This is a genomic window from Pontibaca salina (assembly GCF_016307205.1).
In the GTDB taxonomy this organism is placed as follows: domain Bacteria; phylum Pseudomonadota; class Alphaproteobacteria; order Rhodobacterales; family Rhodobacteraceae; genus Pontibaca; species Pontibaca salina.
In genome coordinates this window covers 113,110-160,482 of the sequence record NZ_JAEIJD010000007.1, presented here as the reverse complement: position 1 = coordinate 160,482, position 47,373 = coordinate 113,110, and the positions used below count along the sequence as shown (strand labels likewise).

36 protein-coding genes (1 of these 36 only partly in view) are annotated in these 47,373 nt (G+C 58.3%); 17 read left to right on the top strand and 19 right to left on the bottom strand.

The window, feature by feature from the left end; genetic code table 11:
* From JAO82_RS10275 to JAO82_RS10265, 3 genes are all read left to right on the top strand, one after another.
* Positions 1–1,439, top strand: a 1,439-nt coding sequence (locus tag JAO82_RS10275) for an Ig-like domain-containing protein (RefSeq protein WP_232897338.1), incomplete at its 5' end; no start/stop codon positions are given.
* A 145-nt stretch (positions 1,440–1,584) separates the two neighbouring features.
* Positions 1,585–3,792 (top strand): GumC family protein, encoded by a 2,208-nt coding sequence (locus tag JAO82_RS10270; protein WP_198686287.1) that lies wholly within the window; start codon positions 1,585–1,587, stop codon positions 3,790–3,792.
* Between the two features lie 45 nt (positions 3,793–3,837).
* On the top strand, positions 3,838–4,959 hold the full coding sequence (locus tag JAO82_RS10265) for a glycosyltransferase family 4 protein (protein ID WP_198686286.1): 1,122 nt from the start codon (positions 3,838–3,840) through the stop codon (positions 4,957–4,959).
* Here the strand turns inward: JAO82_RS10265 and JAO82_RS10260 are convergent.
* The 15 genes from JAO82_RS10260 to JAO82_RS10190 form a co-directional block, all read right to left on the bottom strand.
* The gene (locus JAO82_RS10260) at positions 4,951–5,964 is read right to left on the bottom strand and encodes a glycosyltransferase family 4 protein (protein ID WP_198686285.1); all 1,014 of its coding nucleotides are present in this window, start codon (positions 5,962–5,964) and stop codon (positions 4,951–4,953) included. The genes JAO82_RS10265 and JAO82_RS10260 overlap by 9 nt on opposite strands.
* 12 nt (positions 5,965–5,976) lie before the next feature.
* Entirely contained in the window at positions 5,977–7,080 is a 1,104-nt protein-coding gene (locus JAO82_RS10255) for a class I SAM-dependent methyltransferase (RefSeq protein ID WP_232897337.1), read from the bottom strand.
* A gap of 64 nt (positions 7,081–7,144) precedes the next feature.
* Entirely contained in the window at positions 7,145–8,332 is a 1,188-nt protein-coding gene (locus JAO82_RS10250) for a methyltransferase domain-containing protein (protein ID WP_232897336.1), read from the bottom strand.
* Positions 8,325–10,655, bottom strand: a complete 2,331-nt coding sequence (locus tag JAO82_RS10245) for an NAD-dependent epimerase/dehydratase family protein (RefSeq protein WP_198686283.1) — start codon at positions 10,653–10,655, stop codon at positions 8,325–8,327. The genes JAO82_RS10250 and JAO82_RS10245 overlap by 8 nt, the downstream gene beginning before the upstream one ends.
* 1 nt (position 10,656) lies before the next feature.
* Positions 10,657–11,433, bottom strand: a complete 777-nt coding sequence (gene rfbF, locus JAO82_RS10240; RefSeq protein WP_198686282.1) for a glucose-1-phosphate cytidylyltransferase — start codon at positions 11,431–11,433, stop codon at positions 10,657–10,659.
* Between the two features lie 76 nt (positions 11,434–11,509).
* Positions 11,510–12,664, bottom strand: a complete 1,155-nt coding sequence (locus JAO82_RS10235; protein WP_198686281.1) for a glycosyltransferase family 4 protein — start codon at positions 12,662–12,664, stop codon at positions 11,510–11,512.
* A complete protein-coding gene (locus JAO82_RS10230) occupies positions 12,661–13,770 on the bottom strand; it encodes a glycosyltransferase family 4 protein (RefSeq protein ID WP_198686280.1) in 1,110 nt (369 codons plus the stop codon). The genes JAO82_RS10235 and JAO82_RS10230 overlap by 4 nt, the downstream gene beginning before the upstream one ends.
* Before the next feature lie 67 nt (positions 13,771–13,837).
* Positions 13,838–14,833: a glycosyltransferase family A protein gene (locus tag JAO82_RS10225; protein WP_198686279.1), complete on the bottom strand. Its 996-nt coding sequence runs from the start codon at positions 14,831–14,833 to the stop codon at positions 13,838–13,840.
* A complete protein-coding gene (locus tag JAO82_RS10220; protein ID WP_198686278.1) occupies positions 14,814–15,668 on the bottom strand; it encodes a glycosyltransferase family 2 protein in 855 nt (284 codons plus the stop codon). Before JAO82_RS10220 ends, JAO82_RS10225 begins: the two co-directional genes overlap by 20 nt.
* A complete protein-coding gene (locus JAO82_RS10215; protein ID WP_198686277.1) occupies positions 15,665–16,636 on the bottom strand; it encodes a UDP-glucuronic acid decarboxylase family protein in 972 nt (323 codons plus the stop codon). Before JAO82_RS10215 ends, JAO82_RS10220 begins: the two co-directional genes overlap by 4 nt.
* A gap of 46 nt (positions 16,637–16,682) precedes the next feature.
* Complete coding sequence (locus tag JAO82_RS10210) at positions 16,683–17,615, bottom strand: sulfotransferase family protein (RefSeq protein ID WP_198686276.1); 933 nt, start codon at positions 17,613–17,615, stop codon at positions 16,683–16,685.
* Positions 17,587–18,837 (bottom strand): O-antigen ligase family protein, encoded by a 1,251-nt coding sequence (locus tag JAO82_RS10205; protein WP_198686275.1) that lies wholly within the window; start codon positions 18,835–18,837, stop codon positions 17,587–17,589. Before JAO82_RS10205 ends, JAO82_RS10210 begins: the two co-directional genes overlap by 29 nt.
* 124 nt (positions 18,838–18,961) lie before the next feature.
* On the bottom strand, positions 18,962–21,301 hold the full coding sequence (locus JAO82_RS10200) for a glycosyltransferase family 4 protein (protein WP_198686274.1): 2,340 nt from the start codon (positions 21,299–21,301) through the stop codon (positions 18,962–18,964).
* 82 nt (positions 21,302–21,383) lie between these two features.
* Entirely contained in the window at positions 21,384–23,192 is a 1,809-nt protein-coding gene (locus JAO82_RS10195) for an ABC transporter ATP-binding protein (RefSeq protein ID WP_198686273.1), read from the bottom strand.
* A 47-nt stretch (positions 23,193–23,239) separates the two neighbouring features.
* Entirely contained in the window at positions 23,240–23,917 is a 678-nt protein-coding gene (locus JAO82_RS10190; RefSeq protein WP_198686272.1) for a sugar transferase, read from the bottom strand.
* A 613-nt stretch (positions 23,918–24,530) separates the two neighbouring features.
* Here JAO82_RS10190 and JAO82_RS10185 point away from each other — a divergent pair.
* Complete coding sequence (locus JAO82_RS10185) at positions 24,531–26,276, top strand: type I secretion system permease/ATPase (RefSeq protein ID WP_198686271.1); 1,746 nt, start codon at positions 24,531–24,533, stop codon at positions 26,274–26,276.
* Complete coding sequence (locus JAO82_RS10180) at positions 26,273–27,595, top strand: HlyD family type I secretion periplasmic adaptor subunit (RefSeq protein WP_198686270.1); 1,323 nt, start codon at positions 26,273–26,275, stop codon at positions 27,593–27,595. The genes JAO82_RS10185 and JAO82_RS10180 overlap by 4 nt, the downstream gene beginning before the upstream one ends.
* Positions 27,596–27,731: 136 nt before the next feature.
* On the opposite strand, the gene JAO82_RS10175 is transcribed toward JAO82_RS10180, so the two are convergent.
* On the bottom strand, positions 27,732–30,380 hold the full coding sequence (locus JAO82_RS10175; protein WP_198686269.1) for a right-handed parallel beta-helix repeat-containing protein: 2,649 nt from the start codon (positions 30,378–30,380) through the stop codon (positions 27,732–27,734).
* Positions 30,381–30,760: 380 nt separating this feature from the next.
* On the opposite strand from JAO82_RS10175, the gene JAO82_RS10170 reads away from it, so the two are divergent.
* On the top strand, positions 30,761–31,789 hold the full coding sequence (locus JAO82_RS10170; protein ID WP_269812821.1) for a glycosyltransferase family 2 protein: 1,029 nt from the start codon (positions 30,761–30,763) through the stop codon (positions 31,787–31,789).
* A 78-nt stretch (positions 31,790–31,867) separates the two neighbouring features.
* Here the strand turns inward: JAO82_RS10170 and glmS are convergent, their stop codons facing one another.
* Positions 31,868–33,691 (bottom strand): glutamine--fructose-6-phosphate transaminase (isomerizing), encoded by a 1,824-nt coding sequence (gene glmS, locus JAO82_RS10165; RefSeq protein ID WP_198686267.1) that lies wholly within the window; start codon positions 33,689–33,691, stop codon positions 31,868–31,870.
* Positions 33,691–35,037, bottom strand: coding sequence for a bifunctional UDP-N-acetylglucosamine diphosphorylase/glucosamine-1-phosphate N-acetyltransferase GlmU (gene glmU / locus JAO82_RS10160; protein WP_198686266.1), 1,347 nt, complete (start codon positions 35,035–35,037; stop codon positions 33,691–33,693). The genes glmS and glmU overlap by 1 nt, the downstream gene beginning before the upstream one ends.
* 126 nt (positions 35,038–35,163) lie before the next feature.
* On the opposite strand from glmU, the gene JAO82_RS10155 reads away from it, so the two are divergent.
* Positions 35,164–35,826 carry an HAD-IA family hydrolase gene (locus JAO82_RS10155; RefSeq protein ID WP_198686265.1) on the top strand — a complete coding sequence of 221 codons (663 nt, stop codon included), beginning with the start codon at positions 35,164–35,166 and terminating at the stop codon, positions 35,824–35,826.
* A gap of 45 nt (positions 35,827–35,871) precedes the next feature.
* Positions 35,872–37,062 (top strand): DegT/DnrJ/EryC1/StrS family aminotransferase, encoded by a 1,191-nt coding sequence (locus JAO82_RS10150; protein WP_198686264.1) that lies wholly within the window; start codon positions 35,872–35,874, stop codon positions 37,060–37,062.
* Positions 37,063–37,065: 3 nt separating this feature from the next.
* Here JAO82_RS10150 and JAO82_RS10145 read toward each other — a convergent pair whose 3' ends face one another.
* Positions 37,066–37,527, bottom strand: a complete 462-nt coding sequence (locus tag JAO82_RS10145; RefSeq protein ID WP_198686263.1) for a CreA family protein — start codon at positions 37,525–37,527, stop codon at positions 37,066–37,068.
* 137 nt (positions 37,528–37,664) lie between these two features.
* On the opposite strand from JAO82_RS10145, the gene JAO82_RS10140 reads away from it, so the two are divergent.
* The 9 genes from JAO82_RS10140 to JAO82_RS10100 all read left to right on the top strand — a co-directional run.
* Positions 37,665–38,828: an isovaleryl-CoA dehydrogenase gene (locus tag JAO82_RS10140; protein WP_198686262.1), complete on the top strand. Its 1,164-nt coding sequence runs from the start codon at positions 37,665–37,667 to the stop codon at positions 38,826–38,828.
* Between the two features lie 59 nt (positions 38,829–38,887).
* Positions 38,888–40,492: a carboxyl transferase domain-containing protein gene (locus JAO82_RS10135; protein ID WP_198686261.1), complete on the top strand. Its 1,605-nt coding sequence runs from the start codon at positions 38,888–38,890 to the stop codon at positions 40,490–40,492.
* Between the two features lie 89 nt (positions 40,493–40,581).
* Complete coding sequence (locus JAO82_RS10130) at positions 40,582–42,519, top strand: acetyl/propionyl/methylcrotonyl-CoA carboxylase subunit alpha (RefSeq protein ID WP_198686260.1); 1,938 nt, start codon at positions 40,582–40,584, stop codon at positions 42,517–42,519.
* A gap of 65 nt (positions 42,520–42,584) precedes the next feature.
* A complete protein-coding gene (locus tag JAO82_RS10125; RefSeq protein ID WP_198686259.1) occupies positions 42,585–43,448 on the top strand; it encodes a hydroxymethylglutaryl-CoA lyase in 864 nt (287 codons plus the stop codon).
* Entirely contained in the window at positions 43,441–44,223 is a 783-nt protein-coding gene (locus JAO82_RS10120) for a crotonase/enoyl-CoA hydratase family protein (protein WP_198686258.1), read from the top strand. The genes JAO82_RS10125 and JAO82_RS10120 overlap by 8 nt, the downstream gene beginning before the upstream one ends.
* Before the next feature lie 289 nt (positions 44,224–44,512).
* Positions 44,513–44,878 (top strand): NADH-quinone oxidoreductase subunit A, encoded by a 366-nt coding sequence (locus JAO82_RS10115; protein WP_198686257.1) that lies wholly within the window; start codon positions 44,513–44,515, stop codon positions 44,876–44,878.
* Positions 44,878–45,402: a NuoB/complex I 20 kDa subunit family protein gene (locus JAO82_RS10110; RefSeq protein ID WP_198686298.1), complete on the top strand. Its 525-nt coding sequence runs from the start codon at positions 44,878–44,880 to the stop codon at positions 45,400–45,402. Before JAO82_RS10115 ends, JAO82_RS10110 begins: the two co-directional genes overlap by 1 nt.
* Positions 45,399–46,031, top strand: a complete 633-nt coding sequence (locus JAO82_RS10105) for an NADH-quinone oxidoreductase subunit C (protein ID WP_198686256.1) — start codon at positions 45,399–45,401, stop codon at positions 46,029–46,031. Before JAO82_RS10110 ends, JAO82_RS10105 begins: the two co-directional genes overlap by 4 nt.
* Positions 46,032–46,200: 169 nt before the next feature.
* Positions 46,201–47,373 carry the 5' portion of an NADH-quinone oxidoreductase subunit D gene (locus JAO82_RS10100; RefSeq protein ID WP_198686297.1) on the top strand. Its footprint extends 51 nt past the window's final position, so 1,173 of the gene's 1,224 nt are visible here — the first part of the coding sequence; the start codon lies at positions 46,201–46,203; the stop codon falls past the right edge of the window.

Sequence of the window (47,373 nt, the reverse complement as noted above, 5' to 3'; positions counted from 1 at the left end):
CGCTCAGCTATACGCCGAATGCGGGTTATCAGGGGCCCGACAGCTTCAGCTACACGATCAGCGATGGCGAACTGACCAGCAGCGCCACGGTCAGCTTGCTTATCGGTGAGCATATTGACGTCTGGTATGGTGACACCCAAAAGTTCGGTGCGCCGGGCGAGGCTCAGACTTGGGTCAATATCTTGGGCGACGTTTTCACCGAAAATCTCGCATCCCTGCATTACAGCCTGAATGGTGGCAGTGAGCGAACGCTGACGGTGGGCCCGGATAATGGGCGGCTGGCCAAAGCGGGCGACTTCAATGTTGATATCGCATTTGCGGAACTTGATGGGTCCAGCCTTGATGACATTGTCACAATCATCGCGCGCTATGGCGATGGCACGACCATAACCACGGATGTCACGATCGACTATGAGGAAGGGGCGGTCTGGAACCAGAACTATTCCATAGACTGGTCAACCGTGACCAACATTCAAGACGTCGTACAGGTTGTTGATGGCAAATGGGCCCTGACCGGCGACGGCCTGCGCCCGGAAGAGACGGGATATGACCGATTTGTCATCATGGGGGATGATAGCTGGGACTTTTACGAGGCCCGCGTATCGGTGACCACCAATGATCTTTCGGCAGATTTTGGCCTGTTCGGCTTTGGCTTGTGGTGGACCGGCCATACGGACGATCCGAATCCGGGCCTTCAGCCCAAGACCGGGTTCAATCCGTCGGACCTGCTGTTTTACAATGGCGAATGGGCCGGGTCGCCACATTTCGAGATTTACCGGAACATCGGAGATACGAATTATACGCTGGAGAGTGGCGTCACCTATAACTTCGTCATTCGGGCTGAGCAGCTCAACCAGTTTGATCGCCTTTATAAGATGAAGGTCTGGGAAGACGGGGCCGCGGAACCGGTGGATTGGCTGATGGCGCAGCCCATAGAACAGGACGCGCCGGTGACTGGCGCCTTCGGCTTCGTCGCCCACCATTACGACATCACCTTCCATGATGTTGCGATCACCGAGATCGAAGGCGGCGACATCACCAAGGGCACCGGCGGGGCGGATATGCTCGCCGCAGTAAATACCAGTGCTGCACTTCCGGGGGTGGGCGAGATCGATGTGTTCGTCGGCGGTGAGGGGCCGGATATCTTTATGCTCGGGGCTGGCGGGACAGATTACTATGACGATGGCGTCGGTGCCTCTGCCGGACTGGCGGATTATGGCTATGTCTGGGATTTCGTTTCCGGTCAGGATCAGATCCAGCTTGGGAACGAAGCAGCGGATTACGTTCTGACAGAAGATGCTGTCGGATTGCCAGCGGGAACCGCGATTTGGCGGGTCGGGGCCGTGGATGAGGAAGACGAACTCATCGGCGTGCTGAATGGTGCTTATGGCCTTTCACTTGTCAGTGACGATTTTATCTTTAATGATTTGCTAGTATAATTTTGAAACATAACGATTTTCTTGGCGCCAACGCGCCCTCTCAGGACCGACAGAGCTTGACCTGTTCAAGAAAGTTCAGCACCCTTTCTAAAGGTAAATGTCGGTCTAGTTTCAATTTCCAATCACAGGAAAGAAGGATGGGCCAATGTACACGGGGCCGCTGGTAGTGAATGAACCGGAACGACGTCCCGAATTTGATCGCGATCCCGAATATTTCCAGTCTGAGAGCGACTTTATCGATCTCAGAAAGATAGTTTCTGTCATCTGGCGTGGGAAACTGTTTGTTCTGTTCGCAGGATTGATTGGATTTATCATCGGCTCGTTTCTGGTCAGCAGAGAAGAGCCGATATATATTGCAACGGCCAACGTGCTGTTCGAACCCGAGCGACTGCAGATCGTGGACAGTGCCAACGCGACGGTTGGTCGACAGGACCTGTCTAATGAGATTGGTAACCAGATAGCGATTTTGACCTCTACGACGCTTCTTTCTCGTGTGGCAAAAAATCTCGACGCGGCGGATCGTGGACAAAGCACGAATTCGCAGGCCCCTGAAGTAGAGCGGCCTACTGCCGAAGAAGAAAGCGCCGCAAGGCGGTACCGGGAAGCGGTCAGTATACTTCGCAAAAACCTGATGGTGTCACAGGTGATTGGATCCAGGGTCATTGAAATCACCTATGCCTCGACCGACGCAGACCATGCCGCGTCTGTCACAAACGCTATAGTCGACGAATTTCTTCGGTTTCAAACCGCATCGAAAAATCAGGATGTCGCGGCGGCCATCGACCTGATGGATCAGCGCATCGCCGACTTTCGCGAGAGGATTGCACGATCCGAAGACGCCCTTGCACAAGCGCGTCTTGATCTGGTCGAACGGCAGACGCAAAGTTCGGAAATGACCAGAACACAGCTGACCGTCCTGAGTGAGGAATTGGCCAGGGTGCGCATCGACCTGGCCGGTGCGCGGTCGCGCTATGAACGGTCGGCCAGGGCACTGGCGGCCGATAATGTCTGGCGCGTTCCAGAGTTTCGCGAGTCACCACTCATTCAAACCCTGCGCGAGCGTGAATTGGAAGTTCGTGAAATGATTGCCTCTGAAAGCCAGACCGTGTCCCCGAACCGAACCAAGAACATCTCAACCCTTGAGGAAATCCGCGACATTATTCGCGAAGAAGCCGGATATATTGTCGAGGCATTAAAGTTTAATATCGATTCACTGGAGCAGCGTGAGCAGCAACTGGTGGAGGCGATGCGTGAACTAGAGGTTGTTGCCATCAACCAGGCCACCGATGAGCTTTATATTTCAGGGCTTGAGCGCGAAGTGCAGGGAAATCAGGCAATTTACCAGTCTTACACCACCCGTCAAAAGGAAATCAGCGAGGAAGCAAAGCTGGGTTCGACCGATCTGCGGGTGCTTTCTCGTGCGGAACCACCGGCATCGCCTGATCGCTTGGCCAGCAATCGGCTTTTGGCCGCGACCAGCGCCAGCGGTCTGCTTTTGGGAATGATCATTTTGTTGCTGCGTGAACGTCTGAGCAATGCGCTGCGCAGTTCACAAGAGCTTTACGAGGCAACCAGCCTTCCAATCCTGGCTTCGGTGCCCGTGGTCGGCAGACGCCGGGAGACTGGTAAGCTGGTCAAGAATTTCGTCAACAGACCAGACAGCATTCTTGCCGAAAGCATCCGCAACCTTCGGACAAGCATTCTTTATGGAGATCCAGAAAATCAGCCAAAGGTGATTATGTTCACATCGTCGGTCGTCGGGGAAGGAAAAAGTGCGATTTCCTTTTTGGTCGGACTGGCAAGCCAGAAAACCGAGCGCAAGACCATTCTGGTGAACTGTGATATGCGCAATCGAAAACACGCGAATCTTTATAGCACCTACAAAAAACTGGACCAATCATCCGGTGGTGCAGGGCTGGGCGCATTGCTTCGCGGCGAGTGCACACTGGAAGAGGCACTGTTTGTCGAAAGCGGGTCGGGCCTGCATCTTTTGACACTCAGTCAAGCGGAAAACCTATCGGAAAGCCCGGCGGACCTGCTGTCATCAGATCGGTTTGCAGAGATCATCAATTTGCTGCGCGAAAAATACGATCTGGTGATTTTGGATACCCCAGCGGCCCTTGCGGTGACCGATGCGCGATTGGTTGCGCGGCTTGCGGACACGGTCGTTTATTTGGTCCGCTGGAATAAAACGTCGCGCAATGCCGTGAAAGAAGGATTGCGCCGGTTACGCTCAGTGGATGCTCATATATCGGGTTGCGCGTTCAGTCTGGTTTATCAATCCAAGGCGCGGAAATATGCGGACAATGAATTGATCTATCAGCATGGTTATGCCGGCGTCTATCGACAGTGAGAATCGCGAATACCCGGTTTACTTTGCAGGCCGGAAAGCTGCTGCATGACCACCAAGGTTTGTCACATTCTGGACAATCTGCGACCGGGCGTCGGAGTAACACAGATCATTTTCGATCTGATGAGCGACGAGCGGATCGACTGCCGAGGACTGTATATCGGGGCGTCAGATATTGATCCGCGATTTGACGACAAGGTTTTCAAGATCAGCCCTGTAGATGGGTTCTTCGATACCTTGAAGCAGTTGCGCAACTTGCGCTCTCAGGGCTTCAACGTGCTTCATGTCCATAGCAGAAAGGCGGATATGATCGCCATGGCGGCCCGGTTGCTAGGCTATCGCGTCATCCGGACACAGCATTTTGGCACGATAACTGACTCTTCGCCAGTCAGCTTGCGTCGCAAGGGCTTTGCCCGGCTCAGAAACGCCTTGACCCTTCGGACATGGTGGGTGTCCCGTTGGGCCGCGGTCAGCAGCACCTCTGTGGCCTATCTCGCGCAACGCTGGCACATCCCGGCGCGGCGGATTTCGGTCATATATAACGGCATCGACCTTGATCTTTATCATGAGCTCTCGTGCGTTGATAAAACCCGGCGTCGGCAGGCCTTGGGTTGGGAAAAGGATTGGATTGTTTTCATCTCCGTTGGGTCGCTTGTCACCCGAAAGCGCCACAGTGAAATCATCCGGCAATTTGCCGACATTGCTGCAAATTATCCTGCCGCGCGGCTGGTGATCGCAGGGGCCGGCAGCGAACGCGGCAAACTGGAAGCGCTCAAAACGCAACTTGGCCTTGAAGAGCGGGTTCAGCTGCTGGGGCATCGCGCCGATGTGCCGGACCTTCTTCAGGCGTCAGATGTGTATGTACATGGTGCGATCGACGAGGCGTTCGGCCTTGTGGTCATCGAAGGAATGGCCTGCGGCTTGCCAGCAATCGCCTATGACGCAAAAGGGCCGGCGGAAATCGTGACAGATGGCGAAACTGGGATTCTGGTGCCGCCAACGCAGGACGGTGCCCTGACGACTGCGATGGCAACGTTGGCTTCCCAGCGTGACTTGTGCGAAATCATGGGTCGGCAGGCAAGAGAGCGGGTGGAAAGGCAGTTTTCCTTATCCGCCATGCGTGAAGCCTATTTGCAGGAATATATCCGCCTTGGCATCAATTCAGATTGACCCGGGGCTCATCAGCAGCGCCTCGAGTTCGCCCGCCAGACGAGAAACATCATAGGTTTTCTCAATTTTCGCACGTCCTGCTGCCCCCATCTTGGCCCGCGCGCCCGGATCGTCGATGAGGCGGGCAAGGTACGCCTGCCAGTCCATCGCGGAGTGGCAGACGTTGCCAGTCAAGCCATCAATGACCACTTCGGCATTGGCCCCGACGGCGCTGGTCACGACAGGCAGACCGCAGGCCATATATTCCAGCGCCTTGAAGGCACATTTGTATTCGTTGAACCCGCCCGTCCGCAACGGATAGAGTCCGATATCAAATGGCGCGACGGCTTCTGAGATGGCATCCGGATCGGACCAGTCAAGCTGGTCGACAAAATCGAACTCCAGCCCGTCGATTGTTCCGAAAACATCATAAAGATGCTTTACCCCACACGCACCGACAAGGCGAAAACGCAGCGGATGCTGCGATGCCAGTCTAGTCAGCGGGCCTGCCAGAACATCAATCAGATCGTCAGCGTAATGGGCGCCATTGCCGATCCAGCCCAGGCAGACCGGACGGTGAGCATCATGGGATTTCAGCCGATAGTTGCCCAGCCGAATACCCGATGGCACCAAATGGGTCGCAGGTTGGCTTTCCTTCGCATATGCGACCAAAGCGCGACTGCCTGCGAAAACACCGTGGCTGAGCCGCATCATCGTTGCGGCATTGCCGATGGTCCGGTCTGACTGGATCCTGGATGGGGCATCATCGATATCGAAATAGACAGATTTTCCGAGAGCGCGGCAGAGCCGGGCAAGAACGATATCATAGCGGCCATACATCTTTTGAAAGATCACCACATCGCTTTTCGATATCGGCCCCAGCAGCGGCAGGTAATGGTGTCGGGCAGAGGGCGAACAAAGCGCGACCGTGTGGCCGCGGTCACAAAGCGCCTCGGCGACCCAATATCCCCGAACACGCGAACTGGCCTTGTTGGCATCGCCTGACAGGATCATCAAAAGGCGCATGGCTCGGCCATCCTAACCTGTCAGCGTCGCAAAACTTGGTGACAATCCCATGGCCCGGACCTGATCGGCGATTTCGTCGCGATAAAGAGCGTTTGCGATCAGGATATGGTCGGGTGCAAGCAAGCGCAGGTCTTGGGGTGGCCTGACCTCAAGTCCCACACCCGGAACAAACAGCCCTTTCTTGCGCGGATTGAGGTCGATCAGAGCGTCGAGAGTGCTGTGGACAGTGCCCATGGCGTTGGCGAATGTTATACCTTTCGAGCCGGCCCCCCAAATCACGGTCTTGCCTGCCTGAGACCCGAGCCGGGCGCGCCAAGCGATCATTTCTTCCTGCGCGGATGCGGCGAACTGGTTGGAAAGCGTCTTTATCTTGTCGGTGCCCGTTGCCACGAAATCCCGCTGTCTGATCTTGGCGGGCCGCGCTTCGATCATCAGGAATTGTTCGGAATAGCCGGTGGAAACATTGACCGGCTCGAACCCAGCGCGAACGAATGCGGTCGTAAGGGCAGGCGCGCTCCAATAGCCGACATGCTCATAGATGACGTCCCACATGGATACACCGTCGAGCATCCAACCGGCATTGGGAACCTCGAAATATACGACCACGTCGCGGTCGCCGATGGCGTGTCTGATCTGGGTCAGCAAGGTTTGCGGCTCATCCAGATGTTCCAGAACATGCCGGCAGATGATGGCATCGAAACCGCCGTCAAGTTTGCGGGAGGCGAAATATTCCGGTATGATCCGCACGCCTTCGCGCGCGGTGAACTGGCTTTCGCGGCCCGCCATCGAGGGATCGTATCCGGTTGCGGTGGCGGCCCCGTGTTTGACCATCAGATCAAGTATGTGGCCATCGCCGCAGCCGATCTCGACCACATGTTTTCCTGCCAGATCGTGGCGCTCGATCAGGTGGTGGGTCAGGTCGCTGGCGAAGGCGCGGAATTTTGGCGAATGATGCAGCGCGTTTTCATAGCCCGATTCATATACCATCCGCTCCGGGTCGAACTGTCGGTTCCAGATGAAGGCGCATGTGGTGCAGCCGACAAGGTCGACATCGCCCGACGGGGCGGCGCGCGCGGTTTCCACATCGGGCCAAAGCTGGTTGCAGAGCACTGGCATGTGGCCGAGCCGGAAGACCGGTTTCGGGTTGGAGCTCTGGCATATGGGACAGGCTGAAATCATGTCAGACCGCCACCAGTTCGGGGTTCAGTCCGAGGCTGTTCAAGTGAGCTCTGATCTCGTCGAGATAGATGGGATTCATCACGATGATTGTGTCGGGCGGATCATCCAGCAGGGCCTCAGGTGCCTGGACTTGATGCGCAGTGACCGGCAGAAATTTGCCTTGCTTAAAGGGGTTGATATCGATGACCCGCGCGATCTGATCGTCCAGATCATTCGTGGTCAGAAACGACACCCCTTTTGAGCCGCCGCCCCAGAGCGCGATCGATTTCCCCTGAGCCTTGCGGTCAGCCACAAAGTTTTTCCAGTCATCGCGGATCTTGCGGACCCGATCTGGAAATGCGGCGGCCAGCGCGCGCAGTTCGTCCAGATCGTCTTCCTGCGTTAGCCGGGTCTGTTGCGCTGATTTTCTGGCGTACTGGATGATGTATTGATCGTCATAATCGAGATAGAGCCGGGTCACATCAAAGCCCGCAGCGCGAAACAGCCGCGCATGGCTGCCGAGTGTGAAATAGGAACAATGCTCATAATAAATGTCCCAGAAGGCACCTTCGGCAAGAACCCGACGCACATCCGGAGTTTCGAAAAATGTCATTGCATCTGAGGATTTACTCAAGACTTTCGCGACATCCTCGACGAAGGTTTTGACCGGCCCGATATGCTCCAGAGTGTGGCGGCACACGACCAGATCAGGCGCAACCGTTATATTTTCGGGGGCAAAGAACTCACGCCGAAAGGTGATGTCGACCTCGGCCACTTCTTGTAAACGCTCTGGAATGAAACCCGGATCCACGCCCAGCCCGATGGTGCCGCTGGTTGTGGCCAGTTCCCGAAGAAATTCGCCTTTGCCGCTCCCAATTTCCAGCGTGTTTTTACCTTTCATGTCTAGGCTCTCGGTGATCTCGGCGGCCAGTTTTCTGGCAAAACGGTTGAACGTTCCCGAAAAATGCTGGCTCTCCTCGGTCGTTGACTCATAGTCGACCTTGCTGGCATCGAATGCCGAATTGAAGATGAATCCGCAGGTGTCGCAGAACATCAGCACCATTGGCGCGGTAGGAAAGGCGCGCGCTTCCTCCGGGCTGCCCAGTAAGATGCAGCTTTGGACCGGGATCGCGTCGAGCCGGTAGATTTCATGCAGATCTGTTCCGCTGCAGGCTGGACAGGATGTGCGCATCATGGCCGGGTCAGTCATGGCGATGTTCCACGACCTCAAGTTCAGGTGTCGGCACGATGAACTTGCCACCGGTCGCAAGGAAGTCCTGCTGTTGTCGGATAATTTCATCGCGAAAATTCCATGGCAGGATGACGACGTAGTCGGGGCGGTCCGCCATCAGTTTTGCGGGGTCGTCGATTTTCAGCCTGACGCCCGGCATGTATTTGCCCCTTTTGTGAATATTGCGGTCCACGACATATTCGATCACCCGCGCATTCAGGCCAAGATAGTTCAGCATGATCGTGCCCTTCGCCGCCGCGCCATAGGCGGCAATCCGATGGCCCTCGGATTTCAACTGGCCGATGAATTCCCGTGCCTTGCGGCGAAAGTCGCGAACCCGCGCGCCGAAATCTGCGTAATGGTCAAAACTGTTCAACCCAAGCTGGGCTTCCTCGTGCAAAAGATCTGTGACCGCCTGAGTGGGCGATGGGTTTTTCTCTAGAAACAGCCGGATCGAGCCGCCGTGAATTGGCAACCGCATAACGTCATTCAGATAGAGGCCGTGACGCTCGAACAGTCGTTTGGCCGATGCCAGCGAGAAATAGCAAAGATGTTCGTGATAGATCGTATCGAATTCGACCTGTTCGATCAGATCCCGCACATAGGGAAATTCAACTACAACGACGCCATCATCGGCCAGAAGCAGGGACATCCCGGCAACCAGATCGTTCTGGTCGGCGACATGCGCCACGACATTGTTGGCGATGATCACATTTGCCCGCCGGCCTTGGTCTTTCAGGCGTTGCGCCACCCGCGTGCCAAAGAAATCGATGATCGTCTCGATCCCCTTTTCTTGCGCGGCTTTTGCGGGCTGGCTCGCTGGGTCGATCCCCAATGTGGCGATCCCTTTGGCCTTGAAGTTCTGCAACATATAGCCGTCATTCGAGGCAATCTCGACCACCAGATCATTGCTGCCTAGATCGCGCGCCCGGATCAGATCGGCAGCATTTTCCTTACTGTGTTTGATCAGGTCATCCGAGAAGGACGAGAAATAGAGGTAATCGGCACCAAACATGTCTTCCGGCGGATGGGTTTCAAGCAGTTGGACAAGGCTGCAATCAGGACAATAACCCAGCCGCAAAGGCAGCACCGGTTCGCGCATGCCCAGACGGGTTTCGTCCAACAGACCATCCGAGCGCGGCATCTGTCCGAGATCGAGGATCGGCTGCAGCCCCGCATGGTGGCATGAAATACAAGTTGCCGCCGCGGCATCCGCCCCGAAGTCATTTGCCATGCCGTCAAAACTCTCATTCGGTCGTTGAGCTTCGCCATGAACGGTATGGGTCAGGGTCTCGTCGATGATGCCTTCGGAGATTAACTGCTTGATATGACCGATCCGCTGATAGCGTGGGCCTTCGAATTCATTGAGGGTCAGATCAATCTGTCGGTAGGCGTCGTACAGTGACTGCGCCCCCTTGCGCGCATCCCATTGCGGTTTGAAATCCGGCAGTACCGCCTGAATCTTGTCACAATTGACCCGGTACGAGCGTTTATCCGGGCCCGCGTCTTCGGCAAAGGTCACCTCGCATCCGGGCACGATGTCGGCGACGATTTCGGCAAGTTCCCGGATCTGATAATTGTGTTCGGTGACGCCGACATTGAAGGCTTCGTTGCGCACGGCGTCGGCAGGCGCGTTGAGCGTGGCCAATATGGCGCGGCTGATATCCTCGATATGGGTGATCGGGCGCCAAGGCGTGCCATCTGATTTCATGTGGATGTTGCCGGTCGTCACCGCCCAGGCAACCAGATTGTTCAGCACGAGATCAAACCGGATACGCGGGCTGACGCCATACGCGGTCGCCGACCGCAGAAAGGTCGGGCAAAACCTGTCGTCCGAAAGTTCCGCTAGGGCCAGTTCTGACGCGACCTTGCTTTCGCCGTAGGGGGTCACCGGATTGAAGCGCCCCAATTCATCGATCATCCCGCTGCCCGATGCACCGTAATTCGAGCAGGATGACGAAAACACAAAGCGCGAAACGCCTGCAGCCTTGGCGGCCTCAGCGACACGCATAGTACCCTGAAAATTGATGCTGTGCGTGATATCGGGTCGGAAATCCCCCAAAGGATCATTTGACAGGGCCGCCAGATGGACGACCGCGTCAAATCCCAAAAAATCGGCGACGGTCACATGGCGAATATCCTTGCGGACCGCCTTGACCGGGGGGATCGGACCGCCCGGCGCAAAGGTACAGCGCTCGTAGAGATCGCTGTCCATGCCGAAGACCTCATGGCCGGCCTTCAGCAGCATTGGCGTAAGGACGGTTCCGATATAGCCCAGATGGCCGGTTACGATTACCCGCATATCACTGCTCCCAAACTGCCCAGGGCCGGTCACCGGAATCCCAGATTTTCTGAAGATTATACTTGTCGCGCAACGTATCCATGGCCGCCCAGAACCCGGTGTGCCGATAGGCCATCAACTGACCATCCCTCGCGAGGTTTTCTAATGGCGCATGTTCGAACATCACCATGTCGCCTTCGATGTAATCAAACACTTCAGGTTCAAGCACGAAGAAGGCACCGTTAATCCAGCCTTCGGCGGTTTGCGGTTTTTCCTCGAAAGCGATGACCTGTTCGCCGTCAAAGCGCATATGTCCGTACCGCGCCTGCGGCCGCACCGCCGTGATCGTCGCCAGTTTTCCATGACTCTTGTGGAAGGCGATCAGGTTATTGATGTCGATGTCCGAGACCCCATCACCCCAGGTCAGCATGAAGGTGCTGCCACCCAGATAGGGCTTTAGGCGTTTGACCCGGCCACCGGTCAGCGTTTCGTCCCCGGTTTCGATCAGGTCGATTTTCCACGGTGCATGGTCTTGCTCATGGCGTCGGACCGGTTCGGAGTTTTCAAGATCGACGGTCAGGTTTCCGGAAAGCGAGCCGTATTCGACAAAATAGCGTTTTATATATTCGCCCTTGTAACCCAATGCGACAGCGAAATCGTTAAACCCATAATGCGAATAGATGTTCATGATATGCCACAAAATCGGCTTGCCACCGATCTCGACCATTGGCTTGGGACGTACCGAGGTTTCTTCGGCTAGGCGGGTTCCCTTGCCACCTGCAAGAATTGCCGTTTTCATAAATCATCCCCTTTATAATTTTACTGATTATCAACCTGCTATGCGCCGCGTGTCCAATGGCCATAATTCCTACTACCTATTCGGGCGACACGACGGGCACGCCGGTGCTGGCCGGGTGTCCCAGTCTGCCCAAGGCGTTCAGATAGGCTTGGATAACGAGACGCTCATCATAGTTCTCCTCGATATGAGCGCGTCCAGCGCGGCCCATCATTGTACGCTTTGTCCGGCCGCAATCCGCGATGGCCAGCATCGCGCGGGTCAGATCATCGATATCGGCGGGCGCAACTGCAAAGCCGGTCAAGCCGTCGATCACGACGTCGCGGCATCCGGGCATATCGGTGGTAATGACAGGCCGGCCGCAGGCGGCGGCTTCCAGCAATGAACGGGGCGTGCCTTCGCGATAATAGGTCGGAAGTACCACGCAATCACATTGCGCGATGATTGGATTGATATCCATCTGCTTGCCGAAATAGCGGACGATGCCCTCGTGAACCCAGTCCTCCATGACGCGCCGGGAAACCGCCGCGCGACTGGGCGCCTCAAACCCGCCGCAGATGCAGAATTCCGACTCCGGGTATTGTGCACGTACCCGGCGCGCCGCCTCGACAAACTCTCCAATGCCTTTTTGCCAGAGCAGCCGACCAATCAGCAGGAATACCGGCGCGCGGCGGGCTCGGTCGGGCATCTGTACCACGGTAAATCTGGCAAGGTCGACACCCGAGCCGGGCAAGAGATAGGCTTGGTCGGGGGCTATGATCCCGGCCTTGAGGAATTGGTCGCGGTCCTGCGTGTTCTGGAAAAATACGACTGGCGCGTTCCTCAAGACAATCCGGTACATCTCCCGGGCGAACCCGGCCAGAAAGCCGCGATCGGAAAACAGCGTTCCAAGGCCCGTGATATTGGGAAGGATGGGTATTCCGGTCAGTCGGGCCGCTGCGCCGCCATACAGGTTGTTTTTTATCGTGTAACTTATGATGGCGTCGGGTTGCGTGCGTCGCGTAGCTGCTATGATCTGAGCCAGCGACTGAGTTTCTCGCAGCGGCGATTTTCCCCGCCGGTCAAGTTTGAACTCGACGATCTTGCAATGAAACGTTTCCTTGAGCCGGTCAGTATATTCATCATGCGGCACGAGCGCGACAACTTCGTGCCCGGCATCGAACAAGGCCCGGAGTAGGCCAGCGCGAAAGTTCACGAGATTGAAAGAGGAATTCGCGGTGAAGAGAATTTTCATTGTTCGGCCATCCTTTTCTGCCGGAAGGCAACACCAGATACGTCGCCGTAAATATTGGCCATTGCTTGGGCGCAGTCCGACCACCGAAAGCGTGCCGCATGCGCCTTGCCGTCCGCGATCATGCGCTTTCGAATTGCCTCATTTGTGCAGATTTCGACGATATCGGCGGCGAAGCTTTCGGGCGCGCTGGCGTTACTGAGACGACCCGCCGTCCCAGCGACCTCGGGCAGGGAGCTTCGGTTCGAGACGACAACCGGGGTCCCGCTTGCCATCGCTTCAAGCACGGGCAAACCGAAGCCCTCGTACAGTGATGGATGAGCGTAAAGCGCGGCGGATTGGTACAATGCCCGCAATTGCGGGTCCGAGACATATCCGACGCGGTGCACGCGGCCTTGAAAAACGGGGTTTGCGATTTCCTGCTCGAACGATGAAGTTTCCCAACCGGTGCCGCCGACGAGAACCAGATGGTGCGGTATCTCTTGCATAGCGACGGCCATCGCCCGCAACAGCCCCCGCAGGTTCTTGCGCGGACTGTTGGCCCCGGCAGAAAGGATAAACGGCAGCTCGGCGTCGGGCAGGTTCAACTGGTTGAGCACTGCGGGGTCCGATGGCACGAAAAAGCGTTCGGCGACGCCCTCCAAAACGACTTGCAACCGGCTATCAACGGCAGGGCCGGCGATATCGCGAACCTCGTTCGCCGTCGCTTGCGACACGCACACGATCGCGTCCGCCTTGCGCACCGCCTGGTCAAGGCTGCGCCGCATGACCCAAGGGCGGGTGTTACGAAAGTATTCGGGATGGGTGAGCGGGCCAAGGTCGTGAATTGTGACGACAAGGGGTTTTTCGGTAGCGACTGGATAGCCAAGCGTCACCGCGTGAACCACATCAATTCGCCGATTTAGGCGTGACTCGATGAAAGGACGATCCAGAAAGGTCCATAACAGCGAGGTTCCCCGCCGCCCCAGACCGGTAAGTTCGAGACCGATCTCGCGGCGCCGTTCGGCCAGCCGGTCCGGCGAGAGCGCAGACCAAGCGGCGACCGGGGATATTTTAGGCCCGTCAAGTGCGCGCAATGCGTCCAGCAATTCTTGTGCATATCGTGCCAAACCATGGCCTTGGACATCCGCAAGCTGGTTTGCGAAAAAGGCGACCGATGGAAAGGGCACTGGGAAATCAATGACTGCGGATGCCAATGGCGGTCCCTCCGAAAATTGCATTCCATCGGCGGCGCAGGACGGCGCGCAATCGCGCAGGCAGTGCCGCGCCGATCAGCGCCGCCCAAGTGTCGACAGCGAACGGCCAATACAGGATCGCGATGAGGTAATGGCGGATGGCGCGCCATCGGCGGCCAAGATAATGTAGGTGAACGCGCCCGGTCCGGCGGTGATAGCTGGCACGTGCCGCCAGCCGCACCTTCAACCCGCGGCTGCGGCGCAGCGGTTGGTATTTCTTGAGAATTAACTCATAGGCCTGCAATTCGCGCGTTGGGTCAGAGGCGGTACGCGGCCCGGAATGGAGCCTGAGATCAACCAGCGCTTCGGGCACGCAGGCGATCATTGTGCGTTCGGCGACGCGGATCCACATGTCCCAGTCCTGCCGCGCGGCGAGCGCCGGATCGAAGCATCCCGCATCGAGCAAGACCTGTCGCCGCACCAAATAGGTCGAGGTCGGGGCGGTGACATCGCTTACCAGAAGGGCATCAAGCAGATCCCCCTCGGGAAAGCGGTGTCCGTGCTGTGCCAGTACCGCGCCGGTGGACAGCTCAACCTCGCGCAAGCCTGTGTAAACCGCGCCGTGATCGGGCCGTGCGCGCAATCGCGTCACCTGTCTGGCGATCTTGTCGGCATGCCAAAGATCATCACTGTCAAGAAAGGCGACGAATTCGCCGCGTGCCTCGGCAATGCCCCGATTTCGCGCGACGTTGCCGCCGCCGCGCGCTTGGCGGATGAAGCGAATGGGAAAGGGCGGGCGGTTACGGCTACGCCAGTCATGAACAGCGATTTCGGTGCCGTCATCGGAAGCATCGTCAACAACGATCACCTCCAGATCGGTGAAACTTTGCACCAACACGCTGTCCAGCGCATCGCATAGGATATGCGCCCGATTATAGGTCGGGATGACCACTGAAACTACTGGTGTCTCGGACATTTCAAGGATTTTGGGGCGCATGTCTAAGCGGCTCCTTCCATGTAACCTGCTGTTCAAGCTCGGCCCGCGACACGCGGTTCTGGCGGTCCCACACCAGTGCGTAGGCCCGGAAAACAGCCGTTGCGGAGTGCATGGCTGAGATCAGCCCCGGCGTTCCGTCGCGGAAACCCAGCTTGTAAAAGTATTTTTTCAGAAACTCCTTGAGCGGCGCCCACAGGATTTGCCAGCCGCGAACCGTGCCGCGTTTTTCGATCTGGCGGACAAGTTCTTCGAGATACACACCGCTTTTTGTCAGACGTTTCTCAAAATTATGCTCGTTGAAATGCACCATGCGGTTTTTCAATTGCCCGACACGATCCTCGGGCGCGTCCAGATGGCAGCTTTCGTGAAACATGCCGCCAAATCTGAACAGCTCGCGCCGGGCCAGATGGATGAGATTCCAATCCTGCCAGCCACCACCGCGCATCGGGCGGTGCATGAAATGATTGAGACGGCGGAAGCGATAGCCGTCACAGGCGGGATCACGAATGGCCTCGCGGATCTCGCGGGCCAGGCTGTGGGTCACACGTTCGTCGATATCCATATGCAACAGCCAATCGCTCTGCGCCGCAGCGATCCCCTTATTGCGCTGGTCGCTGTAATATTCGCGGTCCTCGCGGGGGGCGCGCAAAAATCTGACCTTTGGCCCCTGTGCGGTGCAGATCTCCTCGGTCCGATCGGTCGAGCCGTCATCGACGACCACGATTTCATCGACCCAGCCGACAAGGTGATCGAGAAATCCCGGCATGTCTTCCTGCTCGTTATAGCTGATCGCGACAACGCCAAGGCTTGGCTGTGGTTGGGATCCTAGGCTCATGTCCTGCTCCTCGCTGGTTCATTGCCCGACAGCAGTCCGTCGAAATATTTGATGGTGCTTGTAAGGCCTTCTTGCAGTGACACAGTGGGTTCCCAATTCAGGGTCTGGCGCGCTGCCGAGATGTCTGGGCGACGTTGCACCGGATCGTCTTGGGGCAGGGGGTGGTAGGAGATTTTTGAGCGTGAGCCGGTCATCTCGACAATGGTTTCGGCAAGTTCGCGGATCGTGATCTCGCTTGGGTTGCCAAGGTTCAGCGGACCGATACAGCCCGCATCGGTCGCCATGAACCGCATGATCGCTTCGACAAGGTCGCTGACATAGCAAAAGGACCGGGTCTGCGTGCCGTCGCCAAACAAGGTGATCGGCTCACCCATGAGCGCCTGCACAATGAAGTTGGAAACCACCCGCCCGTCATTGGGGTGCATGCGCGGCCCGTAGGTGTTGAAAATTCGCGCCACTTTAATGTCGAGACCGGTTTGCCGATTATAGTCGAAAAACAGCGTTTCGGCGCAGCGTTTGCCCTCGTCATAGCAGGACCTCGCACCGATCGGGTTTACGTTGCCCCAATAGCTTTCGCTTTGGGGATGCACCTGCGGGTCGCCGTAAACTTCGCTGGTTGAAGCCTGGAAGATACGGCAGTTCAGCCGCTTGGCCAGCCCCAGCATGTTGATGGCCCCATGCACGCTGGTCTTGGTGGTCTGGATCGGGTCGTGCTGATAATGAACCGGAGACGCCGGACATGCCAAGTTATAGATCTGATCGACCTGCACATAGAGCGGAAAGGTCACATCATGGCGCATCAGCTCGAAATGCACGTTGTCAAGGACATGATAGATGTTGGGCTTTGTGCCGGTGTAAAAGTTGTCGACGCACAGCACGTCATGCCCGTCGGCCAGCAGTCTGTCGATGAGATGGGAGCCGATGAACCCAGCGCCGCCCGTGACTAGTTTTTGCTTCGTAATGCTCATTCTCTATTCGGACCCTCTCTGGAAATGTGACTGCGCCAGACCATCGCTAAAACCTCAGCGACGCGCGAAGGCGGATGAGAAGCGGCTGTACCAGTCGATCGCGCCGGCGATTGATCCAAAGCCGAAACGAGGAGCGCGTGACGCCATGTGCTGCCGTTTCGGCGGGCGACGAAGCCGCGTTGGCATTCTCAAGCTCGGCGTGCGCATATCCCATATGCCGGGCCATCTGGCGAACCGAGGGATCAAGCGCGAGGCGATAGCGCGGATCGGCGCGCCACTTCTCGGACGAATCCCGATGTGTCCCCGAGCCGACCTGCGCCTCGGGGGCGAGGCCGATGAAGCGGCAGATGTCGGCAAACCCGGAGATCGGATCACGTATCAGATCCTCGTAACGCACCAGCGTGAATTGTTCCGGCCCTAACATCTGTGAAAACGCCAGCAGGTTGCGGCAGGTGGCAAGCCAGCCGATCTGTCGACTGGCGGGGTCGGTGCCGAATTGCCGTGCGGCGGAATACATCACGCCATGGGGGTTGCGCACCAAACCAACGACTCTCACTTCCAGATCGGTCTGCTCGATCCAGTCAAGCAGGAGGGTGAGAGCCGCCCAATGGGCCACAAACTGTGGTGATTTCTCGAAAAACACGGGCTGCGCCAACTTCCTGCACAGCGCGTCCCATCCCTGAAAGACAAGGGTGTAATCGTCGCTTGGGGGCGCGAAATCAGGCACAGATTTCTCCAGCAGATCGACCATATAGGCGCGCGCATTGGCCCTGCTGCCATAGCCCTTGTATCTTTGCCCGCCCGAGAACAACCGACCTGATGATTGCAACAGCACCGCCGCCATTAGCCACCAATGCGTTTCCAGATTGGAATGCGGCGAATAGGGCACCGTGCGAACCGCCGAATGGCGACAGATCTCGTCCTGAAACATGGTCGAGCCGGACCGTTTGTCAGACAGTAGGATGACGGCGCTGGGCATGAAAACTCCAACCAATTTGCGATGTCTGGGCTGTGCTTGCGCGCATATGCGCAAGCGTCGACACCAGACCGACGATGAAAAAGAACAGCATTGAACCCCGTGGGGTGGAAATCGCCGCATGGCCCAGGGCCAGCCACGGGAATAGGGCCACGATCGACAGGAACAGCGGTGCCACCAAAATATCCCACGGCGATCTGCGCCGGATAGAAAGCTGACCTGCAACAGAATTGAGCGCCTGCAGAAACAGCGCCACGAAGCCAACCGCCGCAACCATGCCATATGCATAATAAGCTATGGCAAAGGCGGAGTGGGTTGCTTTTCCGGCCTGCTCTGGGATGACCGTGGCTTCTGAATATCGGACGGCGACGCCCTCGCCGAGCAGTAGAAAACGTGGTTTCTCGGATAGATGTTTGAATGGCTCGACATAGGCAAGCAACCGCTCGGATTCGCGCTCATCCGCCAATGGAGAATCAAAGATCGCTGCGGTTCGGCTTGTCAGACGATCAAAGAAGAAAATCTGTGATGTCGTCCCGATGGCCAAAACGATGGCGACACCAATAGCAACCGGCATTAAAATCCCGTGCTGCACCCGGCGCAGACCAAGGACCAAGGCTGCAATCACGATCAAAATTGCCCCCAGTACAGGTCCGCGGGAATAGCTCATCAAAACGCCCATGGGGGCTAACATGCACGCCGCGAGGGCCAGCCAGCGCCACCATCGACCGATGTTGTGGGGCCAGCGCAAGAACAAGGCGGCCAGCGGCCAGCAGGCATTGATGAACGATGCGCCAATGATTGACACCCCGACCAAGGTGCGGCCGCGAATGCCGGATTCAGTTTCAGTAAAGAACCCCTCAAGCTGCGTGGCGGCAGGTTCGAGAAACTGGTTTGAGAAAACCAGATCCGCCACCACCAATCTGGTCATCGGCAAGGAGCTGAGGACCATCAGCGTCGAGGTCAGGACAAGACCCAGCACCACGGACCGCAGGACGATCTCGACGTCGCGCAGGGTGCGGACATAGCTCCCGACAAGAAAGAACACGCTGAATGCCAGGCAGGTTCTGACACCAATATAAACGGTTTCCTTGTAGATGCCGAAAGAGAGCATTCCGGCAATCTCGCTCGCCAGCGCCAGAACCAGTAAGAAGCCCACGCTAGTGGCGAATTTCGCCTTACTGCGGGACCGGCCCGGTAGGCCTCGTGCATTGGCGATCAGGATCAAGATCAGTAGATCGATGAAATAAATCGGAAGTGGCCCAAATTTGACATTCAGACGTGGCACCGCGACCAGCAGGAACACGAACAGTGCAAAGAGGCCGACGCCCGGTGTTTTGCTGATCGTGGCCCTATGTTCCATGGGAATGCCGATCTGAAAAAGATTGGTAAAGCTCGACATGGCGCTGGATGAAGGTTTGCATGCCGAAAGATTTGGCCCGTTCAAAACCATGCTGACCCATGGCCCTGCAGCGGGCCGGATCATTGGTAAGGTGCCGGATGGCTGCGGCAATATCGTCGGGGTCTTGCGGATCGACGAGAGTCGCCGCGTCAAGGTTCAATACGTCGCGCAGGCCCGGAACATCCGCCGCAATGATGGGGAGGGACGCGTTCATGGCCTCGACGGCGGCCAGACCGAAGCCTTCCCAGTTTGAGGGCATGAGAAAGATATCGGCCTTGCGCAGATGGTCGCGGATATCGCTGACATAGCCGGCGAATTCCACGCGGACCTGTACCCCAAGACGGGTGGCCAGATCTTCCAGCGCAGCGCGCTCCGGCCCATCGCCGACGATGGTATAGTGGATATTCTGATCGGCCAGCCGCGCAAGAGCCTTGAGAGCCGCCTCGAAGTTCTTTGCTGGCACAAGCCGCCCGACCGACAGCAGCCGAAGCGGACCCGGCCCGGCCTTGTGCCTGACCGGGCGGTCAAAAAGTAGACGGCAACCGTTTTCGATGACAGTGACATCGCCGGTCAGCCAGGGCCGCGCTTGCAACAATCGGTCTTGAACGCCGGTGCTGATTGCAATGATGCGGTCGAACGCGGGATATACTTGGCGGTCAACCAAGCTGCCGACTAGGCTCTCTCTGCGCCGGTTTGAAGTGCTGTGCTCGGTAAAGACAAGCGGCCCATGCAGACGTCCGCCCCGGGCAAGGGTTGCGACATGGGCGCTGGCCGGAAACAGGTGCACATGGATGATATCTCCCGGCGCGATCTGTTTTGCATAGTGGCTCAGCCGGGTCAGGCCGCGCGGATCGTAGCTGCTGGATAAGCCCAGTGAAACCTCGCCTTCGCCGTGATCAGCACAGGTTTCCAAGGCGACGAGATGGGCGTCGATCCCTTGCGCGCGCAGGCCCCGGTGCAATTCCCGTGCCATGCGCTGCGCGCCGCCGTCTGCCACATCAAACCCGTTGATAATTTGGTGAATCCGCAGCCCGTTTGCGCCCCGCACTGGACAATTGACCGAAGCAGATTTCACACTCTTGCGGCGCAGCCGAGTGGCGAGGTTGCGCAGCGTCTTTTTCTGCCGGGCCGGCAAAAGTCGTGTGAGCAGCTTTTCACGAAACATCGGGTCCGGTTCAAAGCGGGACCAAGGCAGCGGCGTCCAATCGGGCGCGGCCTCTTCCATGATCTTGTTGAACAAATCGCCGTAAGCTTGTGCACAGATCGCACTTGAAAACCGCCGGCGCGCGTCGCTGGCAACGGCCTGACTCATGGCTTGCCGTCGGACAGGATCGCGCCCCAAGCCCGCGATGGCAGCGGCAAAGGCCTCGGTGTCACCGGTCTCGGCAAGGCAACCGGTCTCACCGTTTCTGAGAAGAAAATCAGTAATTCCGGGCAGATGCCATGCAACCGGGACCGCACCGGCCATCATCGCCTCTAACAGGGCGTTCGGGCACCCCTCGAAATGCGAGGGGAACAGGAAAACATCGATCGCGCCCAAAAAATCGGGCACCTCTTTTGGCCCGAGAATGCCAGCGAAGTCGATCTGGCCCGCGGCAATCTGCCTTGCCAGCATGTGACGCAGCCGGTTTTCGTCCCGGCCTTTACCGGCAATCGACAGGTGATATTCAATGCCCAGCCGTTCCAACCGGTCCAGAATCGGCGGGATGTGCATGACGCCTTTCTGGCCATGTTCAAGCCGCCCGAGAAAACCGAGCGACAGTTTGTCCGCCTTTTGACTGGGGCCGGTTCGCTCCGTGAAACGCGCGGGGGTCGCGCCGTTGGGAATGAGCGCGATGCGCGCGGGATCGACGCCGTATTGATTGACCAGATCATCGCGCAACCGCGGTGTAAGAGCGACGATACGCATCAGTTGTTCGCTGCCAATCAGGGTCAGCCGATAGCCTTCGTCAAACCCGTTGGCACAGCGTGCGAGCACGCGAATCCTTGGATGCAGGTGCGGGATGGCGCTGAGGATCGCAGGCGAGTTCACACCGAAAACGATGTCTATACGTTCGTTTTCGCACCAATCAGCGAAGATTCGAGCCTGTGTTTTCAGTTGTTTGCTATGAGAAGCGAGCAGCACGCAGCCATCATCTACAAAGGCGGGGTCGGTTAGCTCTGACTGGGTGCAACCAACCGTAACGCATCTGAGATTGATCCCGTGACTGACCAGTGCCGGCCGAAGCGTGCGGTAGAAGGTGAACGTGCCGCCATCCTTGGGGACCGATCCGAACGCCACATTTATCATGATCCATTCCGTCCTGGTATCGACCGGAGGCGCTCGTTGTGGCGGGCAGGGGGGATTACACAGATCATGTTCATTCCTGCCCCTAACGCTCGTTGCTTGCCACGAGGTGCGGCAGCGCTTCGGTGGCAACAAGATCGGCGTAACTGCCCAGACGTGTGATCTCGCCCGCATCCAAAGTCACGATCAGATCGCAATCCTTCACGGTCGAGTGGCGGTGTGCGACCATCAGCAATGTCCGCTGGCCGGCAAGTTTTGCGATCTCCTCCATCACCAGCGCTTCGGTATTGGTGTCCAACGCACTGGTCGCCTCGTCAAAAACGATGACCTCGGGCTCGGTATAAAGGGCGCGGGCGATGCTGATGCGTTGCCGTTGCCCGCCGGACAGCCGTACGCCGCGTTCGCCGACCAAGGTTTCGAAACCATCGGGCAACTCGTCGAGAATGAACCTCTCGATTTGCGCCACCCGCGCTGCCGAAACGAGACGATCCCGGTCGATCTCGTCATCGGGCACCCCAAAAGCGATATTCTGCGCGATGCTCGCATCGCTGAGGAAAATATCCTGCTGGACATAGCCAACATTCGCCCGCCAGGCGCGCTGTTCCTTCGGGTCCAGCACTTTTCCATCGATCAAGATCTCGCCTTTTGTTGGGTGCAGAAGCCCAAGAACAAGGTCCATTAGCGTGGTTTTGCCCGCCCCGGTTCGCCCGACGACACCGACCGACATTCCCGAGTCTATCCTGAGATTGAGGTTTTTAAGACTGCGCACTGTGGTGCCGGGATAGCGGAACGACACATTGCGCAGTTCGAGACTTTGGTGAAATCGCAGCGGTTCGACTGCTCCTTGCGGCAATGTTGGCAAAGTTTGCGAACCGGCCAAGTCCCTCTGGATAGCCTCGGCTGAAACACTGCTCAACCGGAGGGAGACAATAGCGTTATAACCGCGCTGAAAGGCCGGCATCATTCGCAGGACACCAAGGGCGAATACCCCAAGCATCGGCACGATCGCTGCCATTGCATGGGTCCCCAGTCCGCCGCTCTGCATCATCAGCGCAAGCGTCAGAATGACGGTACCGCCGATCGTCACGGCTTCAACAATATGTCGGGGGGCCTGACGTACGGTGTTAGAAAGCGCAGTGGCCGAAGCAAATTCATGCGAAGGTACGGAATAGCTGTTTACCAGAGAGCTTTCCCGGTTAAGCAGGCGCACCTGCTTGCCACCTGCCAGCGCCTCCCATGCGATACGGTGGCGCATGCGGTTGGATTTCAGGATAGTGTCGCCAAGCCGGGTCGTGGTCCGGCGCACCACGATCAGCATGACTGTATAAACGCCGGCAAATACGCCGATTGCCAACAAAGTCATGCGGGCATCAACGATGAACAGAAGCGCCAGCATGAAAAGCAGTACGATAAACGACATCACGAACTCGGAAATCGCCCGATAGACTTGGGATACGATCCGACCGGTTTCGGAGAGCATGGTGGCGACAAGTTCGCTGCTGTGTCGTTTAAGCATGAACTCGTAAGGCTGGCGCAAGTAGACCGTCAACAAACGTTGCGACAGGCTGTGTACGCGCCCCTCAAGCCAGCGATTTGCGGCATAAACCGCAGTGATTTTGAAGGCCGATCCGACAAGAAGCAGCCCGATAAACGCCATGCCAAGGAACACCACAAAACTGTCTTCAGATTGAAAGCCACCAAATTCGTATATCTGGGACAGCCGCTCATTTGTCGCGATGAGTTCCGGTTCACTGAGCAACTTCAGGAACGGAAACACCAGCGCCACGCCGATCATGTCGAACAGTCCGCTGAGAACGATCAATGGCAGGAGTAAAACTGCCGACCGAAGCTCAGCTCGGGTCAGTATCGTAATTGCCGTGGTCAAATTCTTCATTTGTTACAGGCAGCTCCGTTTTGCTTTAACGGCATTGCGCTTATCCCCTATCGTATCTTTGGAAGGTGAAAGACCAATGCCACCGTTTTGATCAGAATGCGCAGGTCGAAACGCCAACTCATATTGCGCACGTAATGAAGGTCCAATTCGGTTTTGCGCCGTACCATTTCAATCGTGTCGGTATATCCTTGCATTACCTGGGCGTACCCAGTTACGCCCGGGCGAACAGCCTCACGCATGGCGTAATTGGGAATAAATGATTCATAGGTTTCCGCGAACTCGAAGATTTCAGGTCGCGGGCCAACGAGACTCATCTCGCCCATGAGTATGTTAAAGATTTGTGGAAGCTCGTCCATTTCGCTCGCGCGCAGGATGTGCCCCAGTGGTGTCACTCGCGATGTTTCGAGCGGGTCATCGGCATAGCGCGTTCGCTTATCCGTGGGGGCCATCGAGCGGAACTTAATGATCATGAAGCCCTTGCCGTCTTTGCCTTTGCGCAATTGACGGAAGAATAGCGGGCCCGGATTCCAGAACATATTGAGGCCGAACACAATACCGCAAAGAAGGAGCAGCGGCATCAGCATGGCAAGAGAAAAGGTGATGTCGAAAATTCGTTTGGTAGTGCGGTATAAGCCTTGTTGTGCTGAAGCGGCCGGATCGAGGGCACCGGGCTCACACTCACGTGTGTCGTCAAAGACTTGGCCCGAATCCAGCTTCTTTTCCATAATAACAGGCACCTGCGGCCTCAATAATTCCTAAAAATTAGCGACTTACTAAGTGGAGAAACTCCTTTTTATAACTTACAATCCCGCTAACTTCGGGCGTCACTTTGCGAAGGATTCACCCATCGTTCAGCGAATCCGCGGGTATTGCTGGGAGCACTGAATGCGGCGTAAGAGCTGGCCAACACAAAGCATCTGTGACGTGTTGAATTCAGGTATTTCGGGTTGACCACCTTTCGCGGCACGATTCCTTGCGAAATCGACCAATTAATAACTGTGACGCAAAATGCCCTGGTCAGCATCAGCAATTCACGGGGCGCAGAAATCATACCCACCTCCGAGATGAGTTGGGCGCGTTCGTGTCACTTTTTTATTTCAATATATGGGTCTGTCCAGAAAGGGCATCCGCCACTGGCAGTGCTTCCGAACCTGATCTAATATATGTAACATACTTTGAGGAAAACCGTGAGTCCTTTTCGATTTTTTTCGACGGAATCTGATGGGCGTTATTGGCTGGGGAACGACACTGTGAACCGATCACCGCTCGAAATTGCAGCATTGCTCAACCTCCTCGTGTTATACACACCCCATCCTAATCCAGCGGAGTCGGTAACATATGCGAACCCCCAACCTCGGCAGCCGTCCTAGCGGAGCCCAAGAGGTCAGTGCCATACATCGCCGGGCGAAGAGCCTGCTCATCGCGGTGTTCGTTTTCTCCATTGCGGTGAACGCGCTGATGCTGACCGGACCACTATATATGCTGCAGGTCTATGATCGCGTGCTTGGGGCACGATCGGAGGAGACACTGGTCGCGCTGTCGGTGCTGGTCGCCTTTCTATTTCTGATGATGGGCGTGCTGGATCATGCCCGCGGACGGGTCATGGCGCGCGTCGGTGCGCGGTTTCAATCGGCGTTGGACGGGCGTGTCTTTGCTGCCCATTTGAAACGTGCCGCCCGAACGCCGGGGGGCACGGGGGGGCGCAATCCTCTGCGCGATCTCGAAGCGGTGCAGAGGTTGTTGTCCTCGCCGGTATTTCTGGCGTTGTTCGATATCCCGTGGATCCCGCTTTTCGTGGCGGCAATCTTTGTCTTTCATCCTTACTTGGGATTCTTGGCGATTTGTGGGGGGGCGCTCCTGATTTGTCTCGCGCTGATCAACAAATGGGTAACTTCTGGTCCGATGGCGCAGGCCAATGCGGCCACAGCGGGTGCCGAACTGACGGCACAGCAACTGGCCTCCGAAGCAGAACTGGTGCAGTCACTGGGTATGCGCGGCGCGGCGTTTACGCGCTGGATGGGCGCGCGGCGCAGGTCGCTGGCGCAATCGATCGATTTTTCGGACAGTTCGGGGTTCTTCACTGTCACGATCAAGACTTTGCGCCTATTTTTGCAGTCTGCAATGCTGGGCCTAGGGGCCTGGCTGGTCCTGCAGGGCGAGATGACAGCGGGCGCGATGATTGCGGGCTCGATCCTGCTGGGCCGGGCCTTGGCACCGATCGAGATGGTGATCGGCCAGTGGCAGTTAGTTGATGCCGCGCGCCGGGGGCGCGCGTCGGTGATTGAGCTGTTGGATCAGATCCCGCCGGATCTGCCCCGCACGTCACTGCCCCGCCCCAAGGCGCGGCTTACGGCCGAAAACGTGACAGTTATACCGCCCGGCGCCACGCAGGCATCGTTGCGGAATCTGTCTTTCACTCTGAAACCTGGGGAGGCGATGGGTGTGATCGGGACCTCTGGGGCGGGCAAGTCTTCATTGGCCAAGGCGATCACCGGCGCATGGGTTCCGGCCGGTGGGCGGCTGCGGCTTGATGGGGCAGCGCTTGACCAGTACGAACCGGATGTGTTGGGCAGTTATGTCGGCTACCTGCCGCAGACGGTTACCCTTTTCGACGGCACGATTGCCGAGAATATTGCGCGCCTGCAGCTTGAGCCAGATCCGGCGAAGGTTGTCGCGGCCGCCAAGAAAGCGGGAGCGCACGAGATGATCCTGGAGCAATCGCAAGGTTATGATACGCAGGTTTCAGCCGTGGGTGGCCGATTGTCCGGCGGGCAGATCCAGCGCATCGGTCTGGCCCGGGCCATGTTCGGAGATCCGGTCATTCTGGTTCTGGATGAGCCGAATTCGAACCTGGACAACGCCGGTACGGTCGCCCTGAACAGCGCTATCCGCACCATGAAGGAGGCTGGTGGCTCGATCATTACCATCGCGCACCGCCCAGCCGCGATACAGGAATGCGATACGCTATTGATGTTGGAGCATGGCGCCCGCGTCGCATTTGGACCACGTGACGAGGTTTTGAAAAAGGTGGTCCGCAACCATTCCGAAATCGCCCGCACGGTTCAACCGGAGAGTGTCCAATGACCGGCCTGCAGGACGCGTTTGGGTCATCAGGAACGCGCTGGACAGCCCGCAGACCGCTAATGCTCGGGCTGGCGGGCTTGCTGGTTCTTGTCGGCGGATTTGGATCGTGGGCTGTGACAGCGAATATCTCGGGGGCCATCATCGCCTCGGGGCGGGTCGCGGTTGAAAGCAACCGCCAGGTCGTCCAGCATCCGGATGGCGGTGTCGTAAGCGAAATTCTCGTGCGAGAGGGCGATATGGTTCAGGCAGGTGATGATCTGCTGCGGCTTGACCCAAACGTGTTGCGCTCGAACGCGGACATTCTGCGCACTCAACTTTTCGAAATCGAGGCACGCGCGGCCCGCCTCATAGCCGAACGCGACGAGGCGGATGAGATATCATTTCCGAACGACCTCGAACAAGCGGCGGCGGAGCGCTCCGATATCGCCGAACTGGTTGAGGGCCAGCGCAGCCTATTCGCTGCCCGTGCCGCATCGCGCGAGCGCGAGATCGATCAATTGGAGCGTCGTAAGGACCAAATCGCCAGCCAGATTAGCGGGATAGAGGCACAGCTTGAGGCGCTAACGCTTCAGCTAGGCTTCATCCGTGAGGAATTGGAGTCGCAGCAGAGCCTACTGGATCGTGGCTTGGCACAGGCACCTCGTGTGCTGGCGCTACAGCGCGAAGAGGCCGGACTGATGGGTCAGATCGGCGAGTCCACAGCGACCACTGCCGAATTGCAGGGACGGTCGACCGAGATCGACCTGGAAGTCCTCAAACTGGCAACCAGTGCCCGCGAGCAAGCTATAACCGAACTGCGCGATCTGCGGTTTCGCCAGTTGGAATTGGCCGAGCAATATCGCGCCGTAAGCGAGCAGTTGTCACGGCTGGTCATTATCGCACCGGTCGCGGGTATCGTTTATGATATGCAGGTTTTCGCCGAACGTTCGGTAATTCGCCCGGCGGATCCGGTTCTCTATCTGATTCCGCAGGATCGGCCGCTGGTGATTCATGCCCGCGTCGACCCCATTCATATTGATCAGGTCTATCCCGAGCAGCCGGTCACCTTGCGCCTGCCGACCTTTGATGTACGCACGACACCTGAGCTCTTGGCACATATCGTTCGGGTCTCGCCCGATGCGTTCACGGACAAGGCGACAGGGCAGACCTATTATCAGGTGGAAGTTTTGCCCGATGAGGGCGAGTTGACCAAGCTGGGGGGCAAGATCCTGCTGCCGGGCATGCCGGTCGAGGCCTATCTACGGACCAGTGATCGCACTCCGCTGGATTATCTGGTGAAGCCGGTATCGGATTACTTCAATCGGGCGTTCCGCGAGTGAGGCAGAGAGTGAGAATATCCGATGTAGTCGATTGTGCGAACGCCGGATCGCGAATTGCCAATGCGTCGCTGGCACGGGCGCGTGCGACCGGACTATCGCGCCGGGGCAGGGCAAGGCTCTGCCCCGGCGAATTGGATCAGAACAGGAACTGATCGGTGTCAAAGTAATTGAAGGCGATCTCGTTTGGCGGCGTTCCGTAGTCGGCGTCTTCTGCCGTTACGGAATTGTCCGGGACCTGAGTCGGCTGAGTGTCGGCCACTTCGGTACCGGTCGTGACGGGATCGTCCGCGCCTGGTTGGATCTCATCACCGCCGACAGTGTCGGGGTCGCTCATCGACACCAGCTCAAGCTCGGGCTCGGAGTCCATAACCAACGGCTGTGCTGCTGGTGCGCTGTCAGAGGCGTATCCATCGGTGATGGTCACGTCGGAGATGGTGCCGCTGAACACATCGCGGAACCCGGCTTCGCCTGATTTGCTGGCCCAGCCATTGGCACCAATCTGCAGGTACTCGCCGTTCTCGGCCCAAGAGAAGTCGAACGAACGTTCATCGACCAGTTCTCCATCTAGCCAAAGCGCGACTTTTCCGTCACCGAAGCTTGTGGTCACGTCATAGTCGGTATTCGCTTGGATGCCTTTGATTACAAAGGTTTCGGATTCCGTACCTTCCTGGAAGCGGACATACAGATTTCCGTTGCTGATATAGCTCACGAAGTGACCGTCGTTCTGCTCGATCCCATAGGCGTCTTTGGAAACCAGCCCCATTGAACGTTGGACCTGATCAGCATTGAACGAGAACGAAATGGTCGCCGCCTCAGTTTGCAGTTCTTCGGTTGGCGCGTACTCGGCCACGTTGCTGCGATTGCCGTTGAGCTGCAAATCGCCGCCACGCTCGAACAGGATGTTCTGATTGGGTCCGGGCGTGGGCTCGGGCGTTGGCTCAGGCTGCGGCTCTGGCTCGGGCTGTGGCACCGGCTGCGGTTCAGGCTGTGGCTCCGGTTGCGGCTGAGGTTCGGGCTGCGGTTCCGGCGCACTGTCGGTGGCGGATCCATCGGTGATGGTCACGTCGGAAATGGTGCCGCTGAACACATCGCGGAACCCGGCCTCGCCGGATTTGCTGGCCCAGCCATTGGCGCCAATCTGCAGGTACTCGCCGTTCTCGGCCCAAGAGAAGTCGAACGCACGTTCGTCAACCAGCTCTCCATCTAGCCAAAGCGCGACTTTTCCGTCACCGAAGCTCGTGGTGACGTCATAGTCGGTATTCGCCTGAATGCCTTTAACCATGAAGGTCTCGGATTCGGTACCTTCCTGGAAGCGGACATATAGCGTGCCGTTGTTGATATAGCTCACAAAGTGCCCATCATTTTGCTCGAGCCCGTAAGCGTCTTTGGAAACCAGCCCCATCGAACGTTGGACCTGATCAGCATTGAACGAGAACGAAATGGTCGCCGCCTCTGTTTGCAGTGCTTCGGTTGGCGCGTACTCGGCCACGCTGCTGCGATTGCCGTTGAGCTGCAGATCGCCGCCACGCTCGAACAGGATGTTCTGATTGGGTCCGGGCGTGGGCTCAGGTGTTGGCTCAGGCTGCGGCTCTGGTTCGGGCTGTGGCTGCGGCTCCGGCTGCGGTTCGGGCTCTGGGGTCGGGTCTACAACCGTATTGCCATCGGTCGGCCCAACATTGTGCGACCAAAGCTGGTCCGGGGAGAGGTTTTGCGCATCGCCTCGCTCAGTAACCGTTCCGCCGATGTTATGGGCTTTCCAGCCGTTAGGTGCCTCTGCATTCATCAGGCGCATCTCGGTGACGTCACCACGGAATGTCAGGTTTTCCCAGTTGATGTGGTGACCGTCTTTGATCAAGAACGCGCGCCCGGTGTCCTCAAACGTCGAATCCGTCACCACTATGTCATGCGGCATCAGGGAATCGGCATTGTTCGCGTTCAGTGCGTTCATCCGGTCAAGCATCGTCACAACTACCCCGTTCGGGCTGTCGATGAACTTGCTGTTCTCAACTCGGATACCCGAAGAGGATATATTAGGGCTGAGGTCGGACTGACGTTCGAGTATGGTCTTGATGTCCATACCGCTGACGCCGTTGCTGTAGAACACGCTGTTGCCAACATAACCGTCTTTGAACCCGCCGGCGGTGTCAATTCCGTCCCGCGCATTGTCCTCGAACATGCTGTCCAGCACCTTGGTCCGCTGCGGCCCGGCATCGCCCTGACGTTCGGTTTTGATGCCATCGCCGAGCGAGTTCTTGAAATGGCTCTTGAGAATCTGCGCGTCGTCGGCACCGCCCACGAGCCGCAACTGGTAGAACGCGCCGTCAAAAACAGTGTCGGAAACCGTCAGATTGTTACCACCGCGGACATCGACATGCATGGCGACGTTGTCGGAAAATGAGCTATTCGAGATGGTCACGTCGTCGCCTGAGACGACGAGCACTCGTTTTCCGTGATAATCGGTCCCAGATTTCGGATTGGTCGCGCTATAGTTTGTATTTGGGGCGCTGTTTGCCGTGAATGTCATGTTGTTGACGGTGACACCATCGGACAGGATGAACAGTCCCGATGTGTCGGTCGCCGTCGTCTTGACATCGAATCCACCGCCCTTGGTAGCGGTCAGGGTGAAGTTTTCGGGAAGAACCATGTTCGCGCCCGAAATTTTGTAGGATCCATCGACTACAAGTGTATCACCCGCTTTGAAGTTATTCTGCAGAGCAGACGAAAACTGACTAGAAATATCCTGGCCGTTCGACCAGCCAAGTTCGGAAGTGTACCAGACTGTCATTTGTACTCCTGTTATCCACAATTGCGTGGAACATGATGTTTTCAGTTGAACATTCCCGGCCGATGTGGTTTATTTGGCTGCAGGAATCGTAACGATGTTGGGTTCTTTGGTGTTCGGTTCTAGATAAGACTTCGTGTGTCGTCTTTGCCTTGGTCCTTATTTCTTATCGCGGTGCGTAAAAGCAGGTGGCGACCTGCTCGAATAGCGCGATCTAACCGCGTTTGTGACTCGGTGAAAGCATGATTGTCTTGAGAACCGCAAAGCCGGCCGTTTTCAGCCGGTTCTGAAAGCGAGTGTGCAATTGTTTGCTGATGTGCTCCTGCGAACCAACGGTTGGTGGCCAATAAGACGACGGCGCGAGGCGGGGGCTACAGCAAACAATGCCTGAGCCGAAGCCAAAATCTCACTCATGTCATGTCAATCCTGAAGCTCGCGGGCATCCAGTTTGTGAGCAGAGCACCCCGCCTGAGCATTTGCTCTCAGGTACTGACCACTCGAACGAAACAGGGAAGGGTGTCGGCCACAGCCCGCCACGGCCACGGTGCAGCATCGGTATGCCGGTATATAACGGCGCCGACTTTCTGGGTCAGGCAATCGACTCGGTGCTGGATCAGGATTTTCAGGATTTTGAGCTGATCATCGCGGACAATGCGTCCACAGACAAGACAGCGGAAATTTGTCGCGCTTATGCCGAGAAGGACCCGCGCATAAAATTCGTGCGGCATCCCCGCAATATCGGTGCCGCAAAGAACTATAACTATGTATTTCACTGCGCAGCGGGCGAGTACTTCAACTGGCTGGCCCATGACGACATCCTAGGGCCAGATTTTCTTTCGGCCTGTCTGGCACAGTTCGCGCGCAGCACCCACGATACGCTCCTGGTGTATCCGACCTTTACCTTTGTTGATGAAAACACCTGCGAGACGCGGGAGGAAGTGCCCGTCTGTGTTCAGAGCACGGCAGTATCGGCACCGCGGCGAATGTACGAGGTACTGGATGAATTGGGGGTGGTGACATCGGTCTTTGGCATGTTTCGTCGTAAGGCCCTTGGCCAAACCCGCCTTATCGGCAGTTTCATCGGCTCCGACTATGTACTGCTGGTGGAGAGTGCGCTTTTGGGTAAAATCATCCGGGTCGGGGGCGACCCGCGGTTCATGCGCAGGCTGCATGACAAGGGATCGCAACGTGCCAACCGGACAGCGGATGAAAGAGCCAAGTGGTTTGATCCCGAGATTCAGGCCGACCGCAGGCCGACGCGACGCCTGACGCGGGAATATCTAAACTCGATCCTGTCCTTGCCCGGCCTCACTGTTTACGAGCGAATCGGTGCGATCGCCCTTCTTATAAATCAAAGAATCCGCGGGAAATATCGGGTCTGGGCAAGGCGGTTCAGGCGCAACGGGGCCTGAGTAGAAGGGCGATCACAGGCAGGGCAACCAGTGCCCCGCCTGCCGAAGGTCTTTAGCGATGCGTCGCCCGCGACCCGCTCACTCTACCGTCACCGATTTCGCCAGATTACGCGGCTGATCCACATCTGTGCCCTTGGCCACCGCCGTATGATAAGCCAGCAATTGAGCAGGCAAAGCATAGAGAATCGGCGTTAGGCTGGCATGAATTTCCGGCATGGCAATTGAATTCCACAGGTCATTCCCGCCCGCAGAAAGTCCGGCCGCGTCCGAAATCATGAGGACTTTGCCTTTCCGTGCCATGACCTCTTGCATGTTGGACATGGTTTTGTCGAACAGCGCGTCGGTTGGCGTCATGAACACGACGGGCATATTCTTGTCAATCAACGCAATGGGGCCGTGCTTAAGTTCACCTGCCGGATAACCTTCGGCATGTATATAGCTGATTTCTTTAAGCTTTAACGCACCTTCCATCGCAAGAGGGTACATGATCCCGCGCCCTAGAAACAGCACGTCGCGCGCTTCGCTCAGCCGTAGGGCGGCACGCCGGATCGCCTCGCTTTGTTCAAGTGCAGTGTTCAATGCCGACGGCAACCCGCGCAACGCGGCGACATGATCGGCAATCTGAGCCTCATCCATCGTGCCACGATCGGAAGCCGCCTTGAGCGCCAAGATCAGCAGGACGGTCAATTGACAGGTAAACGCCTTGGTCGAGGCAACGCCAATTTCGACCCCGGCATGGATCGGAAGCGCGATATCGCTTTCGCGCGCGATCGAACTTTCAGCTGCATTCACCACCGACAGGATGCCATCAACCTTGCCTGTGCAATAGCGCAGCGCGGCGAGCGTATCTGCGGTTTCACCGGACTGGCTGACGAATAGTGCCATCGATTTGGCGGGCATCGGCGGCTCGCGATAGCGAAATTCCGACGCGACATCGACTTCGACGGGAAGGCCGGCCAATTGTTCGAACCAGTATTTCGCGGTCAGGCAAGCGTAGTAAGCAGTGCCGCAGGCCACCATGGTCAACCGCTCGACGTTGCGAAAGTCCAGATCAACCCCTTCAAGCGTGACAGAATTGCTTCCTGTCGGAAGGTAGCAGCGGATTGCCTCGGCGATCACCGTCGGCTGCTCGTTGATCTCCTTCGCCATGAAGTGCTTATGCCCGCCTTTATCCACGTGAGCGGCGTCAATCGCGATGGTTTTGATTTCCCGTGTGACCGTGGCGCCGGCTGCGTCGTGGATGGTTGCACCTGCACGCGAGAGGACGGCGCGATCGCCTTCTTCAAGATAGGAAACCTGATTTGTCATCGGGGCCAGCGCAATCGCGTCGCTGCCGATATACATCTCCCCATCGCCATGCCCGATGGCCAAGGGCGATCCTTGCCGCGCGACCACCATCAGATCGTCATGGCCGTCGAACACGAAGGCCAGCGCAAAAGCGCCCTCCAGACGATCCAGCGCACGATAGGCTGCTGCGATCGGTGCGTCGCCGTTCTGCAGGTAATGTTCGGTCAACTGGGCGACGATCTCGGTATCGGTCTCGGTTTCCGGCTGGATTCCAAATTCCGCGAGTTCGGCGCGCAGTTCACGGTAGTTCTCAATAATTCCGTTGTGCACCACGGCAACCGATCCGGCCTGATGAGGATGCGAGTTGCTCACCGACGGCGCACCATGGGTGGCCCATCTTGTGTGGCCGATGCCGATTTTACCGGGCAGCGGCTGATGCACCAGTAGGTCACTTAAATTGGCCAGCTTACCGACCGCGCGGCGGCGATCGAGCCGCCCCTCATTCACGGTGGCGATCCCGGCACTGTCATAGCCGCGATATTCCAACCGCTTCAGCGCTTCGACAAGAATGGGCGCGGCTTCATGCTTGCCCACCACCCCAACAATACCGCACATTATACTGTGTCCTTTGCTTTTTTATTCTTTAACATTTCCATTAGGCGTGCAGCGCGGCCGAGCTTGTTCTGCTGCGGTGCGCGACCGATCGCCAGCGCATCGGCCTCGACATCGCGGGTAATGACCGAGCCGCTGGCGGTCATGGCAGAGGCGCCAACGCTGACCGGAGCAACCAGCATCGTATTCGATCCGATAAAGGCACGCGAACCAATCTCGGTGTGATGTTTTGCCACGCCGTCGTAATTGCAGGTGATCGTTCCCGCACCGATATTTGCGGCCGCGCCGATATGCGCATCGCCAATATAGGACAGGTGATTGATTTTGGCGCCTTCGTCCACCACAGCGTTCTTGACCTCGACAAAATTGCCGACGCGGGTGTTTTCGGCCAGTTCCGCACCGGGGCGCAAACGGGCATAGGGACCGATGATCGCACCGCGGCTGACGTGACAACCTTCCAGATGCGAGAACGCGCGGATCGTGGCCCCGGTCTCGACGGTCACGCCGGGCCCAAAAACGACGTTCGGTTCGACCACAGTGTCGCGCCCGATGATCGTATCATGGGCGAAGTAAACCGTCTCCGGCGCCATTAACGTAACGCCGTTTTCCAGTGCCTCGGCGCGCGCGCGGGCTTGAAACACAGCGTCTGCGGCGGCCAGTTCGGTGCGCGAGTTGACACCCAGTGTCTCCGACTCATCGCAGGTGACCACAGTGGCGCGCAACCCCCGCGCGCTGGCCAGTGCAACGATATCGGTAAGGTAAAACTCACCGGCGGCATTGTCGTTGCCTACCTCTGCGATCAAGTCGAACAGGAGCGCAGAATTGCAGGCAATAAGGCCGCTATTGCATAGAGTTACAGCTCGCTCTTCATCTGTAGAATCCTTGTGCTCGACGATCCGTTCCAACACCTCACCCTGTGCGATCAAGCGTCCGTAACGTCCGGGATCGGCAGCTTGAAAACCCAGCACGACCAGATCGGCACCGGCGCGGGCGGCAATCATTCGCTCCAACGTTTCGGGGCGCACGAACGGCGTGTCGCCATAGAGAACGATTGCATCGCCGTCGAAACCCTGCAAGGCCGCCTTCGCCTGATTGACTGCATCGGCGGTGCCGTTTTGTTCAGGCTGAATAACGACTTGCGCGTCGGGGTTGATGTCAGTCGCGGCAGCGCCAACGGCCTCGGCGCCGTGCCCTGCAACGATAATCGTGCGGGCCGGGTCCAGTGCGGCACCCGCGCGCATCGCATGGGCCAGCATCGGCGCATGGGCAATCGGGTGCAGCACTTTGGGAAGGTCCGAATTCATTCTCGTGCCCTGGCCTGCGGCCAGAACGATCAGGGCAATAGTCATGGGTTTCCCTTTGTGTTTCCTGCGCGTTCGTTTTATCCGAAGACCCTTGCAACGCAAGCCGAAGGGCGATCAAACAAGATTGCGCTTTGCAACAAGGCGCGCGAATTGATGCCAAGAGGACTTGCTATGCGCACGGTAATCTTTGATCTGGACGGCACGCTGGCCGATACTTCGGGCGACCTTCTGGCTGCCGCCAATGCCTGTTTTCGCGAGATGGGTCATGGTGATGTGTTGCTCCATCCCGGTGACGCCGGCGTGGCTTTGCGCGGCGGCAGGTACATGCTGACTGAAGGGTTGACCCGGCTCAAGCAACTCGACGCGACGGTGGTGGACCAATATTACCCCCTGCTTCTGGAGTGTTATCGCGACTCCATCGATATCCATACCAAGGTTTACCCCGGTGCGATGGAAGCGATCTCGGCGCTGAAAACCGCTGGCTATGGGGTCGGGATTTGTACCAACAAGCCTGAGGCGCTGGCCGAACTGCTGCTGGATCGGCTGGGCATCCGCGATGCCTTCGCCTCGATGGTTGGGGCCGATACGCTGAGTGTCAGCAAACCCGATGCCGAACCCCTGCGCGAGGCGGCGCGCCGCGCGGGAGGAGATCCGGCGCACTCTGTGTTGATTGGCGATAGCGATACCGACCGCAACACTGCCCGCGCGGCTGGCGTGCCGTCGGTTCTGGTCACCTTTGGGCCATCGGGCGAGGATATGGCAGCACTTGAGCCCGATGCGCTGCTGGATCGGTACGAGGATCTTCCAGGTATCGTCTCTGATCTGATCGGATGAGTGCCTCCTATTGACGGTGCCCGCAGCGCGCGCCAAAGGTAGCCCATGAGCGAGAATTTCACCGGCAATTTCACCCAGCAGGAACCGATCAGCGACGAGGGAATCTCAGCGGCGCTTGATGTGCTGCACCACGGACGGTTGCACCGTTATAATCAGGCCCCCGGAGAAACCGGCGAAGTCGCCTTGCTGGAGCAGGAATTTGCCGCATTCATCGGCGCGAAATATGCGCTGGCAGTGGCTTCGGGCGGGTATGCTCTGGCCACGGCCTTGCGTGCGGTCGGGGTAAAACCGGGCGACGCGGTGCTTTGCAACGCTTTCACGCTGGCACCGGTGCCCGGTGCGATTGCGGCCGTGGGGGCGCAGCCGGTATATGTCGACGTGACCGAGGCGCTGACCATCGATCTTGAAGATCTGGCAGATAAGGCAGGGCATGCGGATGTGCTGATGCTCTCCCACATGCGCGGGCATATCTGTGATATGGATCGTCTGATGGCTATCTGCACCGCGGCGGGCGTTACGGTGATCGAGGATTGTGCGCATACAATGGGTGCTTCCTGGCGCGGGGTGCCCTCAGGGCGGCATGGGGCCGTTGGCTGTTATTCGACCCAGACCTACAAACATATCAACTCGGGCGAGGGTGGGTTACTTGTCACGAGTGATGCGGAAATTGCCGCCCGCGCGGTGATGTTGTCGGGATCATATATGCTTTATGAGCGCCACATTGCCGCGCCGCCACCTGAGACGTTTGAGAACATAAGGTTCGAGACTCCCAATATTTCGGGACGGATGGACAATCTGCGCGCCGCGATCCTGCGGCCGCAACTGCGCGACCTGCCTGCGCAGGTGACGCGGTGGAACGAGCGCTATCGCGCGTTGGAAAACGGATTGCGTGATGCGCCGGGTCTGACAATGGTCGAACGTCCCGAAAGTGAAGGATTTGTCGGCTCGTCCTTCCAGTTTCTGGCGTTGGACTGGTCCGAACCGATGGTGCAGGAACTCTTGGTGCGCTGTGCCGCGCGCGGGGTCGAGCTCAAATGGTTCGGTGCGGCGGAACCGACAGGTTTCACCTCGCGCTATGACAGCTGGCAATATGCGCCAACGCCGAAGATGCCGAAAAGTGATCGGATTTTAGCAGCGACTCTCGATATGCGCGTACCGCTGACCTTCAGCCTTGCGGATTGCGCGCTGATTGCCCGCATCATTCACGCCGAGGCCGCAGCCCTGTTTCTGGTCTGAAACCTACTCCGCATCATATAAGGGCACGGTCGAAATCGACACTTTGGCCGACCCCTCGATCAGTTTATTGCCATGCGAAACATAGACCAGCACTTGGTTTTCCTCGTCATAAATCCGGGTGATCCGCAGCGATTTCAGAATGATCGAGCGTGAGGTGCGAAAGACGCTTTCGCCACTCTTGCCCTTGTCGATCTCGCCCAGCACAATCGGTCCGGTCTGTCGGCATTGAATGGCACTGTTCGAGGGGTCCTCAAACCAGTTGCCCTTGGTCAACCGGTCGATCATGCCCCGATTGAAATAGGCGATATGACAGGTCACGCCCTCCACCTTGGGGTCGGCGATGGCTTCAATGACTATATCATTGCCGGCCCAATCGACCCCGATCTCCCCTACCGTCTCGGCCGTCACTGGCCGGGCGAGGGTCGCCAAGAGGATCCCCGTGGCAAAGCATATGAAAAATCGCATGGCGTATTCCTTTTTGAACGCAATGGGTCCAATCTAACGTAGCGGCACGCCCGCGCCAGCCTGCAATGGACCGGGCAGGGGGTAGATGCTAAAGTATTGTACATGTGTTCAATAGGTTGAAATCAGGGAGGGCGCGGATGTTCAACGCAACCATGAGCTTCGATCTGGGCGATGACGTGAATGCTCTGCGTGATACTGTCCACCGCTGGGCGCAAAACCGGGTCAAGCCGATGGCCGCTGAAATCGACCGCAAGAACAAATTTTCCCACGAACTCTGGCGCGAAATGGGCGAATTGGGCGTGTTGGGCCTCACCGTATCCGAAGACTACGGCGGTGCGAATTTGTCCTATCTCGCCCATGTGGTTGCAGTCGAAGAAATAGCCCGGGCCTCGGCCAGCATCGCCCTGTCTTATGGCGCGCATTCCAACCTTTGCGTGAATCAGATCAAGTTGAATGGCAGCGACGCTCAGAAACGCAAATATTTGCCAAAACTGGTTTCGGGGGAACATGTCGGAGCATTGGCGATGTCCGAGGCCGGGGCAGGGTCGGACGTCGTGTCGATGAAGCTTCGCGCCGAAAAACACAACGATCATTACCGGCTGAACGGCAATAAATACTGGATCACAAATGGCCCCGAGGCCGATACAATCGTGGTCTATGCCAAGTCCGACGCTGACGCGGGCAGCAAGGGCATCACTGCTTTCCTGGTTGAAAAGACGATGCCGGGATTTTCCACCGGGCCGCATTTCGACAAGCTGGGCATGCGTGGCAGCAACACCGCCGAATTGGTCTTTGACAATGTGGAAGTCCCGTTCGAGAACGTGCTGGGCCAAGAGGGCAAGGGGGTGCAGGTGTTGATGTCGGGGCTGGATTACGAACGCGTCGTGCTGGCCGGTATCGGGCTGGGCATCATGGCCGCCTGTCTCGACGAGATCATGCCTTATTTGGCCGCGCGCAAGCAATTCGGCCAACCGATCGGGATGTTCCAGCTGATGCAGGGCAAGATCGCCGATATGTATACGGCAATGAATTCGGCGCGCGCCTATGTCTACGAGGTCGCCAAGACTTGCGATCGGGGCGACGTGACCCGGCAAGATGCCGCCGCCTGTTGCCTTTACGCCAGCGAACAGGCGATGGTGCAGGCCCATCAGGCGGTGCAGGCCATGGGCGGGGCGGGGTATCTGTCGGACAACCCTGTGGCGCGCCTCTTTCGCGACGCCAAACTGATGGAGATCGGTGCCGGAACATCGGAAATCCGCCGCATGCTGATCGGACGCGAAATGATGGGGGCGATGGTCTAGCGTGAGCAGAACGATGGCACATCTCACAAAATGGCGGCGGCCCAAATGGAGATTGTGACGTGATATTGACATCCCGCGCGGTCCCGTCCTCGGAGGAATTTCGCCAGAACCGGCAGGCGCATCTGGAGGCCCTGGAAACCATCCACGCCGCCGCAGAGGCTGCGGCGCAAGGCGGCGGGGAGCGCGCCCGCGCCCGCCATCTCGAGCGCGGCAAGATGCTGCCGCGCCGCCGGGTGGCCAACCTGCTGGATGCCGGTAGCCCGTTTCTGGAAATCGGCGCGACGGCGGCGCATGGCATGTATGGCGGCGACGCTCCGGCTGCCGGGGTGATTGCTGGGATCGGACAAGTTCACGGTCAGGACGTGATGGTGGTGTGCAATGACGCCACTGTGAAGGGCGGTACCTATTATCCGATGACGGTCAAGAAACACCTGCGGGCTCAGGAAATCGCCGCCGAAAACGAATTACCCTGCATCTATCTGGTGGATTCGGGCGGCGCCAACCTGCCGAACCAGGACGAGGTCTTTCCCGACCGCGATCACTTCGGGCGCATCTTCTACAATCAGGCAAACATGTCGGCGCGCGGCATTCCGCAAATTGCGGTGGTCATGGGATCCTGCACCGCCGGCGGGGCTTATGTGCCGGCGATGTCCGACATTACCATCATCGTGCGCGATCAGGGCACCATCTTCCTCGCTGGGCCACCGCTGGTCAAGGCTGCGACAGGCGAGGTCGTCAGCGCCGAGGAACTGGGCGGCGGCGATGTACACACGCGCCTGTCCGGTGTCGCCGATTATCTGGCCGAAGACGACGCCCACGCGCTGGCGCTGGCGCGCCGCGCCGTCGGCAACCTGAACCGCGCCCGCCCCGAAACGGTGCAATGGCAGCCCAGCGAGGAGCCGGTCTATGATCCCGAAGAAATCCTCGGCGTTGTGCCCGCCGGTTTGCGCACGCCCTTTGATATCCGCGAAGTGATCGCCCGTGTGGTCGATGGCAGCCGCTTTGACGAATTCAAGCCGCGCTTCGGCGAGACGCTGGTGACTGGCTTTGCCCATCTGCGTGGCTGCCCGATCGGGATCGTCGCCAATAACGGTGTGCTGTTCTCCGAATCCGCCCTGAAAGGCGCGCATTTCGTGGAGCTTTGCAGCCAACGCAAGATTCCGCTGGTGTTCCTGCAGAACATCACGGGCTTCATGGTTGGGCGCAAATACGAAAACGAAGGCATCGCCCGCCATGGTGCCAAATTGGTCACGGCGGTGGCCACCACGGCGGTGCCCAAGGTCACTCTGCTGGTCGGCGGTTCCTTCGGTGCGGGCAATTACGGCATGGCAGGGCGCGCCTTCCAGCCGCGATTCCTGTGGACATGGCCCAATAGCCGCATCTCGGTGATGGGCGGCGAGCAGGCCGCCGGGGTGCTGGCCACCGTAAAACGTGACGCGATTGAACGCCAAGGCGGCTCATGGTCGGCCCAGCAGGAGGCCGAATTCAAGCGCCCCACCATCGCAATGTTCGAAGAACAGTCGCATCCGCTCTACGCCAGCGCGCGGCTCTGGGATGATGGGGTGATCGACCCGCGCAAATCCCGCGACGTGCTGGCGCTAAGCCTGCGCGCAGCTTTGAACGCACCGATCGCCGACACGCGCTTCGGCGTGTTTCGGATGTGATGCATATTGGCTTCTTCTTGCCATAAATATTTCCGGGGGTCCGGGGGCCGGCAGCCCCCGCTCCAACGGGCGACATAAGGACCCGACCGATGTTCGACACGATCCTCATAGCCAATCGCGGCGAAATCGCCTGCCGGGTGATTGCGACCGCACAGGCGATGGGCCTGCGTTGCATCGCGGTCTATTCGGATGTTGATGCGGGCGCCAAACATGTGCAGATGGCGGATCTTTCGGTGCCCATCGGCGGTCCGGCCCCGGCCGACAGCTACCTGCGCGGTGCGGCGGTTATCGATGCTGCGTTGAATACCGGCGCGCAGGCAATCCATCCCGGCTATGGGTTCCTGTCCGAGAACCCGGATTTCGTGCAGGCGGTCGAAGCCGCCGGGCTGGTCTTCATCGGCCCCTCGGCAAGCGCGATCGGCAAGATGGGGATGAAGGATGCCGCCAAGGTGCTGATGGTGCAGGCTGGCGTGCCGGTGGTGCCGGGCTATCACGGCGATAGCCAGGACCCCGACCACCTCGCGCAAGAAGCCGATAAAATCGGCTTTCCGCTGCTGATCAAGGCGGTCGCTGGCGGGGGCGGCAAAGGCATGCGCTTGGTCGAGGATTCGGCCAGTTTTGGCCCGGCTCTGGAAAGTGCCCGCAGCGAAGCCCGCACCGCTTTTGGGAACGACAAGGTGCTGCTTGAGAAATATATCACCAGGCCGCGCCATATCGAGGTTCAGGTCTTTGGCGATGGAAAAGCCGCGCTGCATCTGTTTGAGCGCGACTGCTCGCTGCAACGCCGCCACCAGAAAGTGATCGAAGAGGCTCCGGCGCCGGGTATGACGGCCGAGATGCGCGACGCGATGGGACAGGCGGCAGTGCGCGCCGCCGAGGCTATCGGCTACACAGGCGCGGGCACGGTTGAATTCATCGTTGATGCCTCCGACGGCCTGCGCCCCGACCGGTTCTGGTTCATGGAGATGAACACCCGACTTCAGGTCGAGCACCCGGTAACGGAGGCAATCACCGGGGTCGATCTGGTGGAGTGGCAGCTGCGCGTCGCCGCAGGTGAACCGCTACCGCTGCGCCAGAAAGATCTGAGGATCACGGGTCACGCCTTTGAGGCCCGGCTCTATGCCGAGGACGTGGCCAAGGGGTTCTTGCCCGCGACGGGCACCTTGACACATCTGCGCTTTCCTGAGTTCTGCCGCGCCGACAGTGGGGTGCGCAGGGGTGATGCGATCAGCCCCTTTTATGATCCGATGATCGCCAAGGTGATTGTACACGGGCCGACGCGCGCGGTTGCGTTGTCGCGCCTCACGCGCGCACTTGCCCGCACGCAGGTGGCTGGTTCGGTCACCAACCTGGCCTTTTTGGGCGCATTGGCGCGTCATCCGGCGGTTGCTGCTGGCGATGTTGATACCGGGCTGATCGCGCGGGACATCGACGATCTGGTGCGCAAGCTGCACCCACAACCCGGACATGTGATCGCTGCGGCGATGGCCGCAACAGCCGCCGGGCAAGATGGCTGGGACCGTGGCTTCAGCCTGTGGGACGCGCTTGAACATGATGTAACCTTGGGGTTTGAAGGCGAAGAAATCAGAGTGACATTGCGGGCCAAAGGCCCGGATCGACAGGACTGGTCGACGAACGGCCAGCGCATTACAGCCAAACGAGTTAACAATGAGTGGAGGATTGACGGCGCGGCCCTGGCGCAGACAACGCTTGCCGGGGCGATCATCACGGTGTTTGATGACTATGGGCTGCCTTTTACTGTGATCGATCCGTTAGAGCGCGCGGCGGGTTCTCTAGGCGGTGGCGATCTCGCCGAGGCGCCGATGCCGGGAGTGGTCAAGGCGGTTTTGATAAAGGTAGGCCAAGCTGTGACAGAGGGCGATCAACTGGCGGTGCTGGAGGCAATGAAGATGGAGCACGCTTTACTGGCGGCGCGTGACGGGGTGGTGGCCGAGGTGCTCACCCAAGCCGGTGCGCAGGTTGAGGTGGGTGCGGCGTTGGTGCGGCTGGAGCCCCTGGTAAAATAGACTGCGCAACTGGGGCGACCGACGGAATTGGGTATTTGAAACCAGAAAAAGACAAGGGGTCGGCAATGGGTAATGCGGTTGAGATTTATGAGGTCGGGCCACGCGATGGCCTGCAAGACGAAACGCGTAGCATTCCCCTGTCGGAAAAAGTCGCGCTGATTGATTGCCTGAGCCGAGCCGGGTTTTCGCGGATAGAAGTTGGCAGTTTTGTGAGCCCGAAATGGGTACCACAGATGGCGGAAACGGCAGGGGTTCTGGCGGGTATCAGTCGCGCGCCGGGGGTGCGCTATGCGGCGCTGACGCCGAATATGCAAGGCTACGAGGCTGCGCTTGTGGCGGGGGCGGATGAAATCGCGGTCTTCGCTTCGGCCAGCGAGGGATTTTCGCGGGCGAATATGAATGCCAGCATATCGGAAGCGCTGGAGCGGTTCCAACCGATACTGGAGGCGGCGCGCAATATCGATCTGCCGGTCCGCGGCTATATTTCATGCGTGACCGATTGCCCGTTTGACGGCAAGACGCCACCAGCGCAGGTGGCGGCTTTGGCGGATCGGCTGTTCGCGCTGGGCTGCTATGAAATTTCGCTCGGGGACACGATTGGCCGGGCTACGCCGGACAGTATTACGAAGATGCTGATCAAGGTGCGCGATGTCGTTCCAGTGGGGCGTCTGGCGGGGCACTATCATGACACCGGCGGGCGGGCGATTGCCAATATTGATGCCTCACTGGCCTTGGGGTTGCGGGTGTTCGACGCAGCGATAGGCGGGCTGGGCGGCTGCCCATATGCACCTGGCGCCCCGGGCAACGTAGCGACTGAAGCGGTCGCGGCGCATCTGGAGCGGCTCGGCTATAACACCGGGCTGAACATGGACGTGTTGCGCGAGGCCGCCGGGCTGTCACAGGCCATGCGGGAAGGGGCCGATGTTTGAAACGCTTGAATTGGAGGTCGATCCCGGTGGTATCGCGCGACTGACCCTGAGTCGGGCTGACAAGCACAACGCCATGTCTGGCCAGATGATCGCCGAACTGAAACAGGCAGCGGCAGAATTGGGGGCGAATAAAGCGGTGCGGGCGGTACTCCTCTCCGGGGCGGGAGACAGTTTTTGCGCGGGGGCCGATTTGGGCTGGATGCGGGCGCAGATGGTGGCGCAGCCCGAAGTCCGCTTTTCCGAGGCGCGCGCGCTGGCGGAAATGTTGCAGGCGTTCAACAATCTGCCGAAACCGCTGATTGGCGCGATTCAGGGCAATGCTTTCGGCGGGGGCATCGGCTTGATCAGCGTCTGCGATATGGCCATCGGTGCAGACCATGTGAAAATGGCCCTGACGGAGACGCGGCTGGGTCTGATCCCGGCCACCATCGGGCCCTATGTGATCGCCCGCATGGGCGCTTCACGGGCGCGGAGGGTGGTCATGTCTGGCCGCGTTATCAAGGCGCGCGAAGCGGTCGATCTGGGTTTGCTGGCGCGGGTTGTGCCCGCCGGAGACCTGGTCGAGGTTGTCGAGGCTGAACTCACCTCTTATCTTAAGTGTGCGCCGGGGGCGGTGGCTGCGGCTAAAGCAATGATCCACGCGCTGGCGCCCCCCATCACCGATGCGATCATCGACCAGAGCATTGCGGCGCTGGTGGCGGGTTGGGAAACCGATGAAGCGAAAGAGGGGATCGCTGCATTTTTCGACAAGCGCAAGCCGAATTGGGCGCGCTGAGCCGAGAATGCTTTAGATACAATCGAGCGCCGTCGCAGTTTTGCAGATGCAGCAGCCCAAAAAGGGGTCTGCTGAGTCGGGCGCAGGCGCGCCGTGCAGTGGTTATGTGTTCATAAAACAACAGGTTTGGGGTCACAATTGACGTCCCGCACCCCAGGGCGGCATTTCAGTCGCGCTTTGTCGGGTCCGCCCCGTTGACCCCCATCGCGCACAGGGATAGACAGCGTGCCAAGTCAACAGGCCCAGTCGCGACACCCCGTCGCACGCGCAGATTACGAAGGAGCCGCTCGTGGAAGAGATGTTGCGGGAATACCTCCCGATCCTGATTTTTTTCGGCGTTGCCGTGGGACTGGGCGCAGTGCTGATTCTGGCCGCTGTCGTGCTGGCCGTCCGCAACCCCGATCCCGAAAAGGTCAGCGCCTATGAATGTGGTTTCAACGCCTTCGACGATGCGCGAATGAAATTTGATGTGCGCTATTATCTGGTGGCAATTCTGTTCATCATTTTCGATCTGGAAATCGCTTTTCTGTTCCCATGGGCGGTCGCCTTCAAGGACGTGAGCATGGTTGGGTTTTGGTCGATGATGATGTTCTTGGCGGTCCTGACCGTCGGGTTCGCCTATGAGTGGAAGAAGGGGGGGCTGGAATGGGAGTGATGACCGGAGCCAACACTGCCGGCGCTGACCGCGAGGTGACAACGCAGGCGCTGAATCGAGAGCTGCAGGACAAGGGCTTCCTGCTCACCTCGGTCGAGGACTTGATCAACTGGGGTCGCACGGGATCACTGCACTGGATGACCTTTGGCCTGGCCTGTTGTGCAGTCGAAATGATGCATGTTTCGATGCCGCGCTACGATGCCGAGCGCTTTGGTATCGCGCCCCGCGCCAGCCCGCGACAGTCAGACGTGATGATCGTGGCCGGCACGCTGACCAACAAGATGGCCCCGGCGCTGCGCAAGGTCTACGACCAGATGCCCGAGCCGCGCTATGTCATCAGCATGGGCAGTTGCGCCAATGGTGGGGGGTATTACCATTACAGCTATTCGGTCGTACGCGGTTGTGACCGTGTGGTGCCCGTGGATGTCTATGTGCCAGGTTGCCCACCGACTGCCGAGGCGCTGCTTTACGGGCTGCTGCAGTTACAGCGCAAGATCCGCCGCACAGGGACGATCACACGATGACCGATTCGTTGAACCAACTTGGTGCCCATATTGAACAATTGCGCCCCGACGCCATACTTGGCCGTCAGGTTGCGATGGACGAATTGACGCTGGATGTGTCGCTGACGCATCTGCTTCCCTTGGTCGAGTTTCTTAAGGCCGATTCGTCCTGCAAATTTTCGACCTTGATCGACATCACCGCCGTCGATCACCCTGAACGCCCCAAGCGTTTCGACCTCGTGTACCATTTTCTGTCGATGTACCAGAATCACCGCGTCCGACTGCGGGTCGCAATTCGCGAAGACGATATGGTGCCGTCGATTACCGGTCCGCACCCTTCGGCCAACTGGTTCGAGCGCGAGGTGTTCGACATGTTCGGAATCCTGTTCACTGGTCACCCAGATCTGCGCCGCCTGCTGACCGATTACGGGTTTCGCGGGTTTCCGCTGCGCAAGGATTTTCCGACCACCGGCTATACCGAAGTCCGCTATGACGAAGAACAGAAACGCGTCGTCTACGAGCCGGTTTCGCTGGTACAGGAATATCGCCAGTTCGATTTCATGAGCCCGTGGGAGGGCGCAGAATACATCCTGCCCGGCGACGAAAAGACGACAGCGGACGGGCAGGCGTCGAAAGAGAAGGCCAAGTAATGGGCACGCTGTGGTGGCTGATCCTGTCGGCGCTCACGGCCATCCCGATGGTCAGGCTGCTGCCTTTCGGGGTCAATAAAATTGGGGCTGCACTACACCCAATTCCCTTGGGACCCCTTGGGTCGCTTCGGTGGATGGGGCTGAAACTGCAGGAGCTGGAGAGAAAATGATGGACGGCTCGAAATTCGATGACGGTTCGGTTGACGCGCTGACAGGTGAGCAGCAGATCCGCAATTTCAACATCAACTTTGGCCCTCAGCACCCGGCGGCGCATGGGGTGCTGCGTATGGTGCTGGAACTGGACGGAGAGATCGTCAAGCGGGTCGATCCGCATATCGGTCTGTTGCATCGCGGCACCGAAAAGCTGATGGAAAGCCGCACCTATCTGCAAAACATGCCCTATCTTGATCGGTTGGACTATGTGGCTCCGATGAATCAAGAACATGCTTGGTGTATGGCCATTGAGAAGCTGACGGGCACCACCATACCGCGGCGCGCCAGCTTGATCCGGGTGCTTTATTCCGAAATTGGCCGCGTTCTGAACCATCTGCTGAATGTCACCACTCAAGCCATGGATGTGGGCGCACTGACTCCGCCACTCTGGGGCTTTGAAGAGCGCGAAAAGCTGATGATCTTTTACGAGCGCGCCTGCGGAGCCCGCCTGCATGCGGCCTATTTCCGCCCCGGCGGCGTTCACCGCGATCTGCCACCCGACCTGCTCGACGATATCGAGGCTTGGGCCGAGGCCTTCCCCGAGGTTCTTGATGATATCGAGCTGTTGCTGACCGAGAACCGCGTCTTTAAGCAGCGCAATGCCGATATCGGTATCGTCACCGAAGAGGACATCCTTGAATGGGGGTTCTCGGGTGTGATGGTGCGTGGGTCGGGGCTGGCCTGGGACTTGCGCCGTTCGCAACCCTATGAATGCTATGATGAATTCGACTTCCAGATTCCCGTCGGCAAAAATGGCGATTGCTATGATCGGTACCTGGTGCGGATGGAGGAGATGCGGCAGTCGACGCTGATTATCCGTCAGGCGATCGAAAAGCTGCGCGCCGAACCCGGGCCGGTTCTGGTGCGGGGCAAGCTGACACCGCCAACACGCAGCGACATGAAAACGTCGATGGAAGCGCTGATCCACCATTTCAAGCTCTACACCGAAGGCTTCCACGTGCCAGCGGGCGAAGTTTACGCCGCGGTGGAGGCGCCCAAAGGTGAGTTCGGCGTTTATATGGTGGCCGACGGCACCAATCGGCCCTATCGCGCCAAGCTGCGTGCCCCTGGTTTCTTGCACCTGCAAGCCATGGACCACCTATGCGTGGGCCATATGCTGGCCGATGTT

Bases quoted from the DNA above. Each gene is read 5' to 3' on its own strand.
- JAO82_RS10270 (WP_198686287.1), top strand. From the start codon at position 1,585: ATGTACACGGGGCCGCTGGTAGTGAATGAACCGGAACGACGTCCCGAA.
- JAO82_RS10265 (WP_198686286.1), top strand. From the start codon at position 3,838: ATGACCACCAAGGTTTGTCACATTCTGGACAATCTGCGACCGGGCGTC.
- JAO82_RS10260 (WP_198686285.1), bottom strand. From the start codon at position 5,964: ATGCGCCTTTTGATGATCCTGTCAGGCGATGCCAACAAGGCCAGTTCG.
- JAO82_RS10255 (WP_232897337.1), bottom strand. From the start codon at position 7,080: ATGCCAGTGCTCTGCAACCAGCTTTGGCCCGATGTGGAAACCGCGCGC.
- JAO82_RS10250 (WP_232897336.1), bottom strand. From the start codon at position 8,332: ATGACTGACCCGGCCATGATGCGCACATCCTGTCCAGCCTGCAGCGGA.
- JAO82_RS10245 (WP_198686283.1), bottom strand. From the start codon at position 10,655: ATGCGGGTAATCGTAACCGGCCATCTGGGCTATATCGGAACCGTCCTT.
- rfbF (WP_198686282.1), bottom strand. From the start codon at position 11,433: ATGAAAACGGCAATTCTTGCAGGTGGCAAGGGAACCCGCCTAGCCGAA.
- JAO82_RS10235 (WP_198686281.1), bottom strand. From the start codon at position 12,664: ATGAAAATTCTCTTCACCGCGAATTCCTCTTTCAATCTCGTGAACTTT.
- JAO82_RS10225 (WP_198686279.1), bottom strand. From the start codon at position 14,833: ATGCGCCCCAAAATCCTTGAAATGTCCGAGACACCAGTAGTTTCAGTG.
- JAO82_RS10220 (WP_198686278.1), bottom strand. From the start codon at position 15,668: ATGAGCCTAGGATCCCAACCACAGCCAAGCCTTGGCGTTGTCGCGATC.
- JAO82_RS10215 (WP_198686277.1), bottom strand. From the start codon at position 16,636: ATGAGCATTACGAAGCAAAAACTAGTCACGGGCGGCGCTGGGTTCATC.
- JAO82_RS10210 (WP_198686276.1), bottom strand. From the start codon at position 17,615: ATGCCCAGCGCCGTCATCCTACTGTCTGACAAACGGTCCGGCTCGACC.
- JAO82_RS10200 (WP_198686274.1), bottom strand. From the start codon at position 21,301: ATGATAAATGTGGCGTTCGGATCGGTCCCCAAGGATGGCGGCACGTTC.
- JAO82_RS10195 (WP_198686273.1), bottom strand. From the start codon at position 23,192: ATGAAGAATTTGACCACGGCAATTACGATACTGACCCGAGCTGAGCTT.
- JAO82_RS10190 (WP_198686272.1), bottom strand. From the start codon at position 23,917: ATGGAAAAGAAGCTGGATTCGGGCCAAGTCTTTGACGACACACGTGAG.
- JAO82_RS10185 (WP_198686271.1), top strand. From the start codon at position 24,531: ATGCGAACCCCCAACCTCGGCAGCCGTCCTAGCGGAGCCCAAGAGGTC.
- JAO82_RS10180 (WP_198686270.1), top strand. From the start codon at position 26,273: ATGACCGGCCTGCAGGACGCGTTTGGGTCATCAGGAACGCGCTGGACA.
- JAO82_RS10175 (WP_198686269.1), bottom strand. From the start codon at position 30,380: ATGACAGTCTGGTACACTTCCGAACTTGGCTGGTCGAACGGCCAGGAT.
- JAO82_RS10170 (WP_269812821.1), top strand. From the start codon at position 30,761: ATGCCTGAGCCGAAGCCAAAATCTCACTCATGTCATGTCAATCCTGAA.
- glmS (WP_198686267.1), bottom strand. From the start codon at position 33,691: ATGTGCGGTATTGTTGGGGTGGTGGGCAAGCATGAAGCCGCGCCCATT.
- glmU (WP_198686266.1), bottom strand. From the start codon at position 35,037: ATGACTATTGCCCTGATCGTTCTGGCCGCAGGCCAGGGCACGAGAATG.
- JAO82_RS10155 (WP_198686265.1), top strand. From the start codon at position 35,164: ATGCGCACGGTAATCTTTGATCTGGACGGCACGCTGGCCGATACTTCG.
- JAO82_RS10150 (WP_198686264.1), top strand. From the start codon at position 35,872: ATGAGCGAGAATTTCACCGGCAATTTCACCCAGCAGGAACCGATCAGC.
- JAO82_RS10145 (WP_198686263.1), bottom strand. From the start codon at position 37,527: ATGCGATTTTTCATATGCTTTGCCACGGGGATCCTCTTGGCGACCCTC.
- JAO82_RS10140 (WP_198686262.1), top strand. From the start codon at position 37,665: ATGTTCAACGCAACCATGAGCTTCGATCTGGGCGATGACGTGAATGCT.
- JAO82_RS10130 (WP_198686260.1), top strand. From the start codon at position 40,582: ATGTTCGACACGATCCTCATAGCCAATCGCGGCGAAATCGCCTGCCGG.
- JAO82_RS10125 (WP_198686259.1), top strand. From the start codon at position 42,585: ATGGGTAATGCGGTTGAGATTTATGAGGTCGGGCCACGCGATGGCCTG.
- JAO82_RS10120 (WP_198686258.1), top strand. From the start codon at position 43,441: ATGTTTGAAACGCTTGAATTGGAGGTCGATCCCGGTGGTATCGCGCGA.
- JAO82_RS10110 (WP_198686298.1), top strand. From the start codon at position 44,878: ATGACCGGAGCCAACACTGCCGGCGCTGACCGCGAGGTGACAACGCAG.
- JAO82_RS10105 (WP_198686256.1), top strand. From the start codon at position 45,399: ATGACCGATTCGTTGAACCAACTTGGTGCCCATATTGAACAATTGCGC.